General features: G+C 56.8%; 58 protein-coding genes and 1 tRNA gene (2 of these 59 running past the window's edge). 28 read left to right on the top strand and 31 right to left on the bottom strand.

Annotated features, from left to right (window positions below; translation table 11 throughout):
• Positions 1 to 74, top strand: the 3' portion of a protein-coding gene (locus tag KPHS_51930) for an MBL fold metallo-hydrolase (protein YP_005229493.1). The gene continues 706 nt to the left of window position 1, outside the view; the window shows 74 of its 780 coding nt (coding positions 707-780); its start codon lies off the left edge, out of view; it ends in the stop codon at positions 72 to 74.
• A 21-nt stretch (positions 75 to 95) separates the two neighbouring features.
• On the top strand, positions 96 to 1,049 hold the full coding sequence (locus KPHS_51920; protein YP_005229492.1) for an AraC family transcriptional regulator: 954 nt from the start codon (positions 96 to 98) through the stop codon (positions 1,047 to 1,049).
• Here KPHS_51920 and KPHS_51910 read toward each other — a convergent pair.
• Positions 1,046 to 2,095 carry an NAD(P)-dependent alcohol dehydrogenase gene (locus KPHS_51910; RefSeq protein YP_005229491.1) on the bottom strand — a complete coding sequence of 350 codons (1,050 nt, stop codon included), beginning with the start codon at positions 2,093 to 2,095 and terminating at the stop codon, positions 1,046 to 1,048. The genes KPHS_51920 and KPHS_51910 overlap by 4 nt on opposite strands.
• Before the next feature lie 372 nt (positions 2,096 to 2,467).
• Between KPHS_51910 and KPHS_51900 the strand changes: the two genes are divergently transcribed.
• A complete protein-coding gene (locus tag KPHS_51900) occupies positions 2,468 to 3,166 on the top strand; it encodes a winged helix-turn-helix transcriptional regulator (protein ID YP_005229490.1) in 699 nt (232 codons plus the stop codon).
• A gap of 50 nt (positions 3,167 to 3,216) precedes the next feature.
• On the opposite strand, the gene KPHS_51890 is transcribed toward KPHS_51900, so the two are convergent.
• From KPHS_51890 to KPHS_t00560, 4 genes are all read right to left on the bottom strand, one after another.
• Positions 3,217 to 3,507, bottom strand: a complete 291-nt coding sequence (locus KPHS_51890) for an antibiotic biosynthesis monooxygenase (protein ID YP_005229489.1) — start codon at positions 3,505 to 3,507, stop codon at positions 3,217 to 3,219.
• Position 3,508: 1 nt separating this feature from the next.
• Complete coding sequence (locus KPHS_51880) at positions 3,509 to 4,516, bottom strand: bifunctional oxidoreductase/alginate lyase (RefSeq protein YP_005229488.1); 1,008 nt, start codon at positions 4,514 to 4,516, stop codon at positions 3,509 to 3,511.
• Between the two features lie 112 nt (positions 4,517 to 4,628).
• Positions 4,629 to 5,096 carry a DUF3237 domain-containing protein gene (locus KPHS_51870; RefSeq protein ID YP_005229487.1) on the bottom strand — a complete coding sequence of 156 codons (468 nt, stop codon included), beginning with the start codon at positions 5,094 to 5,096 and terminating at the stop codon, positions 4,629 to 4,631.
• Between the two features lie 170 nt (positions 5,097 to 5,266).
• A tRNA-Sec gene (locus KPHS_t00560) sits at positions 5,267 to 5,357 on the bottom strand.
• 292 nt (positions 5,358 to 5,649) lie between these two features.
• Between KPHS_t00560 and KPHS_51860 the strand changes: the two genes are divergently transcribed.
• The 3 genes from KPHS_51860 (at position 5,650) to KPHS_51840 (ending at position 10,253) form a co-directional block, all read left to right on the top strand.
• Complete coding sequence (locus KPHS_51860; RefSeq protein YP_005229486.1) at positions 5,650 to 7,044, top strand: putative transporter; 1,395 nt, start codon at positions 5,650 to 5,652, stop codon at positions 7,042 to 7,044.
• A gap of 12 nt (positions 7,045 to 7,056) precedes the next feature.
• Positions 7,057 to 9,375, top strand: a complete 2,319-nt coding sequence (locus KPHS_51850; RefSeq protein ID YP_005229485.1) for an alpha-xylosidase — start codon at positions 7,057 to 7,059, stop codon at positions 9,373 to 9,375.
• Between the two features lie 155 nt (positions 9,376 to 9,530).
• The gene (locus tag KPHS_51840; protein YP_005229484.1) at positions 9,531 to 10,253 is read left to right on the top strand and encodes a MurR/RpiR family transcriptional regulator; all 723 of its coding nucleotides are present in this window, start codon (positions 9,531 to 9,533) and stop codon (positions 10,251 to 10,253) included.
• Between the two features lie 46 nt (positions 10,254 to 10,299).
• On the opposite strand, the gene KPHS_51830 is transcribed toward KPHS_51840, so the two are convergent.
• From KPHS_51830 to KPHS_51800, 4 genes are all read right to left on the bottom strand, one after another.
• A complete protein-coding gene (locus KPHS_51830) occupies positions 10,300 to 11,679 on the bottom strand; it encodes a putative glycoside hydrolase (RefSeq protein YP_005229483.1) in 1,380 nt (459 codons plus the stop codon).
• Between the two features lie 12 nt (positions 11,680 to 11,691).
• Positions 11,692 to 13,251, bottom strand: coding sequence for a PTS system phosphotransferase (locus tag KPHS_51820; RefSeq protein YP_005229482.1), 1,560 nt, complete (start codon positions 13,249 to 13,251; stop codon positions 11,692 to 11,694).
• Positions 13,252 to 13,498: 247 nt separating this feature from the next.
• Entirely contained in the window at positions 13,499 to 15,214 is a 1,716-nt protein-coding gene (locus tag KPHS_51810) for an AsmA family protein (RefSeq protein ID YP_005229481.1), read from the bottom strand.
• Between the two features lie 140 nt (positions 15,215 to 15,354).
• The gene (locus tag KPHS_51800; protein ID YP_005229480.1) at positions 15,355 to 16,746 is read right to left on the bottom strand and encodes a putative purine/xanthine transport protein; all 1,392 of its coding nucleotides are present in this window, start codon (positions 16,744 to 16,746) and stop codon (positions 15,355 to 15,357) included.
• 93 nt (positions 16,747 to 16,839) lie between these two features.
• On the opposite strand from KPHS_51800, the gene KPHS_51790 reads away from it, so the two are divergent.
• Positions 16,840 to 16,953 (top strand): hypothetical protein, encoded by a 114-nt coding sequence (locus tag KPHS_51790; protein YP_005229479.1) that lies wholly within the window; start codon positions 16,840 to 16,842, stop codon positions 16,951 to 16,953.
• 77 nt (positions 16,954 to 17,030) lie between these two features.
• On the top strand, positions 17,031 to 18,233 hold the full coding sequence (locus KPHS_51780; protein ID YP_005229478.1) for a glutamate transport: 1,203 nt from the start codon (positions 17,031 to 17,033) through the stop codon (positions 18,231 to 18,233).
• Positions 18,234 to 18,347: 114 nt separating this feature from the next.
• On the opposite strand, the gene KPHS_51770 is transcribed toward KPHS_51780, so the two are convergent.
• Together KPHS_51770 and KPHS_51760 are read right to left on the bottom strand one after the other, a co-directional pair.
• Positions 18,348 to 19,859, bottom strand: a complete 1,512-nt coding sequence (locus tag KPHS_51770) for a glycerol kinase (RefSeq protein YP_005229477.1) — start codon at positions 19,857 to 19,859, stop codon at positions 18,348 to 18,350.
• Positions 19,860 to 19,880: 21 nt separating this feature from the next.
• Positions 19,881 to 20,732 (bottom strand): aquaglyceroporin, encoded by an 852-nt coding sequence (locus tag KPHS_51760; protein YP_005229476.1) that lies wholly within the window; start codon positions 20,730 to 20,732, stop codon positions 19,881 to 19,883.
• A gap of 448 nt (positions 20,733 to 21,180) precedes the next feature.
• Between KPHS_51760 and KPHS_51750 the strand changes: the two genes are divergently transcribed.
• The 4 genes from KPHS_51750 (at position 21,181) to KPHS_51720 (ending at position 24,863) form a co-directional block, all read left to right on the top strand.
• The gene (locus tag KPHS_51750) at positions 21,181 to 21,420 is read left to right on the top strand and encodes a septal ring assembly protein ZapB (RefSeq protein YP_005229475.1); all 240 of its coding nucleotides are present in this window, start codon (positions 21,181 to 21,183) and stop codon (positions 21,418 to 21,420) included.
• A 151-nt stretch (positions 21,421 to 21,571) separates the two neighbouring features.
• Positions 21,572 to 22,561 carry a sulfate transporter subunit gene (locus KPHS_51740; RefSeq protein ID YP_005229474.1) on the top strand — a complete coding sequence of 330 codons (990 nt, stop codon included), beginning with the start codon at positions 21,572 to 21,574 and terminating at the stop codon, positions 22,559 to 22,561.
• Positions 22,562 to 22,723: 162 nt separating this feature from the next.
• Positions 22,724 to 23,494 carry a CDP-diacylglycerol pyrophosphatase gene (locus tag KPHS_51730; protein YP_005229473.1) on the top strand — a complete coding sequence of 257 codons (771 nt, stop codon included), beginning with the start codon at positions 22,724 to 22,726 and terminating at the stop codon, positions 23,492 to 23,494.
• A gap of 64 nt (positions 23,495 to 23,558) precedes the next feature.
• Positions 23,559 to 24,863, top strand: a complete 1,305-nt coding sequence (locus KPHS_51720) for a putative sodium/sulfate symporter (RefSeq protein ID YP_005229472.1) — start codon at positions 23,559 to 23,561, stop codon at positions 24,861 to 24,863.
• A 92-nt stretch (positions 24,864 to 24,955) separates the two neighbouring features.
• Here the strand turns inward: KPHS_51720 and KPHS_51710 are convergent, their stop codons facing one another.
• Positions 24,956 to 25,723: a triosephosphate isomerase gene (locus tag KPHS_51710; protein YP_005229471.1), complete on the bottom strand. Its 768-nt coding sequence runs from the start codon at positions 25,721 to 25,723 to the stop codon at positions 24,956 to 24,958.
• A 109-nt stretch (positions 25,724 to 25,832) separates the two neighbouring features.
• A complete protein-coding gene (locus KPHS_51700) occupies positions 25,833 to 26,435 on the bottom strand; it encodes a YiiQ family protein (protein ID YP_005229470.1) in 603 nt (200 codons plus the stop codon).
• 112 nt (positions 26,436 to 26,547) lie between these two features.
• Between KPHS_51700 and KPHS_51690 the strand changes: the two genes are divergently transcribed.
• Complete coding sequence (locus KPHS_51690) at positions 26,548 to 26,976, top strand: DUF805 domain-containing protein (protein ID YP_005229469.1); 429 nt, start codon at positions 26,548 to 26,550, stop codon at positions 26,974 to 26,976.
• Here KPHS_51690 and KPHS_51680 read toward each other — a convergent pair whose 3' ends face one another.
• The 7 genes from KPHS_51680 to KPHS_51620 form a co-directional block, all read right to left on the bottom strand.
• Complete coding sequence (locus KPHS_51680; protein YP_005229468.1) at positions 26,977 to 27,723, bottom strand: ferredoxin-NADP reductase; 747 nt, start codon at positions 27,721 to 27,723, stop codon at positions 26,977 to 26,979.
• A 150-nt stretch (positions 27,724 to 27,873) separates the two neighbouring features.
• Positions 27,874 to 28,884 carry a fructose 1,6-bisphosphatase II gene (locus tag KPHS_51670; RefSeq protein ID YP_005229467.1) on the bottom strand — a complete coding sequence of 337 codons (1,011 nt, stop codon included), beginning with the start codon at positions 28,882 to 28,884 and terminating at the stop codon, positions 27,874 to 27,876.
• A 48-nt stretch (positions 28,885 to 28,932) separates the two neighbouring features.
• Entirely contained in the window at positions 28,933 to 31,014 is a 2,082-nt protein-coding gene (locus KPHS_51660; protein ID YP_005229466.1) for an ATP-dependent DNA helicase RecG, read from the bottom strand.
• Positions 31,015 to 31,019: 5 nt separating this feature from the next.
• Positions 31,020 to 31,709, bottom strand: coding sequence for a tRNA guanosine-2'-O-methyltransferase (locus KPHS_51650; protein ID YP_005229465.1), 690 nt, complete (start codon positions 31,707 to 31,709; stop codon positions 31,020 to 31,022).
• A gap of 4 nt (positions 31,710 to 31,713) precedes the next feature.
• A complete protein-coding gene (locus KPHS_51640; protein YP_005229464.1) occupies positions 31,714 to 33,834 on the bottom strand; it encodes a bifunctional (p)ppGpp synthetase II/ guanosine-3',5'-bis pyrophosphate 3'-pyrophosphohydrolase in 2,121 nt (706 codons plus the stop codon).
• An 18-nt stretch (positions 33,835 to 33,852) separates the two neighbouring features.
• Entirely contained in the window at positions 33,853 to 34,128 is a 276-nt protein-coding gene (locus KPHS_51630; protein YP_005229463.1) for a DNA-directed RNA polymerase subunit omega, read from the bottom strand.
• 54 nt (positions 34,129 to 34,182) lie between these two features.
• A complete protein-coding gene (locus tag KPHS_51620) occupies positions 34,183 to 34,806 on the bottom strand; it encodes a guanylate kinase (RefSeq protein ID YP_005229462.1) in 624 nt (207 codons plus the stop codon).
• A 258-nt stretch (positions 34,807 to 35,064) separates the two neighbouring features.
• Between KPHS_51620 and KPHS_51610 the strand changes: the two genes are divergently transcribed.
• Positions 35,065 to 36,741 (top strand): DNA ligase, encoded by a 1,677-nt coding sequence (locus tag KPHS_51610; RefSeq protein ID YP_005229461.1) that lies wholly within the window; start codon positions 35,065 to 35,067, stop codon positions 36,739 to 36,741.
• Positions 36,742 to 36,746: 5 nt separating this feature from the next.
• On the opposite strand, the gene KPHS_51600 is transcribed toward KPHS_51610, so the two are convergent.
• Entirely contained in the window at positions 36,747 to 37,364 is a 618-nt protein-coding gene (locus KPHS_51600; protein ID YP_005229460.1) for a trimeric intracellular cation channel family protein, read from the bottom strand.
• Between the two features lie 274 nt (positions 37,365 to 37,638).
• Between KPHS_51600 and KPHS_51590 the strand changes: the two genes are divergently transcribed.
• On the top strand, positions 37,639 to 38,889 hold the full coding sequence (locus KPHS_51590) for a putative voltage-gated ClC-type chloride channel ClcB (RefSeq protein YP_005229459.1): 1,251 nt from the start codon (positions 37,639 to 37,641) through the stop codon (positions 38,887 to 38,889).
• Positions 38,890 to 38,944: 55 nt separating this feature from the next.
• Here the strand turns inward: KPHS_51590 and KPHS_51580 are convergent, their stop codons facing one another.
• From KPHS_51580 to KPHS_51550, 4 genes are read right to left on the bottom strand one after another with little or no spacing between them, the layout of a single operon-like run.
• The gene (locus KPHS_51580) at positions 38,945 to 40,003 is read right to left on the bottom strand and encodes a putative methylated-DNA-[protein]-cysteine S-methyltransferase (RefSeq protein YP_005229458.1); all 1,059 of its coding nucleotides are present in this window, start codon (positions 40,001 to 40,003) and stop codon (positions 38,945 to 38,947) included.
• Between the two features lie 2 nt (positions 40,004 to 40,005).
• A complete protein-coding gene (locus KPHS_51570; protein ID YP_005229457.1) occupies positions 40,006 to 40,752 on the bottom strand; it encodes an isocitrate lyase/phosphoenolpyruvate mutase family protein in 747 nt (248 codons plus the stop codon).
• Between the two features lie 45 nt (positions 40,753 to 40,797).
• On the bottom strand, positions 40,798 to 40,917 hold the full coding sequence (locus tag KPHS_51560; protein ID YP_005229456.1) for a hypothetical protein: 120 nt from the start codon (positions 40,915 to 40,917) through the stop codon (positions 40,798 to 40,800).
• 17 nt (positions 40,918 to 40,934) lie between these two features.
• Positions 40,935 to 41,798, bottom strand: a complete 864-nt coding sequence (locus KPHS_51550; protein ID YP_005229455.1) for a K+-transporting ATPase — start codon at positions 41,796 to 41,798, stop codon at positions 40,935 to 40,937.
• A 69-nt stretch (positions 41,799 to 41,867) separates the two neighbouring features.
• On the opposite strand from KPHS_51550, the gene KPHS_51540 reads away from it, so the two are divergent.
• Complete coding sequence (locus KPHS_51540) at positions 41,868 to 41,981, top strand: hypothetical protein (RefSeq protein ID YP_005229454.1); 114 nt, start codon at positions 41,868 to 41,870, stop codon at positions 41,979 to 41,981.
• Positions 41,982 to 42,297: 316 nt separating this feature from the next.
• On the top strand, positions 42,298 to 43,998 hold the full coding sequence (locus KPHS_51530; protein YP_005229453.1) for a putative acetyltransferase: 1,701 nt from the start codon (positions 42,298 to 42,300) through the stop codon (positions 43,996 to 43,998).
• A 37-nt stretch (positions 43,999 to 44,035) separates the two neighbouring features.
• Here the strand turns inward: KPHS_51530 and KPHS_51520 are convergent, their stop codons facing one another.
• Entirely contained in the window at positions 44,036 to 44,167 is a 132-nt protein-coding gene (locus tag KPHS_51520) for a hypothetical protein (RefSeq protein ID YP_005229452.1), read from the bottom strand.
• Between KPHS_51520 and KPHS_51510 the strand changes: the two genes are divergently transcribed.
• The 7 genes from KPHS_51510 to KPHS_51450 all read left to right on the top strand — a co-directional run bounded on the left by KPHS_51510 (position 44,166) and on the right by KPHS_51450 (position 49,431).
• On the top strand, positions 44,166 to 45,053 hold the full coding sequence (locus tag KPHS_51510; protein YP_005229451.1) for an HlyD family efflux transporter periplasmic adaptor subunit: 888 nt from the start codon (positions 44,166 to 44,168) through the stop codon (positions 45,051 to 45,053). The two genes, KPHS_51520 and KPHS_51510, sit on opposite strands and share 2 nt — an antisense overlap.
• Entirely contained in the window at positions 45,046 to 45,297 is a 252-nt protein-coding gene (locus tag KPHS_51500; protein ID YP_005229450.1) for a putative ABC-type multidrug transport system ATPase component, read from the top strand. Before KPHS_51510 ends, KPHS_51500 begins: the two co-directional genes overlap by 8 nt.
• A gap of 222 nt (positions 45,298 to 45,519) precedes the next feature.
• A complete protein-coding gene (locus tag KPHS_51490) occupies positions 45,520 to 46,023 on the top strand; it encodes a putative transposase (protein YP_005229449.1) in 504 nt (167 codons plus the stop codon).
• 225 nt (positions 46,024 to 46,248) lie between these two features.
• The gene (locus KPHS_51480; protein YP_005229448.1) at positions 46,249 to 46,740 is read left to right on the top strand and encodes a putative ABC-type multidrug transport system, ATPase component; all 492 of its coding nucleotides are present in this window, start codon (positions 46,249 to 46,251) and stop codon (positions 46,738 to 46,740) included.
• Between the two features lie 31 nt (positions 46,741 to 46,771).
• Positions 46,772 to 47,866 carry a putative ABC-type multidrug transport system, permease component gene (locus tag KPHS_51470; RefSeq protein YP_005229447.1) on the top strand — a complete coding sequence of 365 codons (1,095 nt, stop codon included), beginning with the start codon at positions 46,772 to 46,774 and terminating at the stop codon, positions 47,864 to 47,866.
• Positions 47,867 to 47,923: 57 nt separating this feature from the next.
• The gene (locus tag KPHS_51460; protein YP_005229446.1) at positions 47,924 to 48,679 is read left to right on the top strand and encodes a tRNA nucleotidyltransferase; all 756 of its coding nucleotides are present in this window, start codon (positions 47,924 to 47,926) and stop codon (positions 48,677 to 48,679) included.
• Between the two features lie 110 nt (positions 48,680 to 48,789).
• Positions 48,790 to 49,431 (top strand): orotate phosphoribosyltransferase, encoded by a 642-nt coding sequence (locus KPHS_51450; RefSeq protein YP_005229445.1) that lies wholly within the window; start codon positions 48,790 to 48,792, stop codon positions 49,429 to 49,431.
• Positions 49,432 to 49,478: 47 nt separating this feature from the next.
• Here KPHS_51450 and KPHS_51440 read toward each other — a convergent pair whose 3' ends face one another.
• The 3 genes from KPHS_51440 to KPHS_51420 form a co-directional block, all read right to left on the bottom strand.
• Complete coding sequence (locus KPHS_51440) at positions 49,479 to 50,075, bottom strand: nucleoid occlusion protein (protein ID YP_005229444.1); 597 nt, start codon at positions 50,073 to 50,075, stop codon at positions 49,479 to 49,481.
• Positions 50,076 to 50,199: 124 nt separating this feature from the next.
• A complete protein-coding gene (locus KPHS_51430) occupies positions 50,200 to 50,658 on the bottom strand; it encodes a deoxyuridine 5'-triphosphate nucleotidohydrolase (RefSeq protein YP_005229443.1) in 459 nt (152 codons plus the stop codon).
• Positions 50,636 to 51,853: a bifunctional phosphopantothenoylcysteine decarboxylase/phosphopantothenate synthase gene (locus KPHS_51420; protein YP_005229442.1), complete on the bottom strand. Its 1,218-nt coding sequence runs from the start codon at positions 51,851 to 51,853 to the stop codon at positions 50,636 to 50,638. The genes KPHS_51430 and KPHS_51420 overlap by 23 nt, the downstream gene beginning before the upstream one ends.
• A 169-nt stretch (positions 51,854 to 52,022) precedes the next feature.
• Here KPHS_51420 and KPHS_51410 point away from each other — a divergent pair, with 169 nt between their 5' ends.
• The 4 genes from KPHS_51410 (at position 52,023) to KPHS_51380 (ending at position 54,274) form a co-directional block, all read left to right on the top strand.
• Positions 52,023 to 52,688 carry a DNA repair protein RadC gene (locus KPHS_51410; protein ID YP_005229441.1) on the top strand — a complete coding sequence of 222 codons (666 nt, stop codon included), beginning with the start codon at positions 52,023 to 52,025 and terminating at the stop codon, positions 52,686 to 52,688.
• A gap of 252 nt (positions 52,689 to 52,940) precedes the next feature.
• Positions 52,941 to 53,141: a 50S ribosomal protein L28 gene (locus KPHS_51400; protein ID YP_005229440.1), complete on the top strand. Its 201-nt coding sequence runs from the start codon at positions 52,941 to 52,943 to the stop codon at positions 53,139 to 53,141.
• 20 nt (positions 53,142 to 53,161) lie between these two features.
• Positions 53,162 to 53,329 (top strand): 50S ribosomal protein L33, encoded by a 168-nt coding sequence (locus KPHS_51390; RefSeq protein YP_005229439.1) that lies wholly within the window; start codon positions 53,162 to 53,164, stop codon positions 53,327 to 53,329.
• Positions 53,330 to 53,464: 135 nt separating this feature from the next.
• The gene (locus tag KPHS_51380) at positions 53,465 to 54,274 is read left to right on the top strand and encodes a formamidopyrimidine-DNA glycosylase (RefSeq protein YP_005229438.1); all 810 of its coding nucleotides are present in this window, start codon (positions 53,465 to 53,467) and stop codon (positions 54,272 to 54,274) included.
• A gap of 187 nt (positions 54,275 to 54,461) precedes the next feature.
• On the opposite strand, the gene KPHS_51370 is transcribed toward KPHS_51380, so the two are convergent.
• Together KPHS_51370 and KPHS_51360 are read right to left on the bottom strand one after the other, a co-directional pair.
• On the bottom strand, positions 54,462 to 54,941 hold the full coding sequence (locus KPHS_51370) for a phosphopantetheine adenylyltransferase (RefSeq protein ID YP_005229437.1): 480 nt from the start codon (positions 54,939 to 54,941) through the stop codon (positions 54,462 to 54,464).
• Positions 54,938 to 55,135, bottom strand: the 3' end of a protein-coding gene (locus KPHS_51360) for a glucosyl transferase (RefSeq protein ID YP_005229436.1). 579 nt of this gene lie beyond the right edge of the window; only the last 198 of its 777 coding nucleotides appear in the window; its start codon lies off the right edge, out of view; the stop codon is at positions 54,938 to 54,940. The genes KPHS_51370 and KPHS_51360 overlap by 4 nt, the downstream gene beginning before the upstream one ends.

Raw genomic sequence — 55,135 nt, 5'->3', positions numbered from 1 at the left:
GCCAGTATGCGCTGGATAATCAGATTGCCGATGTGGTTTCTATTCCGCAGGATGGAGAAACCGTCGTTTATTAACATGCGTAAGGGGAAGGGACGATGAAACTCACCGACGTGGCGATTGTCGCTGTAGAGGGCTTTAGCCCGTTTCACTACGCCGTCCCCTGCATGCTGTTTGGCGATTCGGTTTCGGAAATCAAACGCTTTAATCTGCACATTTGCGCCGAGCGGCCGGGGCTGCTGAGCGCCCGCGATGGTTTTGCGCTGTACGCCACCGGCGATTATGCCGCGCTGGAACAGGCGGATATCGTGGTGGTGCCTTACTGGGGCGAGGTCGATCGACGTCCGCCGCAGGCGCTGCTTGATAGCCTGGTGCGGGCCCGGGATAACGGCGCGGAGATTGTCGGCCTGTGCCTCGGCGCGTTCGTCCTCGGCTACGCCGGGCTGCTGGACGGCAGGCGAGCGGCGACTCACTGGGAGTTCGAGCAGGATTTCCAGCGCCGGTTTCCGCAGGTGCAGCTGGATATCAACGCCCTGTACGTCGACGACCAGCGGATCATTACTTCGGCGGGCACCGCGGCGGCGCTGGACTGTTGCCTCTACATCATCCGCCAGCGTTTCGGCAGCCTCGCGGCCAACCAGATCGCCCGGCGGATGATTGTTTCGCCGCACCGCGAGGGCGGCCAGGCGCAGTTTATCGCCCAGCCGGTGCCGAAAAACACCCGCGATGCGCGAATCAACTGCCTGCTGGATTATCTGCAGCAGCATATTGCCGAGCCGCACAGTCTCGATTCGCTGGCCCGGGTGGTGGCGATGAGCCGCCGTACCCTGACCCGCCACTTCGCCCGGGCAACCGGGATGAGCATTACCGACTGGCTGACCGCCGAACGTCTGCGCCGCAGCCAGGCTCTGCTTGAGGCGGGCGATCTGCCGGTCGAGCAGGTGGCGGAGGCGGTGGGCTATCTTTCAGCGGTCACCTGGCGCCAGCAGTTTAAAGCGCGCTTTGGCGTCAGCCCGACGGAATGGCGGCGTACCTTTCGTCGCGGCGCTTAGCCGGCGAGGGTCGCACTGTCGATCACGAAGCGGTATTTCACGTCACCCTTGACCATTCTTTCCCAGGCTTCGTTGATCTCATCGCCGCGGATCAATTCGATATCGGCGACGATGCCGTGTTCGGCGCAGAAGTCGAGCATCTCCTGAGTTTCCGGAATACCGCCGATCATCGAGCCGGCAATCGACCGGCGGCGGAAGATCAGATTGAACACTTCCGGCGACGGATGCGGCGTGGCCGGGGCGCCAACCAGCGTCATGGTGCCATCACGTTTCAGCAGCGTGGTGAAGGCATCGAGATTGTGCGGCGCCGCCACGGTGTTGAGGATGAAATCGAAGCTTTTGACGTGGGCCGCCATTTCGTCTTCATTGCGCGACACCACTACGTCATCGGCGCCCAGCGCTCTGGCCGCATTACGCTTGGATTCGGAGGTGGTAAAAGCCACCACGTGGGCCCCCATGGCGTGGGCCAACTTGATCCCCATATGCCCGAGGCCGCCGATGCCGACCACGCCGACTTTTTTACCCGGCCCGACGTGCCAGTGGCGCAGCGGCGAGTATGTCGTGATCCCGGCGCACAGCAGCGGCGCGACGGCGGCCAGCTGCGCTTCGGGATGGGTTATCCGCAGCACGTAGCGTTCATTGACCACTATCTGCTGTGAATAACCGCCAAGCGTGTGTCCCGGCGCGTCCTGGGTCGGCCCGTTATAGGTCAGCACCATGTGGTCGCAGTAGTTTTCCAGCCCCTCGGCGCACTCTTCGCACTGTTGACAGCTATCGACCATACAGCCGACGCCCACCAGATCGCCGACGGCGTAGCGCGAGACGGCGTTGCCGACCGCGGTCACCCGACCCACAATTTCATGCCCCGGCACGCAGGGATACAGCGTTCCTGCCCATTCCGATCGCGCCTGGTGGAGATCGGAGTGGCAGACGCCGCAGTAAGCGATGGCGATCTGTACATCCTGCGGCCCCGGGTCGCGGCGGGTGATGGCCATTGATTCCAGCGGCTGGCTGGCGGAGTAGGTACCAATAGCGTTGATCAGCATAGCGAAACCTCTTCTTGATGAATGGACTCAATAGAACGGGAGGGGAATGCGGGTGGTCAGTGGCATCGATAAGCGTAGCCTGGACTGGCCGAGATGCGAGGGGGAAAGCGGTAGAGAAACCCTCAGGCGCGGCGTTAGCCAGCGCAGTAAATAATAAGGTGGCCTTATCTTTATCGCCGCTAAGCCTTATAGGTAATTAAGGCTCATCGTATTTTTTATTCCTGTAAAATAGAGATAAATAGTTATTGCAGATAATGATGCTTACACTCTTTTTATCCTCGTAACGTCTTGTCTTTTATTCGTTAATTCACCTGTTGATACTATGATTCTCAACGAATCACTTTTTCAACCTGACCTGATGGCATAAAAACCATGTCGATCCCTGCAGCCAGCCTCTCTACTGACCAGGCGTTACCGTCTTTTTACTACGGAAGACAGACAAAGCCGTTATTCGCGGTGGAATCCCTGTTATCTGCGTTCCTGCCCGCCAGCTCACCCTTTGCGCTGCCGCGATCGACCTATTATCGTTTTCCGCCGACCCAGGCTGAATCCGGATTAATTCTGCTCGAAGAGGGGATTGCCTCGCTATGCCATGCGGAAAACAACATGGTGATATCAACGATATTTGCCCCTTCGCTATTGGGATTAATCGATGGTTACGGCGTCTTTAACGGTATTCCGGAAAAACACCACTGCTCTCTGTTTGCTGAGACAGATTTGCGCGGACGCTGGATAGGACACCAGGCCGCGGTCGAGATCCTCAATGCGCAAAACCTGTGGCAGGAGATGGCCCATGTTCTGGCGCAGCGGCTGATGGTGTTGAGCATGCGTTCGCAGGAGATGGTGGGGGTGGATTCTTATCCGATGGTGCGAACCCTGCTAACAGAGCTGGCGGACTACCCGGAGGAGTATCGTCGCCAAATTAATGCGTTAAGCTTTATACAGCGCCGCACCAACCTGTCGCGCAGCCGTGTTATGTCGATTCTGGCAGAGCTGCGCAAAGGTGGTTACATTACGGTCCATCGCGGGGTGCTGGAAAAGATAACCCGCACGCTTCCCGCCCACTTTTAAACCCGCGCGGCGGAGGGGCGTGATTTTCCCACCCCTCGTCAGCCGGTGGGCTAAGGCTCAACCGGCGTCAGAAAGTCCAGCCGCAGCGGCTCAGCCAGCAGAGACTCCATCTGCGTCATAAACGCCTGAAAATAGGGCATCGCGACATGGGCATCGAGGGCGTCCTGTCCCTGCCACGCCTCGCGCATATAGAAGGTGTCCGGCGCGTCGCGCAGCTGAAACAGGGCATAGTCGAGGTTGCCCGGCTCCTGTCTCGTCGGCAGGAGCAGCGCCTGCAGGGCCTGACGCAGGGCGTCCGTTTGGCCCGGTTTCGCCTTGAGCACGGCGATAAGCGATATCATCTTAAAACCCCTCCAGCACGATCTTGCCGACGGCGCGTCCGGTTTCCAGCTGGCGATGCGCTTTCTGCAGATTGGCGGCGGTGATGGCGCCGTAGTGTTCGCCAAGGGTGGTTTTGATAGTGTGGTTGTCGATCAGCGCCGCCACGCGGGTGAGCAGCTGATGCTGGGCGATCATATCATCCGTCTCAAACATTGAACGGGTGAACATAAATTCCCAGTGCAGGGACAGGCTTTTCGCTTTCAGCGGCACCACGTCCAGGGTCTCCGGGTCATCAATCAGCGCCAGCTTGCCCTGCGGGGCGAGGGCGTCGATCAGCGCGTTGAAGTGCTGCTCGGTATTGGTCAGGCTGGCGACATGGGTTACCGACGTGATACCAATGCGCGCCAGCTCGTCGGCGAGCGGCTTGCTGTGATCGATCACATGGTGCGCGCCCGCCTCGCGGACCCACTGCTGGCTCTCGGGACGCGAGGCGGTGCCGATCACCGTCATGGCGGTCAGTTTACTGGCCAGCTGGGTCAGGATAGACCCCACGCCGCCCGCCGCGCCGACGATTAGCAGCGTGTCGCCCGCATTGCCGCCTTCCTCAACGCCGAGACGGTGAAACAGCAGCTCCCAGGCGGTGATCGCCGTCAGCGGCAGCGCGGCGGCGGAGGCATTATCGAGGGTGCGCGGTTTGTGCGCCACCAGGCGCTCATCCACCAGCTGATATTCACTGTTGCTGCCGGCCCGGCCCAGCGCGCCGGCGTACCAGACCTCGTCCCCGGGCGCGAACAGCGTCACTTCCTCACCGACGGACTGCACCACGCCAACGGCGTCCCAGCCCAGCACCCGCGGCGTGTCGCCCTGAAAGCCGGCGCGCACTTTGGTGTCTACCGGATTGACCGAGATAGCCTTCACAGCGACCAGTAGATCACGCCCGTGGGCGGTGGGGATCGGCAGGTCGATCTCGGTTAAAGAAGGGATGTTGTTGCCGTCAGCGGCGGCTTGAGTAATGGCGATAGCTTTCATAACTGCTCCGGTCTGTGATTCGGGTGAATGAAAAGATGGAGCCATCGTAGACCGCTGCCGGGAGGGGAAAAACGGGCTAACGGCAATAACAGTTATATGCAGAAAGTGAAAATCAGCCCACCTGATAGAAGTCGAGCATCACCCCATCCTGGGTCCGGCCACCGGCGCAGATAAACAGCGAGGTGGTTAGCCAGCTGAGCGCGGGAGCATCCACCTCAAAGGTGGGCACGGTGCGAAAATAGATGGCTTCTGGCGGAATATCGCTAAAAAAGCGCATATCGTCGGCGAAAAGCTGGTCATGATACTGGGCCGGCACCCGGCGGATGCCATTGTTTTCCACATAGACCGTGCCTTCCGCCACCTGCAGGGCATAGCGGGCGGACAGCCTGCAGGTGCCGTCGGGTTCGATTATCTGGCTGTCGACGCCGCCGGGTAATACGTGGCCGCGAAGTTGACCCGAGACGCTGCCGCCGACAATCGGGATCAGCTGGCGCTTACCGGTCTGCGGGCTGCGGGAGACGATTATCGGTTTATCAACCTGGATGGTAATGGAAAAACAGTGTCTGAGTTCGGGGGTCATTATGGATCTCCTGTTTCGGTTGCTAACGGCACGCGGCCACCGCGCCAGTGTAACGGGTTTGCGAGAGACAAAATAACGCAGGGTTTGGATAAAAATGATTGGCTGGGATGATGAGTTTGGGGGGCTCAGGTTGGTAGGGAGTGGCTGTGGGGGAGCAGGGGCAAACTGGCGGAAGATCACAGGAGTTGAACCTGCCCGGGACCGCTGGCGGCCCCAACTGGATTTGAAGTCCAGCCACCTCACCGGAGATGACGATCTTCCGCGCCTCGATTGCTACATGGAGGCGGGGCGCATTATAGCTACTTTCAGCCGTTTACCACATACCTAAACGCACTTTTTTACTGTTAAAACTGGACTTTACAGAACAGTCCTGGACAAATCCTCACAAAATCCGTGAGTTACACTTTTTCACTCCCTGATTCCCTACCGCGATCACAGAAAACAAGAAACGTAATCTGATAACGAGATATCGCAATTCATCTTAGTGCGGCAAAGGTTTACAAAAACCGTAACCGGTACCAACCCTCGGTGCCGCTAAGGGAATAGTGCGCATATGAAAGATCACATTTTGTCCGTCAAAGAGAAAATTGGTTATGGCATGGGTGATGCCGCCAGCCACATTATTTTTGATAACGTCATGTTGTACATGATGTTTTTTTACACCGATATTTTTGGTATCCCCGCCGGCTTTGTCGGCACCATGTTCCTGCTGGCGCGCGCGCTGGACGCGATTTCCGACCCGTGTATGGGTCTGCTTGCCGACCGTACCCGCAGCCGCTGGGGTAAGTTCCGCCCATGGATCCTCTTCGGCGCTATCCCGTTCGGCCTCGTCTGCGTGCTGGCCTACAGCTCGCCGGATTTAAGCCACAACGGCAAGCTGATCTACGCCGCCGTGACCTACACGCTGCTGACCCTGCTCTACACCGTGGTGAATATCCCTTACTGCGCGCTGGGCGGCGTGATCACCGACAACCCGACGCAGCGCATTTCGCTGCAGTCCTGGCGCTTCGTGCTGGCGACGGCGGGGGGCATGCTCTCCACCGTGCTGATGATGCCGCTGGTCAACTTTATCGGCGGCGAAGACAAAGCGCTCGGCTTCCAGGGGGGCATCGCGGTGCTGTCGGTGATTGCCTTCCTGATGCTGGCCTTCTGCTTCTTTACCACCAAAGAGCGTGTCGAAGCGCCGCCGAGCAGTACCTCGATGCGTGAAGACCTGCGCGATATCTGGCGCAATGACCAGTGGCGGGTGGTCGGCGTGCTCACCATCCTCAATATCCTCGCGGTCTGCGTTCGCGGCGGCGCGATGATGTATTACACCACCTGGATCATGGGCTCGGCGGCGCTGTTCACCGCCTTCCTCACGACCTACTGCGTCGGCAACCTGATTGGCTCGGCGCTGGCGAAACCGCTGACCGACTGGAAATGCAAAGTCAGCGTCTTCTGGTGGACCAACGCCCTCCTGGCGGTGCTCAGCGTGGCGATGTTCTTCGTACCGATGGACGCCGAAATCACCATGTTTGTCTTTATCTTCGTCATTGGCGTACTGCACCAGCTGGTGACGCCAATCCAGTGGGTAATGATGTCCGACACCGTCGACTACGGCGAATGGTGTAACGGCAAACGCCTGACCGGCATCAGCTTCGCCGGTACCCTGTTTGTGCTCAAGTTAGGGCTGGCGCTGGGCGGCGCGCTGATCGGCTGGATGCTGGCCGGCGGCGGCTATGACGCCGCCGCTAAAACCCAGAACAGCGCCACCCTCACCATCATTATCGCCTTGTTCACCCTCGTTCCGGCGGTGTGCTACCTGCTGAGCGCGGTGATCGCCAAACGCTACTACACGCTGAAAACGCCGTTCCTGAAAAAAATGATGGCCGAGCTGGCCGAGGGCGCGCGTCGCAACGAACAAGATTTCACCGCCGCCCCGATCGACAAAGAATGGCAAAACTAAGAGGACGTTTTAATGAAAATCAGTGATGGAAACTGGCTCATTCAACCAGGGCTCAACCTGATCCAACCCGTACAGGTTTACGAGGTGGAGCAGCAGGGGAATGAAATGGTGGTCTATGCCGCGCCGCGCGATGTCCGCGAACGCGCCTGGCAGCTGGATACGCCATTGTTCACCCTGCGCTTTTTCTCGCCGCAGGAAGGGATAATCGGCGTGCGTATGGAGCACTTCCAGGGCGCGCTGGATAACGGCCCGCACTATCCGCTGAACGTGCAGAAAGACGTCCATGTCGAAATAGAAAATACGGCCGGGTTCGCCGAGCTGAAAAGCGGCAGCCTCAGCGTGCGGGTGACTAAAGGCGAATTCTGGGCGCTGGATTTTCTGCGCGACGGCCTGCGTATCACCGGTAGCCAGCTAAAAAACAACGGCTACGTGCAGGATAGTAAGACCCAGCGCAACTACATGTTTGAGCGCCTCGACCTCGGCGTCGGCGAAACCGTCTACGGCCTCGGCGAGCGCTTTACCGCCCTGGTGCGCAACGGCCAGACGGTAGAAACCTGGAACGAGGACGGCGGCACCAGCACCGAGCAATCCTACAAAAATATCCCGTTCTATCTGACCAACCGCGGCTACGGCGTGCTGGTCAACCATCCGCAGCGCGTCTCCTTCGAGGTGGGCTCGGAGAAAGTCTCTAAAGTCCAGTTCAGCGTTGAAGGCGAATACCTCGAGTACTTCGTCATCGACGGCCCGACGCCGAAAGCGGTGCTTAACCGCTATACGCAGTTCACCGGCCGCCCGGCGCTGCCGCCGGCATGGTCGTTTGGTCTGTGGCTGACGACCTCGTTCACCACTAACTATGACGAAGCGACGGTGAATAGCTTTATCGACGGCATGGCTGAGCGCCATCTGCCGCTGCACGTCTTCCACTTCGACTGCTTCTGGATGAAGGCCTTCCAGTGGTGCGATTTTGAATGGGATCCGCTAACTTTCCCGGACCCGGAAGGGATGATCAAGCGCCTGAAGGCGAAAGGGCTGAAGGTCTGCGTGTGGATCAACCCGTACATCGGTCAGCGCTCGCCGGTGTTCAAAGAGCTGAAAGAGAAGGGTTATCTGCTGAAGCGTCCGGACGGTTCGCTGTGGCAGTGGGATAAGTGGCAGCCGGGGCTGGCGATTTATGACTTCACCAATCCGGAAGCCCGCCAGTGGTACGCTGACAAACTAAAAGGCCTGGTGGCGATGGGGGTCGATTGCTTCAAGACCGACTTTGGCGAGCGTATCCCGACCGACGTCCAGTGGTTTGACGGTTCCGATCCGCAGAAAATGCACAACCACTACGCCTTCATCTATAACGAGCTGGTGTGGAAGGTGCTGAAAGAGACCGTCGGCGAGCAGGAGGCGGTGCTGTTCGCCCGCTCCGCCTCGGTGGGCGCGCAGCAGTTCCCGGTGCACTGGGGCGGCGACTGCTACGCCAACTACGAATCGATGGCGGAAAGCCTGCGCGGCGGGCTGTCGATCGGCATGTCCGGCTTCGGTTTCTGGAGTCACGATATCGGCGGTTTCGAAAACACCGCGCCGGCCCACGTCTACAAGCGCTGGTGCGCCTTCGGCCTGCTCTCCAGCCACAGCCGGCTGCACGGCAGCAAATCCTATCGGGTGCCATGGGCCTACGATGACGAGTCCTGCGACGTGGTGCGCCACTTCACGCAGCTGAAATGCCGCATGATGCCGTATCTCTATCGTCAGGCGGCGCTGGCCAACGAGTGCGGCACGCCGATGCTGCGCGCGATGATGCTCGAGTTTCCGGACGATCCGGCCTGCGACTATCTCGACCGCCAGTATATGCTGGGCGATTCGGTCCTGGTGGCGCCGGTGTTCTCCGAGGCCGGCGAAGTGCAGTTTTATCTGCCGGAAGGGCACTGGACGCATCTGTGGCATAACGATGAATTGCCGGGTAGCCGCTGGCATAAGCAGCATCACGATGCGCTGAGCCTGCCGGTCTACGTTCGCGACAACAGCCTGCTGGCGCTGGGCAACAATGACCAGAAGCCGGATTACGCCTGGCATGAGGGCACCGCCTTCCAGCTGTTCCACCTTGAGGATGGACGCGAGGCACGCTGTGACGTTCCGGCGGCAGACGGCTCGACGATCTTCACCCTGAAGGCCAGGCGCCAGGGCAACGCCATCGCTGTGAGCGGCGAAGGCGAGGCCCGCGGCTGGACGCTGTGCCTGCGCAATATCCCGCAGGTCGCGGGCGTGCAGGGCGGTACGCAGACCGGTAGCGAACTGGGCGTGGTGGTGAGCGCCGAGGGCAATACGCTGACGATTACGTTGTAAATAGGTTAACAGCAGCAGCCCTCTTCGCCAGGCGGAGAGGGTTTTTTTATTCCATTTTTGTACAAAAAGTAACATTCATTTCATTGTGGTGACTCAGGCCGCAGACGCGGTTGTCGAACGGTGTTAGCGTATTCTGCCGCTGAGAGGAGCCCGCCATGGACGTAGAAAATATCTTTCGTGACGTGAAGCTAAGCAAAACGGAAATGACCGTGCTGCGCTTTATTCAGAACGACCCGGAGCAGTGTATCCGCCAGGGAGTTCGCGCTGTGGCCGAACAGTGCTACAGCAACCCCTCTTCCCTGGTCCGGCTGGCAAAGAAACTGAAGTTCAGCGGCTGGCTGGAGCTGGTTTACTTTATCAAGTTCAATATCACCATGCCGAAGCTCGATGTCACCAACGATATCGACTACATGAGCGTTCAGCCGGAAGAAGCGCTGACGCCGCTGCTGGCAAGCCTTAAACAGCAGCGCATCCTGATCCACGGCAGCGGCTTTTCACAGCTGATCGCCCAGTATATTTACAACAAGTTTCTCGTCACCGGCGTGAATGCCAGCCTGGCGCTGTGGCCCGATTACGAAATCCTCGAACAGAAAAACGCCGCCTGCTTCGACTCCATCTGGATCATTTCTAAATCCGGGCGCAGCAGCTCGGCGCTCAACTGGATTAAGGCCCTGGAGGGGAAGGAGATTAATCTGGTCTGCTTTACCGGCGACTACCAAAGCCCGCTGGCGCAGGCCGCGGATACGGCGTTTATTATTCACGACCCGCAGAAGTTCGATGATGATATTTACTGGAGCAACCCGTTTTTCGGCTACTGCATCTTAGGCTTTGAGCGACTATTGAAGATGTGGTTTACCAGCCTACGTAGCAATAGTTAGCCCCCGCTAAGCGCGGTGCGAGCGGGGGAATCCCATCGGCAGCGGATTACCGCCAGGCGGCGAACTGCTCATCGTCAAGATAGGCTTCGACCAGGGTTTTCGCCAGCGAATAGGAACCGATCAGCGGGTGCGCCATCAGCGCCCGCACCGCCAGCGATTTATCCTGCTGCAGGATCGCCGCCACCGCCAGCCGCTCATACTCCTTCACGCAGGCAATCATATTCTTCTGCGCCGTCGGTACCTTCACCGGCGTCACCGGCTTGAGGCCATCCCGGCTCAGGTCGCAGCTGATCTCGATCACGTCGTCCGGGCGTAAAAAATCGAGCGTGTCGTGATTCTGGATCGACACCACGATCCGCTTGGTGGTGGTGCTGTTCACCGCTTCCAAGATATCCAGCGCCACTCCGGCATAGCCGCCGGTGTCCGGCTCTTCGATAAACTGGCGCAGCGTCAGCGGTTCGCGGGTGTGGAATTTCTCCTGCCGGGATTCGTTCTGCATATAGCTGTTTTCCCGGCGTAGGTAATGCTGCATCCAGATGGTGAAGGCGGCCTCCGGTTGCGTTCTGGCATCCACGGTGCGCAGCGCCTCGCGCATCTCCTGATTGATGCGGGCGATCTGCTCTCCGCGCGTCTCGCCGGCCCCCTGAATCGCCTTCAGCGCCTCGTCGCGATAGTAGTAATAATAGAGATATTCATTGAGGAGTTGATTATCGCAAAGCCGTACCAGCTCCGGGGAGAAGTACTGCATCGCCGTCTTCTGGTACAGTTCCGGGCTGGCGATCAGCCGTTCGGTCACTTCTTCCCCACGGACGGTGAAGTGGGTAAACCAGGAGAAATGGTTCAGCCCATAGCATTCCACGCTGAGGTCGCGCTCCTCACAGCCAAGGATCGCCGGCAGTTCACGAATCAGCTCGGAGGGGGCATCGCAGATCCCATAGACCCGGCGCTTAAAGCCGGACTTAATAATCGCTTCCGTCACCAGACCTGACGGGTTGGTAAAGTTAAACAGAATGGCGTCTTCGGCGGCATGTTCTTCGATCAGCCGGCAATAGCGAAGGATCGCCGGGATCGAGCGCATGGCCATCGCGAAACCGCCGGCGCCGGTGGTCTCCTGGCCGAGAGTGTTATGCTCAAGCGCAATACGTTCGTCGCGAATGCGGCTTTCATCGCCGCCAACCCGCAGGGTGGTAATGATATAGTTGGCGTCCTGCAGCGCTGCGACCGGGTCGGTGGTGGTACTAAACTGAATATCCGGGCGAATGGTATTAAATACATAGCGGGCAATTTCGCCAAATATCGCCAGATTATCAGCAGAGTTATCGAGAAAAACGACTTCTGTTAAACCAATGCGGTGAGCGTTATAGGCCAGAGATTTCGCTAAAAATGCAGAGCGAACGCCGCCCCCGCCTAATACGGTTAATTTCATAAATACTCCTCATTAATTTTCTGCTAACCAGTTATCAACCCGGGAACGTACCTGTCCCACTTTGACGCCATAAATAACCTGAACTTCATTTCGATTGCGTACGACGCCGTTGGCGCCGGTATTTTTTAATTGCGTGTCATCAACCCGCGCCATATCGCGCACGGCCACGCGCAGGCGAGTAAAACAATTATCGACGGAGAGAATATTCTCCTTGCCCCCGAGGCCGCGGATAATGTCATCGGTGACCGACTGCGGTTGCGCGACTTTCTGGCGGTACTCTGCTTTGCTGTAGAGCTTCACGTTCTCGTCATCTTCCCGGCCCGGCGTTTTCAGGTTCAGCTTCACCACCAGGGTGCGGAAAATCACGTAGTAGACGGCGAACTGGCCGATACCGATAAGGACATAGCCCGGCCAGCGCGTTAAGGAGACCGGCAGCGGCAGGTTATAGATCAGAAACTCGATCAGGCCCGATGCTCCCCAGGGACGTACGGTGAATATGTCGCAAATGGCCTGCGAGGCGGCGGTTAACGTCGCGTGGATCACCCACAGCAGCGGTGAGACAAATAAGAAGGTGAACTCAATCGGCTCGGTGATGCCGGTCAGCATCGAGGTGATAATCGCCGGTAGCAGAATCGCCTTCGCCATCGCTTTCTTCTCCGGTTTCGCGGTGTGGTAGAACGCCAGCGAGGCGCCCGCCAGGCCAAAGATAGTGGTCATCCCTTGCTGCGAAAAACGTAATGCGTCGTTCATGACCGGCGTCAGGTCGGGATGGCGCATATAGGCGAGGAATATGGCCTGGGTGCCGGAGACCACCTGACCATCCACGTTCAGCGTGCCGCCAATCTGGGTGAGCTGGAAGGGGGACCAGACGAAATGGTGCAGGCCGGTGGGGATAAGGAATTTTTCAAAGAAACCATAGACGAAGACCCCGGCGACCCCGGCATTTTTCATAAAACCGGTGAGGGCGGAGATGCCGTGGGTCATAAAGGGCCAAATCCAGGTAAAGGCGATGGCGTAGAAGATAACCACCGGCGTCATCGCCACCAGCGTCAGCTTGGCGCCGCCGTACATCGACAGCGCGCCAGGCAGCTCAATGGCAGAGACTTTATTGTGCACCCACGCAATCGTGCAGCCGAGAATAATGCCCAGGAAAACGCCCATATCCACCACCACAAAGCCCAGCAGCTGGGTTTGCCCGGTGCCATAATATTCACCGTTAATTTTTTCGGCGAGTCCATGGGTGTGTTCCAGCCAGGAGTGGTTGGCGCCAAGAAACATAATAAAGCACATCACTGAAACCAGTGCGACTTCGGTTTTTTTATCCTTTGCCAGGCCATAGCTTATGCCGACGCAAAATAATAAGCCGAGGTTGCCAAATAAAGGCCAAAAGGTGTCGCCGAGCATTTGCCCAAGCTGATGTAAGAAACTGGTTTCAGCAATTAATGTCGGATTAGTTAATACTGAACTGAGGGCCAGAATTAAGCCAATGACCGGCAAGAACAATACGGCGCCGATCATGGCCCGGGAGAATTTTTGCATATTCTCCAGAATACGCTGACGTATTTCAGGCATGATTGATCCTTTTATATTTTTGTAGGTACAGGGAGCGGTTTTTTATCGACTTCCAGTGATTTGGTTATAGCAACTCTGATATTTGAAAGGAACCTGTTGCGCTAAATAGGTACAGATAGCCGCGTATTGCGCACAGGTTTCAGGACTCGCACCCCAACTCTCTCCCTGAAAGGGAGAGAGTTGTCAGAGTGGAGTTTTGCCGGGAAGCAATCCCTCTCCCCATAGAGGAGAGGGGAATGGGGCATCGCTATGGGGTGACGGGAGCGGGCGCTGGCGCGGCGGGGGCGGGGCTGACCTCGCCGTTGCGCATGATTTGCGCCACCTGCTGTTTCTCCATATTCACGGCGCTGAGCTGCCCGTTGACCGTCGGTTTGAGCGGGGCATCGGCCTGCACGCTGCCGCTGGCGGTCAGCTGGAGATTGCCATCCCCGCTTATAGGTAGCGACGGCCAGCCCCAGGCCTGCAGAATATTCAGCGGCACGCCGCGGCCGCTGAAGCTCAGATTGACCTGGCGCTGCGGCAGTTGGGATACCGCGGCGGTGGCCTGCAAAATGCCGCGCTCGGTGAAGGCGCTAAGCTCAGTGATATTGACCGTCGAGGCTGTGGCGTTCAGTTTGAGTGATGGGCGGCGCACGTCGATCCGGTTGAAAGTCGCCGCCGCGGCGTTCAGCGTCGCGCTGCCGTTCCATACTCCCCAGCTGCCGTTTTTCACCAGCTGTAGCTCGCCGCCATAGCCATCGAGGGCGGTAATTTGCCACGGGAAAGCAGGGTCCACATCGATGATCAGATTGCGGCTGGCGCTGAATTTTTTCAGCGTCAGGCTTTGCAGCCAGGCTGGCAGCGGCGTCATCCACAGCTGTTTCCAGTTCGCCGGCAGCGTGTACTCCAGTCCGGCGAAAGCGGTATCGTCGAGCACCAGGGCGTTCCCGGCGCGCAGCCAGTTGCCGGAGGTGCGCACCATGCCGCCCTCCCAGCGCGAGGAGAACTGGCGCAGCGCAATGCCCTGGGGAGAGAATTCGGCATTGAGGATCGGGTCGAAAAGATGCAGCGAACCGTAGATAAATTCGCTGGCGTTCATCGACAGCGTGCCGTCCTCGCTCTGCCAGCCGCCGTGGCTAAGGGTCAGGTTGCGCAGGCTCAGGTCGAGGTCGGTTACCGCCCAGTCCGGTCCCTGCAGGCGGGCGTCGGTGATGTCCAGGCGGCCAATCTGCAGAGAGGGGACCGTGGTTAACGGCGCGAAAAACTCGGCCAGCGAGGCGGGGCTCTGCAGTCGAATCTCGTTGAGCTGGAGGTTATCCACCCGCCAGCTGCCATCGGCGCTGCGTTTGGCATTGCCGGTTAAGGTGCCGCGGGCGACATCGGCGCCGAGGGTGGAGAGGGTGACCTCGCCCTGATCAATCTTACCCTGAATCAGAACGTTGCTGGCTTCGACGCCATTGAGCGTCATCGAGCCCGCGCTCATCTGGATCTGCGCCGTTTTCCCCAGCACATTGCCCGCCTCCGGCGTCCATGGGCTGACGCCGCCGGTGACGCGCTGCGCGCTGAGCGCCCAGCCGGTTTCCGGGCTGTTGAAAGCCATATTGCGCAACATCAGCCGGTCGGCAGCGAACGGCAGGTCTGCAGAGTGGGGTGACAGATTCAGAGTGCCGTCGTTAAGGACTATCTCATCCGCATGCAGCGGATCGCTAAACTGGCGGGTGCTGAAGCCAATGTCGACCGTTTTTGCCACCAAAGTGGCAGGCTTGCCTTCCCGACCAAAGGTGACGTTTCGCAACTGCACATGATGGGGGGAGGAGAAATCGTGCTCCATCTCATCGAAGGAGACCTGCCAGCCGGTGCCATTGCTGAGCCAGGCGCTGGCCTGGCGGGCGCCCCAGTGGGTTTGCAGCAGGAACCACGCGCCAATAATGACGAGCAGCAGAGCGACTAGCAGCCAGAGAATCAGCTTTCCAAGAAATTTCATGGTCTTCCATTCTGTGAGATGCACATCACCGTGTTATGCCCGATTTAGGCGCACTTCTCAAGGCAGGCGTGGTTTATTTCCGTGATGGGGCAGGTGGTTGGAGGACGTCCCGGCCGATGCGCGACCGGGAACGCATGAGATCACGCCTTTTCTGGCGGGAAAATTAAATTCAGAACAATCGCCGTGATACCGCCGGCGGCAATCCCGGAGGAAAGCAGGTTTTTCAGCCAGTCCGGGGCGAACTGCAGGATCAGCGGCTGCTGCGACACGCCGAGGCCTACCGCCAGCGACAGAGCGATAATCAGGATCGCTCGACGGTTCAGCGGTTCACGGGAGACGATGCGCACGCCGGACGCGGCGATGGTGCCGAACATCACCAGCGTGGCGCCGCCGAGCACTGGCTCAGGGATATGCTGGACAAAGCCGCTCACCGCCGGGAACAGGCCGAGGACGATCAGCATCAGGGCGACCACAAAGCCGACGTAGCGGCTGGCGACCCCGGTCAGTTGGATCACGCCGTTGTTCTGGCCGAAGCAGGAGTTCGGGAAGGTGTTGAAGACCGCGGAAACGAAGGAGTTCAGGCCGTTAGCCAGCACGCCGCCTTTCAGGCGCTTCATATACAGCGGACCCGAGACCGGCTGTTCGGAGACGTCGGAGGTGGCGGTGATATCGCCGATGGTTTCCAGGGAGGTGATCATAAACACCAGCATCAGGGGCAGCAGCAGACTCCAGTCGATGCCGAGGCCATAATAGAGCGGCGTCGGGACGGTGATGAGGCTGCTGTTGGTCGGGGCGGTGTTGGCTGGCAGCATATCGAGGAACCACGCCGCCAGATAACCGGCAGCCATGGCAATCACTAGCGAGGCGATGCGCAGGTACGGGTTGCGCTGGCGGTTGAGGATAATAATCAGCGCCAGCACGATACCCGCCAGCAGCAGATTTTTCGGCGCACCAAAGGTGTGGTCAGCCATCGCCGCGTAGCCGCCGCCGATGGAGGTCAGTCCGACCTGAATCAGCGACAGGCCGATAATCATCACCACCACGCCGGAAACCAGCGGGGTAATGATACGGCGCGCCAGGTGCAGGATCCGGGAGAGGACCATTTCGGTGCAGCTGGCCAGCATCAGGGTGCCGAAGAGGGCGGCCATCATGGTGGGGACGTCGGCGCCGCCGGTTTTCAAGGCGGTACCGCCCATGATCAGCGGGGCGACAAAGTTGAAGCTGGTGCCCTGGATGGAGAGCAGTCCGGAGCCGACCGGGCCCCAGGCTTTGATCTGAATAATAGAGGCGACGCCGGAGGCGAACAGCGACATGCTGATGATATGTTGGGTATCTTGCGCCGGGAGACCGAGAGCCTGGCAGATTAACAGCGCCGGGGTGATCACCGCGACAAACATCGCCAGCAGGTGCTGGAAGGCGGCGAACAGGGTTTGCGGTAGCGGCGGGCGATCTTCGAGGCGGTAGATTAATTCGCTGGCTGGTTTATGCGCAACCGGTTGCGCATTTTCTGACTCTGCGGTGTTAACGGACATCACAAGCAATCCCAAGGTGGCAAAGCGGGAATTTTATCGGACTGTAGACCAAAAGCAAACGTTTGCCAGCGTTTGCTCATAAAAATTTATACCGTGAATATGCGCAACGAGATAATTAACATTTTGTATGCTAAATCGCATCATTCAGGATACAAAATATCTTTTTCTGTCAATTTTTCCGCCGTTCTGCGTAAAATCCCCCTCTGACTCCTCATGATGAGAAGCTAAAGACACCAGGAATATCGTCGCGTGTGAATGGATCATGCGCCCATAAGGAGCTTTTTATGTTTCATCTCGATACCTTATCGACGCTCGTTGCCGCAACGCTCGTGCTGTTACTCGGCAGAAAACTCGTACAAACCGTTCCCTTCCTTAAGAAATACACTATTCCTGAACCCGTTGCCGGCGGTCTGCTGGTGGCGCTGGCGCTGCTGGCGCTGAAAAAAAGCATGGATATCGAAATTGATTTCGATATGAGTCTGAAAGATCCGCTGATGCTGGCGTTCTTCGCCACCATCGGTCTTAACGCCAACCTCGCCAGCCTGCGGGCCGGCGGCAAGGTGCTGGGCACTTTCCTGATCGTGGTGGTTGGCCTGCTGCTGCTGCAGAACGCCCTCGGTATCGGCATGGCGACGCTGCTGGGGCTGGATCCGCTAATGGGTCTGCTGGCCGGGTCGATTACCTTATCCGGCGGCCACGGCACCGGGGCGGCGTGGAGTAAGCTGTTCGTTGAGCGCTACGGTTTTGCCAACGCCACCGAGGTGGCGATGGCCTGCGCGACTTTCGGCCTGGTGCTGGGCGGCCTGATCGGCGGCCCGGTGGCGCGTTATCTGGTGAAGCACTCTTCCTCACCGGACGGGACACCGGACGATCAGGTGGCGCCAACCGCCTTTGAAAAGCCGGACGTGGGGCGGGTGATCACCTCGCTGGTGCTGATCGAAAGTATCGCCCTGATCGCCATCTGTCTGACGCTGGGCAAGGTGGTTGCGCAACTGCTGGCGGGGAGCGTCTTCGAGCTGCCGACCTTCGTCTGCGTGCTGTTTATCGGCGTGATCCTCAGCAACAGCCTGGCGCTGGCGGGGTTGTATCGGGTGTTCGATCGCGCGGTATCGGTGTTGGGCAACGTCAGCCTGTCGCTGTTCCTCGCCATGGCGCTGATGAGCCTCAAGCTGTGGGAGTTGGCCTCGCTGGCGCTGCCGATGATTATTATCCTGGCGGTGCAGGCGCTGGCGATGGCGCTGTATGCGGTGTTCGTCACCTATCGGATGATGGGCAAAAACTACGATGCCGCGGTGCTGGCAGCCGGGCATTGCGGGTTTGGCCTGGGGGCAACGCCGACGGCGATCGCCAATATGCAGGCGATTACCGACCGTTTCGGGCCATCGCATATGGCCTTCCTGGTAGTGCCGATGGTGGGGGCGTTCTTTATCGATATCGTCAACGCGCTGGTGATTAAGCTGTACCTGCTGCTGCCGATGTTTGGTTGATAAAAAACCCGGAAGCGGTGCTGCGCACCTGTCCGGGCTACAAGATCGTGCTGTTTGGGGTTTTGTAGCCCGGCTCAGGCGTTTACGCCGCAAGCCGGGAATAACTTCACAATCTTACGCTTCGTCGTGCTCTTCCCACGCTAACGCGCGTTTCACCGCTTTCTTCCAGCCGCTGTAACGATAGTTACGCTCAGTAGTTTCAATCCCCGGGCGGAATTCGCGCTCAATCACCGCTTTCTCCTGCAGTTCATCCAGATTCTGCCAGAAACCGACCGCCAGACCGGCCAGATAGGCCGCGCCCAGCGCCGTCACTTCGCGTACTTCCGGACGCTCGACACGGGTGCCGAGGATATCGGACTGGAACTGCATCAGGAAGTTGTTAGCCACCGCGCCGCCGTCTACGCGCAGGGCGTGCAGACGAATGCCGGAGTCAGCCTGCATCGCTTCCAGCACGTCGCGGGTCTGAAAGGCGATGGACTCCAGCGTCGCACGGATAATGTGGTTGGAGTTCACGCCGCGGGTGAGGCCGAAAATCGCGCCGCGGGCATACGGGTCCCAGTACGGTGCGCCAAGACCGGTGAACGCGGGTACCACGTATACGCCGTTGGTATCCTTCACTTTGGTGGCGAAGTACTCGGAGTCGAAGGCATCGCTGATGAGCTTCATCTCGTCGCGCAGCCACTGAATAGACGCGCCGGCCATAAACACCGCCCCTTCCAGAGCGTAGTTCACCTCGCCGCGCGGGCCGCAGGCGATGGTGGTCAGCAGACCGTGGGTGGAGGTGACCGCTTTTTCGCCGGTATTCATCAGCATAAAGCAGCCGGTGCCGTAGGTGTTTTTCGCCATCCCTTCTTTGACGCACAGCTGGCCGAACAGGGCCGCCTGCTGGTCACCGGCGATCCCGGCGATAGGAATACGGGTCCCGCCTTTACCACCGATGTTGGTCTGGCCGTACACTTCGGAAGACTTGCGCACTTCCGGCAGCATGGCGCGCGGAATGTCCAGCGCGTCGAGCATCTTGTCGTCCCAGTCGAGGTCGTGAATGTTGAACAGCATGGTACGCGAGGCGTTGGTGTAGTCGGTGACGTGCACGCGGCCCTGGGTCATCTTCCAGATAAGCCAGGTGTCAACGGTGCCGAACAGCAGCTCGCCGCGCTTCGCACGCTCACGGGAACCTTCGACATGGTCGAGGATCCATTTCACCTTGGTGCCGGAGAAGTACGGGTCCACCACCAGGCCTGTGGCCTTGCGGATATACTCTTCCATCCCGTCACGCTTGAGCTGCTCGCAGATCTCCGCGGTACGGCGGCACTGCCAGACGATAGCGTTGTAGATGGGTTTACCGGTCTCTCGCTCCCACACCACCACGGTCTCACGCTGATTGGTGATGCCGATGGCCGCGATCTGATCGGAGTTGATATCCGCTTTGGCCAGCGCTTCGACCAGCGTCGAGCTTTGGGAAGCCCAGATTTCCATCGGGTCGTGTTCGACCCAGCCTGGCTTAGGATAAATTTGTTCAAATTCTCGCTGGGAGACGCTGACGATATTGGCATCATGATCCATCACAACGGCCCGGGAGCTGGTAGTGCCCTGGTCAAGCGCAACGATATATTTTTTGTCGGTCATAGTCGGTGTCCCGTAGTCAGATTACAGCGAAGCTTTATGTTGAGCGGTGGAAGAGGAGGGGCTCTGTTGCTCTTCCTCCACGCAGGTGTCGCAAGGCAGGTGACGGCCAATCAGCTTACGATAGCTGAATGCGCCCAGCGCCGCGCCGACCACCGGTGCGCACAGCGGCACCAGGAAATAAGGAATATCTTTGCCGCCGGTGAAGGCGACGTCACCCCACCCCGCCAGCCAGGCGAAGGCTTTCGGGCCGATGTCACGCGCCGGGTTCATGGCGAAGCCGGTCAGCGGTCCCATGGAGGCGCCAATCACCGCAATCAGCAGGCCAATCAGCAGAGGGGCCAGCGGGCCGCGCGGTATGCCGTTGCCATCGTCGGTCAGCGCCAGGATGACGCCCATCAGGATAGCGGTAATCACCATCTCTACCGCGAAGGCCTGCACAAAATTGATGTGCGGGTTCGGGTAAGTGGAGAAAATGCCGGCCAGATCGAGGCTTTCCACGCTGCCGCGAATCATATGGTGGGTGGTTTCATAATCGAGGAAAAGATTGTAGTAAAGCCCGTAAACTAATGCCGCAGCGCAAAAGGCGCCAGCGAATTGCGAAATAATAAAAGGAACCACTTTGCGGCCTTCGAAGCAGGCGAACAGCCACAGCGCGATAGTCACCGCTGGGTTAAGGTGCGCACCGGAGACCCCGGCGGTCAGGTAGATCGCCATGGCGACGCCCAGACCCCAGATGATGCTGATTTCCCATTGTCCGAAGCTGGCTCCCGCGACCTTGAGCGCAGCCACGCACCCAACGCCGAAAAAGATCAACAACCCGGTACCGAGGAACTCTGCGATGCACTGGCCTTTTAAGGTTGATGTTTGGCTCATAATCGAATCCTGAAGCGTGGTGATGATTATTGTATGTAGGGTGGTCACAGACGACCATATTGCCATGTAGGCATAGTGTTAATTTATCGTTAACGAGCAAAAACGAGAAATATCGAACTTCAAATGTGTGTACCTCGTCAAGAAAATGAGCGTTTTCGCGCCATTTGCGCGCATCGAGAGCGCTGCCGGAGCGTTTCACCACGCATTTTGTTAACCATAAAATTAACATTGACCCATGAACTACGAGCGAACTGCGCTGAAAGCACCAGGTAAAGACTGAAAAGTGTTGCAAACCGCAATCTACGCGGCTTGCCGCTGGACAGGGGCGGCGGGGATTCATACAATCGACGATAACACCGCTATGTGCGCTAATTTTCGTTAAGGCGGGACCGCGTATACGAAACACGAGTTTCTATCAACGCCTTGCAAGTTCAGGAGAGGTATGACGATGTCATTAGAAGTGTTTGAGAAATTAGAATCTAAGGTTCAGCAGGCGATTGATACCATCACTCTGTTGCAGATGGAAATCGAAGAGCTGAAAGAAAAGAACAACACCCTGGTGCAGGAAGTTCAGAGCGCGCAGCATGGTCGTGAAGAGCTGGAGCGCGAAAACAGCCAGCTGAAAGAGCAGCAGCAGGGCTGGCAGGAACGTCTGCAGGCGCTGCTGGGTCGCATGGAAGAAGTCTAATCGCTTCGCGCCCTCTCCCGCCCGGGAGGGGGTCATCCTTACTCGCGTCTTTATATCCGCAAGTTATAGCCAATCTTTTTTTATTCTTTAATCATTGAATCGCTTTCTGGCACGCTTAACCCATCACAACACACATAAAGAGAGCGGTGCGATGAATAAGTGGGGCGTAGGGTTAACTCTGTTGCTGGCATCCGCCAGCGTTCTGGCAAAAGACATTCAGCTATTAAACGTATCTTATGATCCAACGCGCGAGCTGTACGAACAGTACAACAAAGCGTTTAGCGCACACTGGAAGCAGGAGACCGGCGACAACGTGGTGATCCGCCAGTCGCATGGTGGCTCTGGCAAACAGGCGACCTCGGTGATTAACGGTATTGAAGCGGATGTGGTCACGCTGGCGCTGGCCTACGATGTCGACGCTATTGCCGAACGCGGCCGCATCGATAAAAACTGGCTGAAACGCCTGCCGGATAACTCTGCGCCGTATACCTCCACCATCGTGTTCCTCGTCCGCAAGGGCAATCCGAAACAGATCCATGACTGGAACGATCTGATCAAACCGGGCGTGTCGGTCATTACCCCGAACCCGAAAAGCTCCGGCGGCGCCCGCTGGAACTACCTGGCGGCCTGGGGCTATGCCCTGCATCAGAATCACGGCGACCAGGCGAAAGCCCAGGAATTCGTCAAGGCGCTGTATAAAAACGTGGAAGTGCTGGACTCCGGCGCGCGCGGTTCGACCAATACCTTCGTAGAACGCGGCATCGGCGACGTACTGATCGCCTGGGAAAACGAAGCGCTGCTGGCGACCAACGAACTGGGCAAAGACAAGTTTGAAATCGTGACCCCAAGTGAGTCGATTCTGGCTGAGCCGACCGTCTCGGTGGTCGACAAAGTGGTGGATAAGAAAGGCACGCGCCAGGTGGCGGAAGCGTACCTGAAGTATCTCTACTCGCCGGAAGGCCAGGAGATTGCGGCGAAGAACTTCTACCGCCCGCGCGATCCGAATGTGGCGAAGAAATATGCTAACGAATTCCCGAAACTGAAGCTGTTTACCATCGATCAGGAGTTCGGCGGCTGGACGAAAGCGCAGAAAGAGCACTTCTCCAACGGCGGCACCTTCGACCAGATTAGCCAGCGTTAATTCTCTTGTCCCTGCTTGCGCTACGCTTAGCAGGGCTATAGTTTTGCGCGGTGCGTAGCCCGGGTAAGGCGTCAGCCGCCACCCGGGACAACGCCCCGTCCACCATCTGTTTTCATTTAGTCATCAAATTACGCTACTCTTCCGCTTCAGGCTTAACAGGGAATGAAAATGAGAAGAGTAAGATACTTTTTGCTGGCGCTGCTGGTGGCGATCCTCGCGGCGCTGGCGGGCGGCTACTACTGGCTGCACTCTGGCAACCCGGACGCATTACGCAAGATTGTCCTGCAGCAGTGCGTACCCCATCAGCAACAGCAGCAAAACCCGTCGCCGTGCGCGGAAGTGAACCTCAAGGGCGGCTATGTGCTGTTTAAAGACCGTAACGGCCCGCTGCAGTATTTGCTGATGCCGACCTACCGCATCAACGGCACCGAAAGCCCGCTGCTGCTGGATCCGTTGACGCCGAACTTTTTCTGGCAGGCCTGGCAGGGGCGTGAAATCATGAGCCAGCGCCACGGCGCGCCGGTTCCTGATAACGCGGTATCGCTGGCGATCAACTCGCGCAGTGGACGTACGCAAAACCATTTCCATATTCATATCTCCTGCCTGCGCCCCGATGTGCGCGTGCAGTTAGATAAGGATGCCGCAGCGATCAGCAGCCGCTGGCTGCCGTTACCGGGCGGGCTTCAGGGCCACGAATACCTGGCGCGCCGGGTGACGGAGGCGGAGCTGGCCCAGCGTAGCCCGTTCCTGATGCTGGCGGAAGAGGTGCCGGAGGCGCGCCAGCATATGGGACGCTTCGCGCTGGCAATGGCGCAACAGAGCGACGGCTCGCTGGTGCTGCTGGCGACGGAGCGTAACCTGCTGACCCTGAACCGGGCTTCAGCGGAAGAAATTCAGGATCATCGCTGCGCCATCCTTAACGCAAACCACTAGTTCTGGCGTTTACCTGTCTTACCTGTCGTCGTATTCTTGCTGAAAAAAACGACAGGAGACAGGCATGTCGCTCTGGCTTACCCACCCGCTGTTCCTTCCTTCATTGATTGTCGGCGTCACCATCGTGCTCTGGGCGACGTCGCTGCTGCCGGAATTTATCACCGCGCTGCTGTTCTTCGCAGCGGCAATGATGGCGAAAATCGCTCCGCCGGAGGTGATCTTCGGCGGCTTTGCCTCTTCGGCGTTCTGGCTGGTGTTCAGCGGCTTTGTGCTCGGCATCGCCATCCGTAAAACCGGACTGGCGGACCGGGCGGCGCAGGCGCTGTCGGCCAGGCTCACCGACTCCTGGCCGCGGATGGTCGCCAGCGTGGTACTCCTGAGCTACGCCCTGGCGTTCGTGATGCCCTCCAACATGGGGCGCATCGCGCTGCTGATGCCGATCGTGGCGGCGATGGCCCGCCGCGCGGGCATTGCCGACGGCAGCCGCGGCTGGTTCGGCCTGGCGCTGGCGGTGGGGTTCGGCACCTTTCAGCTGTCAGCGACGATTTTGCCCGCCAACGTGCCGAATCTGGTGATGAGTGGCGCGGCGGAAGGCTCGTACGGTATCCATCTGAATTATGTTCCCTATTTACTGCTGCATACGCCGGTGCTTGGCTGGCTGAAAGGGGCGGTGCTGGTGGCGCTGATTTGCTGGCTTTTTCCCGGCAAGCCGCATCCACCGCGCGACCTGGCGCCGCTGCCGCCGATGAGCCGCGACGAGAAACGTCTGGCGTGGCTGCTGGCGGTGGTCCTCTCGCTATGGGTGACCGAGAGCTGGCACGGCGTCGGCCCGGCGTGGACCGGCCTGGCGGCGGCTGTGATCACGCTGCTGCCGCGGGTGGGCTTTATCAACGGCGAGGAGTTTGCCAGCGGGGTGAATATGCGCACCTGCATTTACGTCGCCGGGATTCTGGGGCTAGCGATCGCCGTCACCCAAACCGGGATTGGCGGCGCAGTGGGCAATGCGCTGCTGCAGGTGATGCCCCTGGATAAAGACAATCCTTTCACCAGCTTTCTCGCCCTGACCGGGATAACCAGCGCGCTGAACTTTATTATGACCGCCAACGGCGTGCCGGCGCTGTATACCACCTTTGCCCAGAGCTTTGCCGACGCCACCGGTTTTCCGCTGCTAAGCGTGATTATGATTCAGGTGCTGGGCTATTCCACGCCGCTGCTGCCCTATCAGGCGTCGCCGATCGTGGTGGCGATGGGGTTAGGCAAGGTCCCGGCGAGGGCGGGGATGCAACTGTGTCTGGCGCTGGCGGCGGTGAGTTATCTGATTTTACTGCCGCTGGACTACGCCTGGTATCAGCTGTTGGGGAAACTGTAACGGCAAAAGAAAGCCCGGCTTGCGCTGTGCTAGGCCGGGCTCCCACGTTTTGTCAGTCAACCCGGTCGCGTGTCGCCACCGGGAAAAGCGAATTACGCTTTTTTCGCTGCTTCTGCTGCTTTAACGATCACCGCGAAAGCGTCAGCTTTCAGGGAGGCGCCGCCAACCAGCGCGCCGTCGATGTCCGGCTGGGTGAACAGCTCTGCGGCGTTGCCAGCGTTAACGGAACCGCCGTACTGGATGATCACTTGCTCAGCGATTTTGGCGTCAGCTTTAGCAATGTGGTCACGGATGAATTTGTGCACCGCCTGCGCCTGAGCCGGGGTCGCTGATTTGCCGGTACCGATAGCCCATACTGGTTCGTAAGCGATAACCACGCCTTCGAAAGCGGCAGCGCCCTGGGTTTTCAGCACGGCGTCGATCTGACGTGCGCAAACTTCTTCCGTTTTGCCCGCTTCGTTTTCGGCTTCGGTTTCACCGATGCACAGAACCGGGGTCAGACCCTGCTCTTTCAGCACGGCGAATTTCTTCGCGATCAGCTCGTCGGATTCTTTGTGGTAGGTACGACGCTCGGAGTGGCCGATGATGATGTACTGCGCGCCGATATCTTTCAGCATTTCGGCGGAGGTTTCACCGGTGAATGCGCCGGACAGGTTCACGTCAACGTTCTGCGCGCCCAGGTGAATGTGGCTGCCTTCTGCCGCGCGCTTAGCCAGGTCCAGATACATTTCCGGCGGGGCGATGGCAACTGCACAGCCGCTTACGCCAGCCAGCTCGGTACGCAGGTTCGCAACCAGTTCGTTTACCATGTGGCGGCTGCCGTTCAGTTTCCAGTTACCCATCACTAAAGGATGTCGCATTTTAATTCTCCACGCTACTTAAGCGAATTAAGGAATATAGCCGCCCCAGAGGGCAGCATGGTCTGTGAAACAGTATAGAGACTCGTCACTGGAAAGGCTTTGCTTTTTGTCATTTATTGTTACCTTCCAGCGTTTCAGATAGCGCCAGCTTAATCGGTTCAATGGCGAAGGTCAGGCCCTTTTCCCCATGATCTGCCACCACATAGCGCACGGCGCCTTCGGTATCGGCGAAGTAGCGCTTGCCCTTGCCGGCGGCCAGCAGTTTCTGCAGTTTTTGCTGGCTTTGCGCCTGGCTAAAAGTCGGCACGAAGGCGCGGATCATGGCGCTCATATACTCCAGCGCTTTGGTCCTGGCCGCCTTTTGCTCCGGCCCCTGGATCGGCAGCCAGGTGATCTGCATGGATTTGATCTTCAGCGTGCCGCGCTCCAGCGCGGTGGAGGCATAGAGATTTTCGTTAATTTTGCTGGCGGCGCGGGTCAGGTTAGCCCGATCGCGACTGGTGGCGATGGAACGGAATTCGTTCAGAGGCAGCTTTGGGTTATCGGCGTTGAATTTCTCGCGGAACTGACTGATCGACTGGTCAAAGCTCGGCGCGCCGGCGAGCAGGTAGGGCGCTGCCGCGGTCGTCGATTCGCTCTCTGCGGACAACGCGTGCGGGCCGACGGCAAGGCCCATCAGCCCACTTAACCACAAAATTGTCCACTTCTTCATGCCCGTCGTTCCTTTTTTTGCCTGCTGACGATTAAATCGGGAAGCGCGGCGCTTGTCAAAAAGTCACGACGCCAGGGTAAACTACGCAGACGATGATGATAAGGAAAAACGCATGACCCTACAGCAGTGGTTATTCTCAATTAAAGGGCGCATTGGCCGCCGCGATTTCTGGATCTGGATTGCCATCTGGCTGGTGACCATGAGCGCCTTGTTTACCCTGGCAGGCAGCAATCTGCTCAACCTGCAGACGGCGGCGTTTATTATCGTCTGCCTGCTGTGGCCGACGGCGGCGGTGGTGGTCAAGCGACTGCACGATCGCGGCAAATCCGGGCTGTGGGCGCTGCTGATGGTTCTGGCGTGGATGCTGCTGGCGGGGAACTGGGCGATGTTGCCGCAGGTCTGGCAGTGGGGCGTCGGGCGCTTTGTGCCAACGCTGATTATCGTCATGATGCTGATCGACCTGGGGGCGTTTGTCGGCACCCAGGGCGAGAATAAGTTCGGCAAGGAGACCCAGGACGTGCGCTGGAAAGCGGACGCCTGATTACCAGTAGTGCTCCGCCGTCATATGGCCCGGCCGGCGACGCAGATGTTTGGTCATCTGCCGGGTCTCTTTTAACAGCTGTTGGGTATCGCGCACCATTTGCGGGTTGCCGCACAGCATCACATGGCTGGTGTCGGTGGTCATCGGCAGGCCGACGGCCTCTTCCAGCGCGCCGGTTTCAATCAGAAACGGCACCCGGCCGGTCAGCGAGCCTTCCACGGTTTCGCGGCTGACCACCGTCTGAATACGGAGTTTGCCGGCATAGCGCTGCTCCAGTTCGCGCATTAGCGGCAGATAGCTCAGGTCCGCGGCGTAGCGGACGGCGTGGACCAGCACCAGGTTATTAAAGCGCTCAAGGTCCTTGCCTTCCTGCAAAATTGACAGGTACGGCCCCAGCGCAGTGCCGGTCGCCAGCATCCACAGGGTATCGCAATCCGGTACCTCCTCGAGGACGAAGAAACCTGCCGCTTCACTCACCACCAGGACTTCATCGCCCGGCTTCAGCGACGCCAGACGCGGGCTCAGCTTGCCTTCCGGGACGGTGACCAAATAGAACTCGAGGTCGGGATTGCCGGGGGCGTTGACGTAGGAGTAGGCGCGCTGCACGCGTTCGCCGTCGATTTCCAGCCCGAGCTTGGTAAATTGCCCGGCGGTAAACGGATGAACAGGCGCCCGCACGTATAAACTGAACAAGGCGTCCGTCCAGTACTCCACTTTTGTCACTTTGCCGCTAACCCAGTCCGCCATCGTCTTCTCCTGTTGCCAAGCGATGCCTTATCTTCGGTCCAGACGAGCCAGATTTCCACCCCGAAGGCGCAAGAAAGCTCTATTGATCAAATATAAACGAAGAACAGGGCAACCGCCTGCGGACGGTTGCCTGGGAGAGAAAAAGCGGTATTACAGGATGTGCTGCTGGATGTCTGGATCTTTACGGTCGAGGTAATGAATCGACTGGATACGACGGATAGTGCGCGACTTGCCGCGGATCAGCAGCGTCTCGGTGGTGGCCATGTTGCCCTTGCGGGTGATGCCGTCCAGCAGATCGCCTTTGGTGATCCCGGTGGCGGAGAAGACGACGTTATCGCTGCGCGCCATTTCATCCAGACGCAGCACTTTGCCCGCTTCAATGCCCATGGTTTTGCAGCGCGCCAGCTCATTTTCACCGATGCGGCGGTTCTCTTCGTTATCGCCCTTCACGTGGTGGCGAGCCAGCAGGCGCCCCTGCATATCCCCGTCGAGGGCGCGGATCACCGCGGCGGAAACCACCCCTTCCGGCGCGCCGCCGATGCCGTACAGTACGTCGACTTCGCTATCCGGCATGCAGGTGAGAATAGAGGCCGCGACGTCGCCATCGGGAATAGCGAACACGCGCACGCCCAGCTGCTGCAGCTGGGCAATGACCGCGTCGTGGCGCGGTTTCGCCAGCACGGTGACGGTCAGCTCGCCCAGCGGCTTGTTCAGGGCGCGGGCGATATTGTGCAGGTTCTCTTCCAGCGGCAGATTGAGATCGATAGCGCCTTTAGCGCCCGGGCCGACGATCAGCTTTTCCATATACATATCCGGCGCGTTGAGGAAGCAGCCCTTATCGCCGACCGCCATCACCGCCAGGGCGTTGGCCTGGCCCATCGCCGTCATGCGGGTGCCTTCGATGGGATCGACGGCGATATCTACCGCATCGCCCTTGCCGGTACCCACTTTTTCGCCGATATAAAGCATCGGCGCTTCATCGATTTCGCCCTCGCCGATGACGATGGTGCCGTCGATATTGACGAGGTTAAGCATAATGCGCATGGCGTTAACCGCTGCGCCGTCGGCGGTATTCTTATCGCCGCGGCCCAGCCATTTATAGCCCGCCAGCGCGGCGGCTTCGGTGACACGCGAAAATTCGATGGCCAGTTCTCGTTTCATAATCCACTCGTTGTGTAGAAAAGTTGCCCGCAGCGCGGCAAAAGCGCGCTACGCGTTGGAATAGCGTTCGGTTTCCGGCATCCAGCGCTCGATAAGCGCCTGGGCCTGCAGCGGATAGCGTTCATGAATGTGGCGAGCAATGCGCTGGACATCGGGGATCATCGCCTGATCGCGCAGTAAGTCCGCCACTTTAAATTCGGCGTTGCCGGTCTGGCGGGTGCCGAGCAGCTCGCCGGGACCGCGAATTTCGAGGTCTTTCTGGGCAATGACGAAACCATCGTTGCTGTCGCGCAGGACCTGCAGACGTTTCTGCGCCGTTTTGGAGAGCGGCGATTTATAGAGTAGCACGCAGTGGGAAGCGACCGCGCCGCGCCCGACGCGCCCTCTGAGCTGGTGCAGCTGCGCCAGACCCAGACGTTCCGGGTTTTCGATAATCATCAGGCTTGAGTTAGGCACGTCGACACCGACTTCAATCACCGTGGTGGCTACCAGCAGATGCATCTCGCCCTGCTTGAAGGCCTGCATCACCGCCTGCTTCTCCGCCGGTTTCATCCGCCCGTGGACGAGGCCGATATTGAGCTCCGGCAGCGCCAGTTTGAGCTCTTCCCAGGTGGCTTCCGCCGCCTGGGCTTCCAGCAGATCGGACTCTTCAATCAGCGTACAGACCCAATAGGCCTGGCGACCTTCATGGGTACAGGCGTTGCGCACGCGGTCGATAATATCGCTGCGCCGGGTGTCGGGGATGGCGACGGTGGTCACCGGAGTTCGGCCTGGCGGCAGCTCGTCGATAATCGAGGTGTCCAGATCGGCGTAGGCGGTCATCGCCAGGGTGCGGGGGATCGGCGTGGCGGTCATGATCAGCTGATGCGGGTGGAATCCCTGCTGCTGACCTTTCTCCCACAGCGCCAGCCGCTGATGCACGCCGAAGCGGTGCTGTTCGTCAATAATCACCAGCGCCAGGCCGTTAAACTGCACCTGCTCCTGGAAGATGGCGTGGGTGCCGACAATCATCTGCACCTCGCCGCTGGCGATAGCCTCCTGCTGCGCCTGGCGGGCTTTGCCTTTCTGTTTGCCCGCCAGCCAGCCGACTTCAATACCCAGCGGTTCGAACCAGTTGCGGAAGTTATTGGCATGCTGCTCGGCAAGCAGTTCGGTGGGCGCCATCAGCGCCACCTGTTTGCCGTGGACGATAGCGCGCAAGGCGGCCAGGGCAGCGACCAGCGTTTTACCGGAGCCAACGTCGCCCTGCACCAGGCGCATCATCGGCACGTCCAGCGCCATATCGTGTTCAATCTCGGCGGTAACCCGCGCCTGCGCGCCGGTGGGCTTAAAGGGCAGGGAGGCCAGCAGTTGGTTTTTCAGGGTATCGTTGGCGCCGAGCGGCAGGGCGTGATAGCGCTGGGCGCCTGCCCGCAGCGCCAGCATGCTGAGGTTATGCGCCAGCAGCTCTTCCAGAATCAGACGCTGCTGCGCCGGGTGCTTGCCGCTTTCCAGCTCGCTAAGTTGCAAGGAGGGAGGCGGGCGGTGCAGCGTACGCAGCGCCTCCGGCAGGCTCATCATCCCCTGCGCCAGCTCCGGCGGCAGGAGTTCGCTAATCGCGCAGGTTTCCAGGAGCTCAAGCGCCTGATCGGTGAGCTTGCGCAGGGTCGCCTGCTTGATGCCTTCGGTGGTCGGATAGACTGGGGTTAACGTTTCCTGCAGCTCCGGGGTGCTCATATCGCCCTGGACGCGATATTCCGGGTGGATCATCTCGGCGCCGTACTTCCCGCGTTTGGCTTCACCGTAGGCCAGCACCCGACGACCGGTCGCGAGGCTGTTTTTCATCGCCGCGTTGAAGTTGAAAAAGCGCATGGTGAGGATGCCGGTGCCATCGCTGATCTGGCAGGTCATCATCCGCCGGCCGCCGAAGGTGATATTGCTGTTGAGCACTTCACCTTCCACGGTGGCATAAACTCCGGGAAGCAGCTCGGCTATCGGGTAAAGATGGGTGCGATCTTCGTAGCGTAAAGGCAGGTGCAGCAGCAGATCCTGTACCGTATGCAGGCCAATCTTCGCCAGTTTGCTGCTCTGCGCAGCGCCCACACCGGTGAGTGAACTGAGCGGAACGGCATCTAACAGGCGGCCTGACATTGGGTTTACCTCGCAGCCTGCATGGTGGCCCACCACGCGGCATCGGCTTCCACTTCGCCCTGCTCGTTAACGTGGGGGTAAGGCAGACCTTTTTGTCTGGCGACGCGGGCCAGCACCGGATAGCCGCCTTCGAACAGCAGGCGCTGCTGCTCTTGTGGCGGCAGCATGCTGTTGGCGCGTTGGTACATCCCGGCATTCTGCCGCTGGCGCTGCGCCTCGTAGAGGATCAGCGCCGAGGCGACGGAGACGTTCAGCGACTGCACCATGCCGATCATCGGGATAATGATGTCCTGATCGGCCAGCGCCAGCGCTTCCTGGGTGATGCCGGTTTTCTCCTGGCCCATCAGGATGCAGGTTGGACGCGTATAGTCGATTTCACGAAAATCGATGGCTTTGTCGGAAAGGTGAGTGGCGAGAATTTGCATGCCCTGGCCTTTCAGGTGGCTGACGGCATCTGCGATAGTGCGGTGGGTTTTAACCTGCACCCAGCTGTTGCTGCCCGCGGCGGCGGAGGCCATGGTACGCATCCGGCTGCTCGGCCAGACGGCATGCACTTCGTGTACGCCAACGGCATCTGCGGTCCGGATGACCGCAGAGACGTTATGAGGCTTATGGACCTGCTCCATGCAGACCGTCAGGTCAGGCTGACGCCTGGCGAGCATCTCGCAGATACGCTCGTAGCGCTTTGAGTTCATAAAGCTAGTTTCGGTTACGGGTGACTTTAATCACGTCCGGCATGATGCGGATTTTGCGCATGATATTCGCCAGATGCACGCGGTCGCGCGCGGTCAGGCGGATAAAGGCGCTGTATACGCGGCCATCTTTCTCTTCCGTATTCAGGCTCTGGATATTGGAAGACGCGGTGTTGATCGCCGCCGTCAGGTTAGCCAGCGCGCCCTGGTGGTTAAACATGTCCACCTTGATTTCGGTGATGAACTCCTGAGCGGTCTCTTTATCCCACTCAACCGCCATAAATTTCTCCGGCTCTTTCTGGTAGCCGCGAATGTTACGACAGGATTCATGGTGGATAACCAACCCTTTACCCGGACTGACGTGGGCGATAATCGGGTCACCTGGGATCGGGCGACAGCACTTGGCGAAGGTGATCAACACGCCATCGGCGCCTTTGATTGGCAGATGACCGTGGTTCGACGCGTTAGCCGGCACCGGCGCCGCAGCGGCTTCGCCCTGCTGCAGGTTTTTTGCCACCACGACGCTCATCGCGTTGCCCAGACCGATTTCCGCCAGCAGATCGTCAAGCGAGGCCAGCTTCATGCGATCGAGTTCGCGCTGGATATTCTCCGGTGGGATCTCGGCGAGTTTGCGGCTTCCGCCCAGCGCGTGATTGAGCAGACGACGGCCAAGGCTGACCGAATCGTCGCGCTTAAGGTTTTTCAGCAGCTGACGGATCTTGGCGCGCGCTTTCGAGCTGACGACAAAGTTCAGCCAGGCGGCGTTCGGGCGAGCGCCCGGCGCGGTGATAATTTCGACAGTCTGACCGCTGGAGAGCGGCTGCGACAGCGGATAGGGCTGACGGTCGACGCGCGCGCCGACGCAGGCATGACCGATATCGGTATGCACCGCGTAGGCGAAGTCCACCGGCGTGGCGCCGGCAGGCAGTTCGACAATGCGCCCTTCCGGGGTGAAAACGTAAATCTCATCGGGGAACAGATCGGATTTTACGCTCTCGATAAATTCAAACGAGCTACCGGCGCTCTGCTGCAGCTCCAGCAGGCTTTGCATCCAGCGCTGAGCGCGGATTTGCGCGGTGGTGCTGCTTTCGCCGCCGTGCTCTTTATAAGCCCAGTGCGCCGCTACCCCCATCTCCGCCATCTGGTCCATGTCTTCGGTACGAATTTGTACCTCGACCGGGACGCCGTGGGGGCCGATCATCGAGGTGTGCAAAGACTGATAGCCGTTAGCTTTCGGAATGGCGATGTAGTCTTTAAAACGACCCGGACGCGGTTTGTAGAGGCTGTGCATCTGGCCGAGCACGCGATAGCAGATATCGGCATCATGGACGATAACGCGGAAGGCGTAGATATCCATGATCGAGTGAAAACGTTGCTCTTTGAGCACCATTTTACAGTAGATGGAGTATAGATGCTTCTCGCGACCGCTGACGCGGCAGGGGATCCCTGCTTCCTGCAAACGCCCTTCGATTTCGGAGAGGATCTTTTGAATCATCTCCTTACGGTTGCCGCGCGCCGCTTTGACCACCTCTTTAATGACGCGGTAGCGATTAGGGTACAGTGCTTCAAAGCCCAGCTCTTCGAGCTCGGTTTTGATGTGATGGATGCCTAAACGGTGCGCCAGCGGGCTGTAAATTTCCAGGGTTTCGCGGGCGATGCGGCGGCGTTTATCCGGGCGCAGCGAGCCCAGAGTACGCATGTTGTGGGTGCGGTCGGCAAGCTTGATGAGGATGACGCGGATGTCCTGCACCATCGCCATGATCATTTTGCGAAAGTTTTCGGCCTGCGCCTCTTTCTTATCGCGGAACTTGAGCTTATCAAGTTTCGACACCCCCTCTACCAGCTCGGCGACGCTTTTACCAAAAAGCTGTTCCATGTCCTGGTAGGTGGCGGGGGTATCTTCAATCACATCATGCAGCAGCGCGGCCATCAGCGTTTCATAGTCGAGCTTCATCTCGGCCAGAATGCAGGCTACCGCGACCGGGTGCGTGATATAGGGTTCACCGCTTGAACGTGTCTGACCCTCGTGAGCGTCACGTGCAACGAGATACGCCTGCCGCAGACGCTTAATCTGGTCTTCCGGCAGGTAGTTTTGAATCAGCTGATTCAGGCTTTCAAACAGATACAAGGGCGACCCGCTGTGTGATTAACGACGACCTTCAGCAATCGCGGTAACGGCTTGTAATTCAGCGGCTTCCTGCTCTTGCTGTTCCTGGCGCTCACGTACGTCGAGGATCTGGTTGTTGATCAGACCTTCTTCGATTTCGCGCAGTGCGATAACGGTGGTTTTATCGTTTTCTTCCGGTACCAGCGGATCCTTTCCGCCAACCTGCATCTGACGAGCGCGACGCGCGGCGACCAGTACCAGGTCAAAACGGTTACCAATTTTCTCTACAGCGTCCTGAACAGTTACGCGTGCCATACTTAAAATGCTCCACAGGTGAAGAAATGACTGGGCATGATACTGAATGTGGGTTCAGTCTGCCAATAGTTTGGTGATTAAAGCGCCATGTCGCTGCTTTTGGCGGCTCATGCGCAGACGTTCAGCGCGGATGATATTTTTCAGGTCGCTCAGGGCGGTGTCAAAATCATCGTTCACAATCAGGTAATCATATTCCGCGTAATGGCTCATTTCCGCAACGGCCTGGGCCATCCGTTTCGCGATCACCTCTTCGCTGTCCTGGCCGCGGCCGCGCAGGCGACGGTCCAGTTCATCTTTTGACGGCGGCAGAATAAAAATACTGCGCGCGCCGGGCATGCTTTTACGGATCTGCTGCGCGCCTTGCCAGTCGATATCGAGGAAGACATCGACGCCGGTCGCCAGCACCTGCTCGATCGCTTTACGCGACGTGCCGTAATAGTTGCCAAAGACCTCTGCATGTTCCAGAAACGCGTTTTCGCCAATCATCGAGCGGAATTCGTCGTGATTCACGAAGAAATAGTGTTCGCCGTGCACTTCACCCGGACGCGGCGCCCGCGTGGTATGGGAGACCGATACCTGGGTGTCATACAACGGTTGGGTTTTTAATAAAGCCTGAATCAGGCTGGATTTACCCGCGCCGCTAGGGGCGGAAACAATATAAAGCGTGCCTTGAGCCATGAGTGTCTTTTGTATGTGGTTATCGAAAGAGGTCCTACATACGAGCCTATTATACACGTCGCCGCGGCGTGACGCAGTCATTGTCACACTTTTTGCCGCTGTTTCTTTCATTTTGCCTGCCGTTTTCCTGAATTCGCCAGCCGTTGCCGCAAAGAGGCGTAAATCCTGGAAGGCGCTTCGCAAGGCGAAAAAGCTTCCGTCGCGGCTCGCGGCATTCTGCAGCAGACTCTCCGCCAGGTGATGGAGGAGGGGACTGCAATGCGTAAAGGAGGGTGGTGGCTGGCGTTAGGGATGTTCTCTGCCAGCGCGCTGGCGACGTGTCCGGACTGGCCGCCGGCCAGAGGAAGGCAGGAGACATCACGCCTTCATCAGCAAATTGTCGCCTGGAAAGAGGCTTACTGGCGGCAGGGCGCCAGCGGAGTGAGCGATGACGTTTACGACCAGCTCACCCTGCGCCTGGCGCAGTGGCGACAATGCTTTCCGGGCGCGACGCCTGAGGATGACGATCTGCCTCCGCCCACCGGCGATGCGCGTCATCCGGTGGCCCATACCGGCGTGCGCAAGCTGGCGGATGAGGACAGCGTTGCCCGCTGGATGAAAAATAAATCCGACCTGTGGATACAGCCTAAAGTGGACGGCGTGGCGGTGACTCTCGTTTATCGCCAGGGGCGTCTGGTTCAGGCCATTAGCCGCGGCGATGGTCTGCGCGGTGAGGCATGGACCGCCCGAGCCCGGCAGATCCCAGCGCTGGAGAAAGTGATGACCGGTGAACTGGCCGACAGCGTACTGCAGGGGGAGCTGTTTCTGCGCCGGGGCGGCCATGTTCAGCAGCAGGCTGGGGGGATGAACGCGCGGGCGAAAGTCGCCGGGTTGATGATGCGAGCCGACGCGGCGGCGGCGCTCAGTCAACTGGACGTTTTTATCTGGGCCTGGCCAGACGGCCCGTCGGATATGCGCCGTCGACAGCAGCTGCTGACGCAGGCGGGGTTTAAGTACAGCGGGCAATATACCCACCCGGTGTCGAGCATCGAGCAGGTGGCGCAGTGGCGCCAGCGCTGGTATCGCTCGCCGCTGCCCTTCGTCAGCGACGGTGTGATTGTGCGCGAAGGACGCGAGCCGCCAGGGCGAGTCTGGTCGCCCGGAAAGGGCGAGTGGCTGGCTGCCTGGAAATATCCTCCGGCATCGCGGGTGATGCAGGTACGGGCGATCCGTTTCAGTACCGGCCGCAGCGGCAGACTCAACGTGGTGGCCGAGCTTGAGCCCCAGCGGCTGGATGATAAACGCGTGCAGCGGGTTAACGTTGGCTCTGTGTCCCGCTGGCAGATGCTGGATATTGGGGTTGGCGATCAGCTGCAGATCAGTCTGGCAGGGCAGGGTATTCCTCGGGTCGACGCCGTCGTCTGGCGGACGGCCGAGCGCCATAAACCGACGCCGCCGCCGGCGAAATTTAATGCGCTAACCTGCTATTTCGCCACCCCTGAGTGCAGCGAACAGTTTCTTTCCAGGCTGATCTGGTTGTCATCAAAGTCCGCCCTGAATGTCGATGGCGTGGGGGAAAATTTATGGCGCGTCATTCAGCAGCAAAACCCGATGACGCATATCTTTTCCTGGCTGGCGCTTACCGTTGAGCAGCTGCAGGCGGTGCCAGGGATTTCCGCCGCCCGCGGGCAGCACCTCTGGCATCAGTTTGATCTTGTTCGCAAACGACCTTTTATCCGCTGGGTGCTGGCGATGGGGATCCCGGTGCCGCAGGGGGCGCTGGCGCAGCTCGAAAGCGAGAACTGGCATTTGCTGGCGGCAAAAAGTGAAGCGCAATGGCGCACGCTGCCGGGCGTGGGGGAGATCAGAGCCCGCCAGCTGGTGGCTTTCCTGCACCATCCGGACGTGGTGGCGCTGGCGCAATGGCTTAGCGGGCAGCGCATCCCCGGATTTTAAGGCGGTTAGTGGGCGTCATGGGTGTAGTGGAAGACCGGTAGCCCCAGTTTCCAGCGTAGCGCCAGCATGCGGGCGGTAAAGCCGAACAGCAGTGTAGCCAGCACCACCACATCGTGGCTGCTGACGTAATGTTGCAGAGCAATATAGAGTACGGCTGCGGCAAAGGAGATCCCGGCATACAGCTCTTTCTGGAAGACCAGCGGAATGCGTTTGCAGAACATATCGCGCAGTACGCCGCCGAAGACACCGGTGATCACGGCGGCAATAGAGGCGATAACCGGGCCTTCGCCCATGTCCAGGGCGATCTGCGCGCCGATGATGGAAAACACGATTAGCCCCAGCGCGTCCAGCACCAGAAACAGCCGACGAAGGTGCGGCATCACCGGAGCGGCAATGGTCGTGAGAACGGCGGCGACGGCGACAATGATGACATATTCGGGATGCTTCACCCAACCAAGAGGATAGTGCCCCAGCAGGATATCGCGAACGGAACCCCCGCCCAGCGCGGTCGCTGTGGCGATAATAATGACGCCAAACGTATCCATCCGCCGGCGCCCGGCAGCCAGTGCGCCGGTCATGGCTTCCGCGGTGATACCGATTAAATACAGAACATGAAGCAGCATAGATCCCCCCAGGTAATGGCGGGCAGGTTAACGATTTGTGCGCAGGATCACGATTGAGATTTTCTAAAGCGAATCATTTACGCCAGGAAAAATTAATGGAAGTAGTATCTGTGATGGCTTGATTTAAAGGTTTATTGATTTTTAGGGATTTTTATTGATTAGAAAAAGTAATGCTAAGTGAAGCGATGGGTATCACTATCGAAAACACTATGATTACGCAATGTTTAAGTCTCGTCCTTTATTCTTTTATTTTTCCTTTTCAAGGCCTGAGAAAATGAGCGTCGCCGCCGGGAATAAAAATCATCTGATCCGCCTGATAGCCGTGGTATTAACCGGGATTCTGGCCGGTCTGTCCGGCATGGTTTTGGCACTAATTTTACACGCGATTCAGCACCTGGCTTTTGGTTACAGTTACGGGCAGATCGTCGGTTCGGTGTCATTTTTACAGGGCGTCACGGAGTCGTCCTGGCCACGCCGCATCGTGGCAATCGTGGCCGGCGGCGCCGTCGCCGGATTTGGCTGGTGGCTGCTTGGTCGCTATGGGCAGAGGCGGGTTTCCATTGCGGCGGCGGTGGCCAACCCCTGCGTACCCATGCCCGCGGGCACCACGACGATCCACGCGCTGCTGCAGATCGTCACAGTAGCGCTGGGCTCCCCGCTTGGCCGCGAAGTGGCGCCCCGGGAAATGGGCGCGCTGGGGGCGGGGATGGTGGCGCGTAAGCTGCGCCTGCTGGAAGATGAAACCCGCACGCTGATTGCCTGTGGGGCGGGCGCGGGTCTGGCGGCGGTCTATAACGTCCCGCTGGCCGGGGCGTTGTTCAGCCTTGAGGTCATGCTGCTGTCGTTTAGCTGGGAAAAAACGCTGGCGGCGATGATGACCTCGGCGATTGCCGCCTGGACGGCCACCCTGGGGTTAGGGGATGAATCGCAATACCATTTTGTTTCCAGCGCACTTCCGCACACCTTTCTCTGGTGGGCGATTCTGGCGGGCCCGATTCTTGGCACCGGCGCCTGGCTCTTTCGCAAAGCGACCAGCGCGGCGCGTTCACGCGCGCGAAGTAACTGGCAGATGCCGGTGTTCTGTCTGCTGGGGTTTTCTCTTCTTGCCATCCTGAGTCTTTATTTCCCCGAGCTTCCGGGCAATGGCAAGGGTCCAATGCAGCTGGCGCTCAGCGACGGGCTGCCTCTCTCCATGGTCGCTGTCCTGTTAGTATTGAAGATGGTGGTGATTCTGGCGGTGCTGCGCGGCGGCGCGGAGGGTGGATTGTTAACCCCAGGGCTGGCGGTGGGCGGATTGGTCAGCCTGCTGCTCTGCGCGCTCTGGCAGCTCGGCTTCCCTGGCGGTGATAAAAGCAGCTTCGCTGTGGTGGGGGCGGCCGCGTTTCTCGCCGCCTCCATGCAGATGCCGTTGACCGCAGTGGCGCTGGTGATGGAGTTTACCCACATGGATCACAGCTATCTGGCTCCGGCGCTGCTGTGCGCGGCAGGGGCGTTTTTAACCTGCCGGGTGCTGGATAAAAAATAGGCTTACCGAGCCGCGGTGAAAGTCAGGGAGGGGCCCGTTGATCCTGAAAGTAAAATCAGCCGCGTTTTTCCCTGATGGTTGCCTCATGGTTAATAAGCCATATTTTTCGTGCAATGCCGCCGCCGTAACCGGTCATCGAACCATCTTTGCCGATAATTCGATGGCACGGGATGATAATCGCGACGCGGTTAGCGCCGTTTGCAGCAGCCACCGCGCGCGTGGCCGTTGGTTTACCTATCTCCATCGCAATCGATTGATAATGCGTCGTCTCACCGAAGCTAACGTGCTGTAAACGGCGCCAGACCGCTCGCTGGAATTCGCTGCCTGGGGTATCAAGCGCCACCTCGAACGATTGACGCTGTCCGGCGAAATACTCCGTTATTTCCTGTTGCGCCTGCCTGGTGTGGGCATTTTCACCTGCGATGATGCTGGCGTTGAACCGCCGCTGCAGGTCGCTGAATTCTGACTCCAGCGCTCGTCTGTCGACAAACTCCAGCAGACAAATTCCCCGTTGCGTTGCACAAACAAACATTGGCCCTAACGGGGTGGTAAAACGATGAATTAAAACAACCTGGCGTTGCGCGCTGGGTGCGAAACCGGTCAATTTTTTGCAGGTATAGCCGAAGCCGCTTAAGGACTCGTAACCGCTATCGAAAGCGACATCGGTAGTTGAGCGGCCTGCTTTTAATTCCTGAAGCGCCATATTCAAACGCTGCATCCGTTGAAAAGCCTGAAAGGTGATCCCGTGGTTTTGCAGGAACCAGCGGCGAACGCGTTCCGGGCTAATATCGTGCTGACGTAGCTCGCTATCGCTGAGGCGGACCTTTGGAGCTTCTCGCAGCAGGCGGAGCGCTTGTTCAACAAAGGCGGGGGCCGTCCGGGCATTCTCCGTCGGGCGACAGACTTTGCATGGCCGGAAGCCGGCATCCAGCGCGGATTTAAAGTCATTATAAAATTCGACGTTTTCCCGCCGGGGTTTTCGCGCCCGACAGACCGAGATACAAAATACGCCGGTGGTTTTCACGCCGACGAAAAAAACGCCGGTGAATTCCACCGCGCGTTCAAGCAGCGCCTGATACCAGATATCGCACTGCATGCTGTCGGTAATTTTCATGGTCAAAAAACACCTGAGAAAGAGTGTTGGGTTTGCACCTGACATAATAAGTCTTTCAGTCTGGCCTGCGTCGCAGCATAAATAAAATTGCCCATCGAAATTCGTTTTACGCCCAGTGTCGATAAGGTGCTGAAGTCAGCCAGCTCAGGCATACACATTACGTTTAAGGGTAAAGGCACGTGGTGAACGATGGCGGTAATATCCTCCGCGCGGGTGACGCAAGGCACAAAAAAACCGCATGCGCCGTGTTTGGCGTAGAGTTGACCGCGATAGAGCGTTTGAACCAGCGCATCTTGTACGTTGAGAAGAAAGGTATCGGTGCGGACATTAACAAACAGACCGGGACAGGCGCGGGTTATTTCCTGCAGTTTGACGGCAAAGCGCTCCGCATCGTCAAGACGACGCGTACCATCCACCACATGACTATCCTCGAGATTTATTCCACTCACGCCGAGATGCGCTAGACGCCGGATATTGTCAATGATGTGGCTGGTTGTCGCGCCGTAGCCCGCCTCTAAATCGACGCTTAACGGCAGTTCGCTAACGGTTTTGATGCGTGAGACGACATAAAACAGCTCGTCAAAACTCATCTCTTCGCCATCTTCATACCCTAACATTGCGGCGATAGCAGCGCTGGAGGATCCCAGCGCCTGATAACCAGCCTGCTGAGCAGCCTGAGCGCTGCTGGCATCCCAGACATTGGCAAGCAACAAAGGTTGGTTTTGCTGGTGAAGTGCATTAAAGTCCATTCTTTTCTCTCGCGGTAGTGTTTTCCTGACTGTGCCGCGTTGTGCTTATTTGCCACAACCGAAAACTGGACGACTATTTTTTATAAGTAGATTCTTATCATTCGCCCGTGAGAGAGATAAATAAAAAGGCCATGATTTATCATGGCCCTGGATACCGAAATACATTAACAAACGAGAAAGCGTTACTCGATATTCTGGATTTGCTCGCGCATTTGCTCGATGAGTACCTTCAGCTCAATCGCGGAGTTGGTCACCTCGGCGTTAATCGATTTTGACGCCAGGGTGTTCGATTCACGGTTGAACTCCTGCATCATAAAGTCGAGACGGCGACCCACAGCTTCTTTCTTCTTCAGAATGTTATAGGTCTCTTTAACGTGCGCTTCGAGACGGTCCAGTTCTTCGGCAACGTCGATACGCTGCGCCATCAGCACCAGCTCTTGCTCAAGGCGGTTATTTTCCAGCTGTACTTCCGCATCTTCCAGCTTGGCGACCAGGCGCTCGCGCTGCCACTGGAGAATTTCCGGCATATGAGCGCGAACTTTCGCCACTTCGCCGCTCACGCCTTCAAGCCGCTGCTCGATAAGCGCTTTCAGGGCCTGGCCTTCCGTTTCGCGGGCGACGATGAAGTCGTCCAGCGCGCCGTCAAGAGCGGCCAGAATGTCGGCGGCGATGGCGTCGAGATCCTGCTCTTTGGCGGCCATCACGCCCGGCCAGCGCAGGATATCAACCGGGTTGATTTCCCCTTCATCGCTCTGCATTTTCACCCAGTTGGCAGCGTTTACCAGCTGTTTAGCCAGCTTTTCGTTGAGGATGAGTTCACCCTGAGCGCTGGGATCTTGTTCAAAACGCAAGGTGCATTCGACTTTACCGCGAGTCAGGCGGGCGCGAATGCGCTCGCGTACCACGGGCTCCAGACTACGGAACTGCTCCGGCAGGCGGAAGTACGTTTCCAGATAGCGCTGGTTTACCGAGCGCAGCTCCCATGCGGCGCTACCCCAGTCACCCTTGATTTCACGGCGGGCATAGGCGGTCATACTGCGGATCATAGACGTTCCTGTTTTCGTAATAATGAATGCAAGGATTATAGCCGTGCGGGCGGTGACTTAACAGGAATAGTGATGAAATACTTCAAGGACGATTGTTTTAACGGATATAGCCGCAAAGTTATTTTCGCCAGGGGCTGTAGGTGGGGTTATATATTATGGAAATCCGTAGTTAATATTTTCTGATATTAGATACGGGCATGGAATTCGGATGCCTTTGTACAAATGCATATACCGCCAGAAAAGCTATTCTGTGAGTTGTAGGAAGTATAACCACCAGAAATGAGATAGGGTATTACCTTTAAGCATTATGTATGTTTTTTTTGCATTGATTACTATAAATTTATTAAAACTTTGGTGATTGTATTTATGGTGAGAATACTGTTGTATTAATTATATCTAATTGTTTTGTTTTGGCCTTTTTAAGTTTTATGCGGTATTGTCCGACTGAAAGAACGCTAGTATAGTCGTTTAAGATGAGTTCTATAAAAAGGATTTTAATATGGACGCTATCTTTGACAGAGTCGTAAGGGAATTTTTTCCAAATACAACCATACCTTTTTGGAAAAAATGGCTGTTCAGGACGGCATTTGGCAATAAGGTATTTTCTCGCTTAATATATAACGAGCGACTTGTTAATAAAAATGGGGTCGAGTGGGTTAATGCAGTTGTTGAACTCCTTGAGTTGAAATGTGAAAGCGAACACCACCAATTTAACAACATACCTGAGCATGGGGCTACGGTTGTTATTTCAAATCATCCGACGGTTATCGATGGACTTAGCTTAATACATACGGTCTCCCGAGTCAGGAATGATATAAAAATAATAGCCAATCACGTTTTGCCAATTATATTCCCCCAGGTATCGGAACTTACCATTGGAATTGAGAATATGGCCGGTAAGATGAGCCATAAAAAATTCCGCGAGATGAACGATCACCTGCGAAAAGGAGGCGTATTGATTATATGTCCTGCGGGTAAGCTGGCTAACTGGTCTCTTTCCGGGTTACAGGAGCATAAGTGGAACCCCGGTTTTTTACAGCTTGCTATGAGAAATAATGCAGCATTGGTACCAATTCATATTACGGGAGCAAACAGTAAGATTTATTATCTTACTGCAACATTCTGGCGGCAACTGTCGAATATGATGGTTATTCGTGAAGCTCTCCGCCATCATGGCAAGACCATGAAAATCAATATAGGACAGCAAATAGCCTTATCCTCGTTTAAAGAATACAATAAAGATCTTTCTGCCGCGGCAAATGTATGTTTGACGCACCTCCAGAGTATAGCGAAGAATGGCCCGGCTATGTTAGATACGATTGCGCCGCAAGAATTAGAACCAGGTAAAAAGGAGCTAATTAGCGCAATAGAGGAGTGCGAAATATTAAGGCAGTTTGAAGACGGTAGAAAACTAGTGATATATCGCTGTAATACTAACCGAACCTCACCTATTATTGATGAGTTAGGGCGCTTACGCGAACGCTGTTATCGCGATATTGGTGCCGGAACTGGTAACGACCGAGATAACGATGTTTTTGATGAAAGTTATTATCATATCATTTTGTGGGATCCTTCTGATGTGGAAATCCTGGGAGCATATCGTGTTATGCCCGTTGGCGAGCAGCTGGCCCAACATGGTGTAACAGGCCTCTATAGCAACAGCTTGTTTAAATACCATGATAATGCCTATTCCTGTTTAGAGAAGTGTGTGGAAATTGGCCGCGGCTTTATTCAGAAACCTTATCAAAAAAGTAAGGTGCTTGATTATTTATGGCAAGGGATATTTGACTTTATAAAAAGATATCCGGACTATAAATACTTGCTGGGTGTGCTGACCATTCCTGGAACTTTTCCTGAAAAAGTACAGAAACTCATCATCAGTTTCTATAATATATACTTTTCCTCGACAGCTGATTTTTGTACGCCGATAGCATTGTTCACTGCCGAAAATGTACAGGATGATACTCCATTTTGTGGCGAAGATTTTAGAGCAGACTGGAGCATGCTTAATCACCTGCTGAGAGAAGAAGGTTATGAACTTCCCTGGCCTTTTAAACAGAGTGCTAAATGGTTCTCCCCGGGCGGATCGTCGATTCTTGCATTCACAAAAGATTATTCTTTTAATTCGATAGCTGGGTTAAATCTGAGCTCTATAGATAAATTGAATGAAAGCTACGTTAAGCATTATTTAAGAGATTAAACTGACGATGATTGTCCGGTCCTGGAGCGAGCGTGCCTCAATCCAGACCGTAGTGATAAGGGAAATGATATGCGTATGGATGCGTTTTAATGCGAAAGCCAATAAATGTATTTATTATACTGATATCGGTGCTGATACTCACCGGGTGTGATAACAAACCAGATAACATGTTATCCGGTTATTCACATGGAGAATTTGTATACCTTTCATATTCTGGTAATGAAAAAATAGAACGGATCTTGATCAATAAAGGAGATAACGTCGCCGCAGGACAGGAGTTAGTGAAGATTGAGTCCTTCGATGCGCAAAATATTTTCCTGCGCGCTGAGGAAAAACTATCAGCAGAGAGCGCTCTATTACGAAATCTGGAATCTGGAGAACGGCCTGAAGAGCTGGATATTATACGTTCGCAGATTAAAAAAGCACAATCGGCAGAATCCCAGGTAAAGCGGCAGCTTGGGCGATATCGTAATCTTTACGCCAATCATGCCATATCGCTTGCGGAATGGGAGGATATCCGGGATGAATTAACTCAAAAAGGCGCACAGGTTGAAGAGTTAATTAATCAACTCAAAGCACGGCAACTCCCTGCCCGGCAGGATGAGATTAGCAAGCAGCGCTCAATGGTGGCCGCGGCAAAACTCGAACGGGATAAGGCGCTGTGGGATGTCCAGCAAACGACGATTGTTTCTCCGGTCAATGCTAAAGTCTTCGATATTATTTATCGTGCCGGGGAGCGCCCTTCTGCTGGTAAACCAATAATCAGTCTGTTACCTCCTGAGAATATAAAAGTACGCTTCTTTATACCCGAAGCGAAGCTCGGTAAATTTAAAATCGGATCTAAGGTAAAACTTATATGCGATGGTTGCGCTGAGCCCATTGCTGGCGTTATTAACTATATCAGCCCTGAGGCCGAGTTTACGCCTCCAGTTATTTATAGTACGAAACGTCGTGAGAAGCTCATTTTTATGGCGGAGGCTATCCCTGCGCTGCAGCAGGCAGGGCGGATGAAAATCGGCCAACCGTTTGATGTGGAGATTATTGGCGATGAATAATCTTTGTATTGATGTAAAAAATCTCAATAAACATTTTGGCGAGCATCACGTCGTAAAGGATTTCTCTTTACAGGTGGCAAAAGGCGAGATCTATGGTTTTCTCGGTCCGAACGGTAGCGGAAAAACGACATCGATTCGAATGATGTGTGGTTTGATTACGCCGGATTCCGGTGAAGGTACTTGTCTGGGTATGGATATCTTTACGCAGCGGGAAAAAGGTAATGCTGCCAACTTACTGATTTAGTGTATGATGGTGATTTTAAGGTGCTTGCGTGGCTTCCATTTCCATCAGATGTCCTTCCTGCTCCGCTACTGAAGGCGTGGTGCGTAACGGCAAAAGCACTGCCGGACATCAGCGCTATCTCTGCTCTCATTGCCGTAAAACATGGCAACTACAGTTCACTTACACCGCCTCTCAGCCCGGTACGCACCAGAAAATCATTGATATGGCCATGAATGGCGTCGGATGTCGCGCCAGTGCACGCATTATGGGCGTTGGCCTCAACACGGTTTTACGTCACTTAAAAAACTCAGGCCGCAGTCGGTAACCTCGCGCATACAACCGGGCAGTGATGTGATTGTCTGCGCTGAAATGGACGAACAGTGGGGCTACGTCGGTGCTAAATCACGTCAGCGCTGGCTGTTTTACGCGTATGACAGGATACGGAGGACGGTTGTGGCGCACGTCTTCGGTGAACGCACTCTGGCCACACTGGAGCGTCTTCTGAGCCTGCTGTCGGCCTTTGAGGTCGTGGTATGGATGACGGATGGCTGGCCGCTGTATGAATCCCGCCTGAAGGGAAAGCTGCACGTTATCAGCAAGCGTTACACTCAGCGCATTGAGCGACATAACCTGAATCTGCGACAACATCTGGCAAGGCTGGGACGGAAGTCACTGTCGTTCTCAAAATCGGTGGAGCTGTATGACAAGGTCATCGGGCATTATCTGAACATAAAACACTATCAGTAAGTTGGAGTCATTACCCGGGAAAAAATAAAAAAAAAGATAGGCTACATGACCCAGTATTTCTCAATGTGGGGAAATTTAACTATTCGGGAAAACTTACTTTTTATTGCGCGGTTATATAGCCTCGATCGGCGTAGAGATCGGGTTGAACGTGCGCTTTCTGAGTTAGGCCTCACTGCCCGACAGCACCAGCTGGCTAAGGAGCTTTCTGGGGGCTGGAAGCAAAGAATGGCCCTCGCCGCCTGTATGTTGCATGAACCTGTTTTGCTATTTCTGGATGAGCCGACTGCTGGCGTGGATCCCAAGGCGCGGCGAGAGTTCTGGCAAATGCTGCACCAGCTCTCTGACCGGGGGATCTCGATACTGGTGAGCACGCATTATATGGATGAGGCTGAGCGCTGCCATAAGGTTGCCTATCTCTCATATGGTCGGCTGCTGGCGAATGGCACTATTGCGTCGATTATAGCCTCCCAGAATTTGATCACCATGCGAACCAGCGGCGCCGGTCTGACGCTGCTTGAAAGCCAGCTACAGCGCTTGCCGGATATTGAGCAAACGGTCATTTTTGGCAATCAGCTTTATATTACATCCAGAGATGAAGCGAAGTTAAAATCCGCGCTTTTTGCCTTTACGCAACAGGGTTATGAGTTCTGTAAGGTGGATACCAATCTGGAAGATGCATTTACCTACTTGATGAAAAATAATTGTGAAAAAAATTAATTTTAGCTTCTCCGTTACGCGGTGGATTGGCGTGGTTATTAAGGAAATTCACGAGCTACGCCGTGATAAAGTCAGCATCAGTATGGTGCTCCTGACACCTCTTTTTCAGCTGATCATTCTTGGCTATGCCATCAATATGGATCCGCATAATCTTCCGACCGCCTTACTAAATTATGATACCGAACGCATGAGTCAAATCTTTGTGACGGAAGCGCAAAATACCGGGTATTTTTCGATGATTCCTGTCGATTCAGAAGAGGCGGCGCAGAAAGCCTTTGTGCGGGGGGATGTCACTTTTATCGTGACGATCCCTGAGGGGTTTACGCGCAAGTTACTGCGTGGAGAAAAGCCACAACTATTAATTCAGGGGGATGCCATCGATCCGATCACCACGGGGAATGCGCTCAGCGCCCTTGTGCAGGTGGCGAAGTCGATGTTTCAGCACGATTTGCCGGGCGACATGCGTGTGGTGCAAAAAGAGGATGATTTCGAGCTTATCATTCATCGCATGTTTAACCCTGAGGGGATAACCCAGTTTAATACTATTCCCGGTATTATGGGGTCTATACTCAGTACAACGTTAATCCTGATGACCGCCCTGTCTATTACCCGCGAGCGAGAAAACGGGGCGTTAGAAAATTTACTGGTCTCTCCGTTGTCCGGGCTTGAGGTCATTATTGGGAAAATAACGCCTTTTGTTATCATTGGTCTGTTTCAGGCGACGTTAATCCTGATTGCCGCCGTTTTGTTGTTCGATATCCCCCTTCACGGTAGCGTCTTCCTACTATTTTTTGTGCTGTTAATTTATGTCTTTCTTTGTCTGTCAATTGGTATCGGTATTTCTGGCTTAGCACAAAACCAGCTGCAGGCGCTGCAAATGTCCTCTTTTTACTTTATCCCTTCCATTATGCTGTCCGGCTTTATTAGCCCCTTTATTAGTATGCCTGACTGGGCGAAAGCCATTGGCTCCTGTTTACCGCTGACCTACTTCATCCGCCTGGTTAAGGGCATTATGCTGAAAGGCTATTCAGCAACGGCATTGTTGCCTGACCTCTTGCCGCTGATAGGCCTGGCGGTGATTGTCATTGGCGTGGGGTTGAAATCTTATCGTAAAACGCTGGACTGACATTATCGGCGCGTCCGGCTGGAGTGGGCATAGGCTTTTTGCCATGAAATTCGTATAATGCGCCCTCACATTCGTTTCAAGCCGGAGATTTCTATCATGCGTCCAGCAGGCCGTAGCGCTAATCAGGTGCGTCCCGTCACCCTGACCCGTAATTACACAAAACACGCTGAAGGCTCCGTGCTGGTCGAATTCGGTGATACCAAAGTGCTGTGCACTGCCTCTATTGACGAAGGCGTTCCGCGTTTCCTGAAAGGCCAGGGCCAGGGCTGGATCACCGCTGAATACGGCATGCTGCCGCGTTCTACGCACACGCGTAACGCGCGTGAAGCGGCAAAAGGCAAGCAGGGCGGCCGGACGATGGAAATTCAGCGCCTGATTGCCCGTGCGCTGCGCGCAGCGGTTGACCTGAAAGCGCTGGGCGAATTCACGATTACTCTCGACTGCGATGTACTGCAGGCCGACGGCGGCACCCGCACTGCCTCCATTACCGGTGCCTGCGTGGCGCTGGCCGATGCGCTGAATAAGCTGGTCGCCGCCGGCAAGCTGAAAACCAATCCGATGAAAGGGATGGTGGCCGCGGTCTCCGTCGGTATCGTAAATGGCGAAGCCATCTGCGATCTGGAGTACATCGAAGACTCCGCCGCGGAGACCGACATGAACGTGGTGATGACCGAAGATGGCCGTATTATTGAGGTGCAGGGCACTGCGGAAGGTGAGCCGTTTACCCATGAAGAACTCCTCACTCTCCTGGCGTTAGCCCGAGGGGGGATCGAGTCCATTATCACGACGCAGAAGGCGGCGTTAGAAAATTAATGATTAAGGCGACTGAGAAGTCGCCTTTTTTTTGCGCTTTATCCTTCATCACACCTGCGAAGGGGAGCGCGCAGTCTGACAATGATGAAAAGTACCAAAGGAGCGAATCCATGAAGCCGTATCAGCGCCAGTTTATTGAGTTTGCGCTTAGCAAGCAGGTTCTTAAGTTTGGCGAATTCACGCTGAAATCCGGGCGCAAGAGCCCCTATTTCTTCAACGCCGGCCTGTTTAACACCGGGCGCGATCTGGCTCTGCTGGGCCGTTTTTATGCCGAGGCGCTGGTGGATTCCGGAATTGAGTTTGACCTGCTGTTTGGCCCGGCCTACAAAGGAATCCCAATCGCCACCACCACCGCGGTGGCGTTAGCCGAGCATCATGACCGCGATCTGCCTTACTGCTTTAACCGCAAAGAGGCAAAAACCCATGGCGAAGGCGGCAATCTGGTCGGTAGCCCGCTGCAGGGCCGGGTAATGCTGGTGGATGACGTGATCACCGCCGGTACGGCGATTCGCGAATCCATGGAGATTATCCAGGCCCAGGGCGCGCAGCTGGCGGGCGTTCTGATCTCCCTGGATCGTCAGGAACGCGGCCGCGGCGAGATCTCCGCCATTCAGGAAGTGGAGCGGGATTACGGCTGCCAGGTTATCTCAATCATCACTCTGAAAGAGCTGATTACTTATCTGGAAGAGAAACCCGAGATGGCGGAACACCTGGCGTCAGTTCGCGCCTATCGTGAAGCCTACGGCGTCTAAGACATACGCCCGGTAAGCGTCACGCTACCGGGCATCTCAGAAGAAGATTACTGCAGCTGTGCGGCAACCAGCGGCCAGCGGGCGTCGAAATCATCCGTCGGACGATATTTGAACTCGCTGCGCACAAAGCGCGACAGCATGCCCTCGCAGAAAGCCAGCAGCTGGCTGGCCAGCAGGGTTTCGTCGAGGGTGTAGCCTTCGCCTTCGCGCATTTTTTTCTCGCGCATCACCTGGCGTAGCTGCGCTTCGATGCGCTCAAAAAGCTGGTTGATGCGACCCTGAAGCCGGTCCTGTTCGAACATCAGCGCGTGCCCGGTGAGGATACGCGTCAGCCCAGGATTACGCTCGCCAAAGCCAAGAATCAACAGAACGATCAGGCGCAGGCGCGCGGTGGTGTCCTTTTCATCTTTCAAAATCAAATTGATGCGCGTAATCAGACTGTCTTCAATGAACTCGATCAGGCTGTCAAACATGCGGGTTTTGCTGGGAAAATGGCGATACAGCGCGGCTTCAGAGACGCCGACGGAAGCCGCCAGTTTCGCGGTGGTAATACGCTGACTACCATCGCTGGATTCCAGCATCAGCGCCAGAGATTGAAGTATTTCTTCGCGACGATTCCGTTTCGCAGTTTGCTTTTCTGCCATGTTTTAAAATACCCCTGAAAATAAGCACTTGTCAGGCAGACATCCACAACGCGACCGCAAACCAGGGCTTGCGGTAATGTTATTGCGTTATGCGCGTTGGGATGCAGATTCCGTGTTGCTGGGCTTATTTACGCCCTGAGTGACCGAAGCCGCCTTCGCCGCGGTCGGTGGCATCGAAGGATTCCACCAGGTTAAATTCCGCCTGAACGACCGGCACAAAGACCATCTGTGCGATACGTTCGCCCGGCTCGATAATAAAGCTCTGCTGACCGCGGTTCCAGACGGACACCATCAGCTGCCCCTGGTAATCGGAGTCGATAAGGCCCACCAGGTTGCCCAGGACTACGCCATGCTTATGACCCAGGCCGGAGCGCGGCAGGATCACCGCCGCCAGAGAGGGATCGGCGATATGAATCGCAAGGCCGGTCGGCAACAGCGTGGTTGCGCCCGGCGCCAGCTCTACGGCGTCGTCGAGACAGGCTCGCAGGTCAAGTCCGGCGGAGCCGGAGGTGGCATAGGTCGGCAGCGGAAATTGCTGGCCGACACGCGGGTCCAGAATCTTAACGTCGATTTTTTTCATCATAACGGGTCACGATCTCGTCGAGTAATAATTGGCCCAGGAGTTCCTTGCGCTCAAGTGGTAAGCGCTTTTCCCCATCCTGCCAGAAAAGGTGTAGTGCGTTGCTGTCGCTGTTAAAGCCCTGATTAGGCTGGGAAACATCGTTGGCGCAAATCAGGTCGAGGTTCTTGCGGGCACGTTTTTGCCGCGCATATTCTTCCACATAATTCGTTTCGGCGGCAAACCCAACGACGTAGGGGCGATGTGATTTTAGCGCCGCGACCCCGGCCACTATATCCGGGTTTTTAACCATTTTTATTGTTAATTCATCACCTTGTTTTTTTATTTTATCTTCGGCGATGACGGCGGCGCGGTAATCCGCTACTGCGGCGCAGCCAATAAAAATGTGCTGCTGCTGGGCGCCAGCCTGGACGGCCGCTTCCATCTCCAGCGCGGTAGTGACATCAATGCGCTGCACAAACGGCGGGGTCGGTAGCGATACCGGCCCGCTGATCAAGGTCACGTTCGCGCCCCGCTGCGCTGCGGCGGCGGCAATCGCGAAGCCCATCTTGCCAGAGCTGTGGTTGGTGATATAACGCACCGGATCCAATGGCTCACGGGTCGGGCCCGCGGTAATCATGAGGTTGAGATGTTGCAAATCTTTGACAGGGGAGGCGAAATGCTGCGCGGCCATGTCTACGATAGTTAGCGGATCGAGCATTCTCCCCGGGCCGACGTCGCCGCAGGCCTGGCTACCGCTGTCTGGTCCCCATAGCAGCAGCCCGCGAGTAGCGAGCGTCTGCAGATTATGCTGGGTGGCCTGCGCGCGATACATCTGCTGGTTCATGGCGGGCACCACGGCAACCGGGGATGGAGTGGCAAGACAGATCGTCGACACCAGATCGTTGGCCATGCCGGCCGCCACGCGAGCGATTAAATCGGCGGTCGCTGGGGCGAGGATCACCAGGTCGGCCCATTTACCGAGCTCAATATGGCCCATTGCCGCTTCCGCCGCCGGATCGAGCAGGCTGTCGGAAACCGGATAGCCGGATACCGCCTGCAGGCTGAGTGGGGTGATGAACGCTTTTGCCGCCTCCGTCATCGCGACACGCACTTCCGCGCCGCGTTCACGCAGCCGGCGCACCAGTTCCGGGGTTTTATACGCCGCGATGCCGCCGCTGACGCCCAGGACGATTTTTTTACCCGCCAGAGTCATCATGATGTCTTCCTGTTGCCGTAGACCAGAATCCGCGCATCTTATCACAATCCTGCCGCCGTCGTGCCTCTGCCGGGCATTCACTTTGCGAGCGGCTACGCAGGGTGAAAATCGGCGGGTCGGCAGCGCCGTCAGGCTGTGCCAGGATAGGCTGATTCACCCAGGAGGGCGCATGGACGGAATGGAAAATCTGATGCCACGGGAGAAGATGCTGCAATACGGCATCGAAACGCTAACGGATGTTGAGCTGCTGGCGCTGTTTCTGCGCGTCGGCACGCGTCGTCAGGATGTGCTCAGCTATGCCCAGGCGTTACTGCAGCGTTTTGGCTCACTCTACGCTCTGCTTTCCGCTGATAAAGCGCAACTGATTGCTGTAGACGGACTGGGGCTGGCGAAATATGCCCAACTGAAGGGCATTGCCGAGCTGGCGCGACGCTATTTTAGCTCGCAGCTGGTCGAGGAGGCCGCGCTGGTCACGCCCTCGATGACGCGCGAGTTTTTACAAAGCCAGCTGACGGAAGAGGAGCGCGAGATCTTTATGGTGATCTTTTTAGATAATCAGAACCGGGTGTTGAAACATAGTCGTCTTTTTTCTGGTACTCTTAGCCACGTTGAGGTGCATCCGCGAGAAATTGTACGCGAAGCCATCAAAGTGAACGCCGCCGCCGTGATCCTTGCGCATAATCATCCCTCCGGTAGCCCGGAGCCAAGTCAGGCCGACAGACTGATTACCGAAAGGGTGATAAAATGTTGTAGATTCATGGAGATACGCGTGCTTGATCATCTGGTTATCGGCCGCGGTGCGTATGTATCTTTTGCCGAACGTGGCTGGATTTAGCCCCGAACTGGCGATCCTTCGGGATCTTTGTCTGTTCGGGACTTGAGCACATCGCCGAGTCAGCGTATACTACGCCACCTTTGAGAATCTCGGGTTTGGCATTTGGGCCTGGCAGTCGAGAGTTCACATTGAACTGCGATGACCAGGCTGTAAAGCCTGACGAGGCGCCAATACCCCATACGAAGCTCGAGCTAATTTGATTTTTGGAGAATAGACATGTCCCGAGTCTGCCAAGTTACTGGCAAGCGTCCGGTGACCGGTAACAACCGTTCCCACGCACTGAACGCGACTAAACGCCGTTTCCTGCCGAACCTGCACTCTCACCGTTTCTGGGTTGAGAGCGAGAAGCGTTTTGTCACCCTGCGCGTATCTGCTAAAGGTATGCGTGTAATCGATAAGAAAGGCATCGATACAGTTCTGGCTGAACTGCGTGCCCGTGGCGAAAAGTACTAAGTACTTAGAGGAAATAAATCATGGCTAAAGGTATTCGTGAGAAAATCAAGCTGGTTTCTTCCGCTGGTACTGGTCACTTCTACACCACCACGAAGAACAAACGTACCAAACCGGAAAAAATGGAACTGAAAAAGTACGATCCGGTTGTACGTCAGCACGTTATCTACAAAGAAGCTAAAATCAAATAATTTTAGCCTCCTTGTATAAAAACCCCGCTTCGGCGGGGTTTTTTGTTTTTAAAACTCCCCCATATTGCTTTCACATACTCCCTTTTCAGTCACCTGTCCGTGAAGCACAATACGTCGGGTAAACGGAGGAAAATCATGCCTGAATTACCAGAGGTTGAAACCAGCCGTCGCGGCATCGAGCCGCACCTGGTTGGCGCAACCATTCTGCACGCCGTCGTGCGCAACGGACGGCTGCGCTGGCCGGTTTCCGAAGAGATTTATCGCCTGAGCGACGTTCCGGTTCTCAGCGTGCGTCGCCGCGCCAAATACCTGCTTCTGGAGCTGTCGGACGGCTGGATCATCGTCCATCTTGGGATGTCGGGGAGCCTGCGCATCCTGAGCGAAGAGCTGCCTGCTGAAAAACACGATCACGTTGACCTGGTCATGAGTAACGGCAAGGTGCTGCGCTACACCGATCCACGCCGCTTTGGCGCCTGGTTGTGGACCAGAACGCTGGAAGGCCATCCGGTACTGGCTCATCTTGGCCCGGAGCCGCTCAGCGACGCGTTCAACGCCGACTATCTCCAGCAAAAATGCGCGAAGAAGAAAACCGCGATCAAACCCTGGCTGATGGATAACAAGCTGGTGGTGGGCGTGGGGAATATCTACGCCAGTGAATCGCTGTTCTCCGCCGGGATCCATCCTGACCGGCTGGCGTCCTCGCTGTCGCGGGAAGAGTGTGAGCAGCTGGTGAAGGTGATTAAGCTGGTCCTGCTGCGTTCGATAGAGCAGGGCGGCACCACGTTAAAGGATTTCCTGCAAAGCGATGGCAAGCCGGGCTATTTCGCCCAGGAGCTACAGGTCTATGGCCGCAAGGGCGAACCCTGCCGGATCTGCGGCACGCCGGTCGTCGGGACCAAACATGCCCAGCGGGCGACCTTTTATTGCCGTCAGTGCCAGAAGTAGTCTCAGGAACAGGAATGTTTGTCGGCCAGGTCAGCGGGCCTGCGGGTGCGCATCTGGTGGGCCGGGGGCGTTTGTAGGCCAGGTCAGCGTAGCGCCATCTGGCACAAAGACCGGGACAGAGCCGGTGTGAATGGCCCAGCGGCGTAGTGCTGCGCCAGCCGACGTGGCTCATGTCCCGGCAGATGCGTTACTTCAGCTTATTCAACAGCGCCTGATGCACATTAGCTGGCAGAAAGTGAGAAACGTCGCCCTGGTGGCGCGCCACTTCCTTCACCAGTGAGGAAGAGATAAACGACCACTCTTTGCACGGCATCAGAAACACGCTCTCAAGGGTGGGCATCAGGTGGCGGTTCATATGGGCCAGCTGCATCTCATACTCGAAATCCGCCACCGCCCGCAGGCCGCGGATCAGGATATTGGCCTGCTGCGCGCGCGCGAAATTGGCCATCAAATCACTGAAGCCGATAACCTCCACGTTCACCAGGTGGGCCGTCGCCTGCTCTGCCAGCGCAATGCGCTCATCAAGGCTGAACATCGGCTTTTTACTCGGGCTGGCGGCGATAGCCAGCACCACTTTATCGAACATACTTGCCGCGCGGGTGACAATATCGATATGACCGTTGGTGATGGGGTCGAAGGTACCCGGATAGATCGCTTTTGTGCTCATGATGACTCTTTCTCCGAGTAGCCGTGGCTCAGCGCCCACAGCTCGGTATATTTCGTAAACGTATACTGCGCGTTGACCATCGCCAGTAACCATCCCTGTTTACCGTCCAGCACCCCACCGCGCAATAGCAACGTCTTGAGGAACGCGCCCAGCGTATGGCTGAAAATCCCTGCCATCGAGGTCTTCTTGCCCTT

It is taken from the genome of Klebsiella pneumoniae subsp. pneumoniae HS11286, assembly GCF_000240185.1.
Classification (GTDB): domain Bacteria; phylum Pseudomonadota; class Gammaproteobacteria; order Enterobacterales; family Enterobacteriaceae; genus Klebsiella; species Klebsiella pneumoniae.
This window is presented reverse-complemented; position numbering and strand designations above follow the sequence as displayed.

What these genes read in the sequence shown, in the direction of transcription:
- KPHS_51850 (YP_005229485.1), top strand. Translation starts at nt 7,057, where the DNA reads ATGAAAATCAGTGATGGAAACTGGCTCATTCAACCAGGGCTCAACCTG.
- KPHS_51920 (YP_005229492.1), top strand. Translation starts at nt 96, where the DNA reads ATGAAACTCACCGACGTGGCGATTGTCGCTGTAGAGGGCTTTAGCCCG.
- KPHS_51380 (YP_005229438.1), top strand. Translation starts at nt 53,465, where the DNA reads ATGCCTGAATTACCAGAGGTTGAAACCAGCCGTCGCGGCATCGAGCCG.
- KPHS_51620 (YP_005229462.1), bottom strand. Translation starts at nt 34,806, where the DNA reads ATGGCTCAAGGCACGCTTTATATTGTTTCCGCCCCTAGCGGCGCGGGT.
- KPHS_51900 (YP_005229490.1), top strand. Translation starts at nt 2,468, where the DNA reads ATGTCGATCCCTGCAGCCAGCCTCTCTACTGACCAGGCGTTACCGTCT.
- KPHS_51860 (YP_005229486.1), top strand. Translation starts at nt 5,650, where the DNA reads ATGAAAGATCACATTTTGTCCGTCAAAGAGAAAATTGGTTATGGCATG.
- KPHS_51720 (YP_005229472.1), top strand. Translation starts at nt 23,559, where the DNA reads ATGTCGCTCTGGCTTACCCACCCGCTGTTCCTTCCTTCATTGATTGTC.
- KPHS_51510 (YP_005229451.1), top strand. Translation starts at nt 44,166, where the DNA reads ATGTTATCCGGTTATTCACATGGAGAATTTGTATACCTTTCATATTCT.
- KPHS_51410 (YP_005229441.1), top strand. Translation starts at nt 52,023, where the DNA reads ATGGACGGAATGGAAAATCTGATGCCACGGGAGAAGATGCTGCAATAC.
- KPHS_51450 (YP_005229445.1), top strand. Translation starts at nt 48,790, where the DNA reads ATGAAGCCGTATCAGCGCCAGTTTATTGAGTTTGCGCTTAGCAAGCAG.
- KPHS_51570 (YP_005229457.1), bottom strand. Translation starts at nt 40,752, where the DNA reads ATGGACTTTAATGCACTTCACCAGCAAAACCAACCTTTGTTGCTTGCC.
- KPHS_51550 (YP_005229455.1), bottom strand. Translation starts at nt 41,798, where the DNA reads ATGATCCGCAGTATGACCGCCTATGCCCGCCGTGAAATCAAGGGTGAC.
- KPHS_51520 (YP_005229452.1), bottom strand. Translation starts at nt 44,167, where the DNA reads ATGTTATCTGGTTTGTTATCACACCCGGTGAGTATCAGCACCGATATC.
- KPHS_51690 (YP_005229469.1), top strand. Translation starts at nt 26,548, where the DNA reads ATGACCCTACAGCAGTGGTTATTCTCAATTAAAGGGCGCATTGGCCGC.
- KPHS_51560 (YP_005229456.1), bottom strand. Translation starts at nt 40,917, where the DNA reads ATGTATTTCGGTATCCAGGGCCATGATAAATCATGGCCTTTTTATTTA.
- KPHS_51760 (YP_005229476.1), bottom strand. Translation starts at nt 20,732, where the DNA reads ATGAGCCAAACATCAACCTTAAAAGGCCAGTGCATCGCAGAGTTCCTC.
- KPHS_51730 (YP_005229473.1), top strand. Translation starts at nt 22,724, where the DNA reads ATGAAAATGAGAAGAGTAAGATACTTTTTGCTGGCGCTGCTGGTGGCG.
- KPHS_51750 (YP_005229475.1), top strand. Translation starts at nt 21,181, where the DNA reads ATGTCATTAGAAGTGTTTGAGAAATTAGAATCTAAGGTTCAGCAGGCG.
- KPHS_51800 (YP_005229480.1), bottom strand. Translation starts at nt 16,746, where the DNA reads ATGTCCGTTAACACCGCAGAGTCAGAAAATGCGCAACCGGTTGCGCAT.
- KPHS_51390 (YP_005229439.1), top strand. Translation starts at nt 53,162, where the DNA reads ATGGCTAAAGGTATTCGTGAGAAAATCAAGCTGGTTTCTTCCGCTGGT.
- KPHS_51420 (YP_005229442.1), bottom strand. Translation starts at nt 51,853, where the DNA reads ATGATGACTCTGGCGGGTAAAAAAATCGTCCTGGGCGTCAGCGGCGGC.
- KPHS_51740 (YP_005229474.1), top strand. Translation starts at nt 21,572, where the DNA reads ATGAATAAGTGGGGCGTAGGGTTAACTCTGTTGCTGGCATCCGCCAGC.
- KPHS_51480 (YP_005229448.1), top strand. Translation starts at nt 46,249, where the DNA reads ATGGCCCTCGCCGCCTGTATGTTGCATGAACCTGTTTTGCTATTTCTG.
- KPHS_51600 (YP_005229460.1), bottom strand. Translation starts at nt 37,364, where the DNA reads ATGCTGCTTCATGTTCTGTATTTAATCGGTATCACCGCGGAAGCCATG.
- KPHS_51590 (YP_005229459.1), top strand. Translation starts at nt 37,639, where the DNA reads ATGAGCGTCGCCGCCGGGAATAAAAATCATCTGATCCGCCTGATAGCC.
- KPHS_51870 (YP_005229487.1), bottom strand. Translation starts at nt 5,096, where the DNA reads ATGACCCCCGAACTCAGACACTGTTTTTCCATTACCATCCAGGTTGAT.
- KPHS_51830 (YP_005229483.1), bottom strand. Translation starts at nt 11,679, where the DNA reads ATGAAATTAACCGTATTAGGCGGGGGCGGCGTTCGCTCTGCATTTTTA.
- KPHS_51500 (YP_005229450.1), top strand. Translation starts at nt 45,046, where the DNA reads ATGAATAATCTTTGTATTGATGTAAAAAATCTCAATAAACATTTTGGC.
- KPHS_51660 (YP_005229466.1), bottom strand. Translation starts at nt 31,014, where the DNA reads ATGTCAGGCCGCCTGTTAGATGCCGTTCCGCTCAGTTCACTCACCGGT.
- KPHS_51810 (YP_005229481.1), bottom strand. Translation starts at nt 15,214, where the DNA reads ATGAAATTTCTTGGAAAGCTGATTCTCTGGCTGCTAGTCGCTCTGCTG.
- KPHS_51610 (YP_005229461.1), top strand. Translation starts at nt 35,065, where the DNA reads ATGCGTAAAGGAGGGTGGTGGCTGGCGTTAGGGATGTTCTCTGCCAGC.
- KPHS_51670 (YP_005229467.1), bottom strand. Translation starts at nt 28,884, where the DNA reads ATGAAACGAGAACTGGCCATCGAATTTTCGCGTGTCACCGAAGCCGCC.
- KPHS_51910 (YP_005229491.1), bottom strand. Translation starts at nt 2,095, where the DNA reads ATGCTGATCAACGCTATTGGTACCTACTCCGCCAGCCAGCCGCTGGAA.
- KPHS_51440 (YP_005229444.1), bottom strand. Translation starts at nt 50,075, where the DNA reads ATGGCAGAAAAGCAAACTGCGAAACGGAATCGTCGCGAAGAAATACTT.
- KPHS_51430 (YP_005229443.1), bottom strand. Translation starts at nt 50,658, where the DNA reads ATGATGAAAAAAATCGACGTTAAGATTCTGGACCCGCGTGTCGGCCAG.
- KPHS_51370 (YP_005229437.1), bottom strand. Translation starts at nt 54,941, where the DNA reads ATGAGCACAAAAGCGATCTATCCGGGTACCTTCGACCCCATCACCAAC.
- KPHS_51820 (YP_005229482.1), bottom strand. Translation starts at nt 13,251, where the DNA reads ATGCCTGAAATACGTCAGCGTATTCTGGAGAATATGCAAAAATTCTCC.
- KPHS_51880 (YP_005229488.1), bottom strand. Translation starts at nt 4,516, where the DNA reads ATGAAAGCTATCGCCATTACTCAAGCCGCCGCTGACGGCAACAACATC.
- KPHS_51580 (YP_005229458.1), bottom strand. Translation starts at nt 40,003, where the DNA reads ATGAAAATTACCGACAGCATGCAGTGCGATATCTGGTATCAGGCGCTG.
- KPHS_51460 (YP_005229446.1), top strand. Translation starts at nt 47,924, where the DNA reads ATGCGCCCTCACATTCGTTTCAAGCCGGAGATTTCTATCATGCGTCCA.
- KPHS_51490 (YP_005229449.1), top strand. Translation starts at nt 45,520, where the DNA reads ATGTCGCGCCAGTGCACGCATTATGGGCGTTGGCCTCAACACGGTTTT.
- KPHS_51630 (YP_005229463.1), bottom strand. Translation starts at nt 34,128, where the DNA reads ATGGCACGCGTAACTGTTCAGGACGCTGTAGAGAAAATTGGTAACCGT.
- KPHS_51840 (YP_005229484.1), top strand. Translation starts at nt 9,531, where the DNA reads ATGGACGTAGAAAATATCTTTCGTGACGTGAAGCTAAGCAAAACGGAA.
- KPHS_51710 (YP_005229471.1), bottom strand. Translation starts at nt 25,723, where the DNA reads ATGCGACATCCTTTAGTGATGGGTAACTGGAAACTGAACGGCAGCCGC.
- KPHS_51770 (YP_005229477.1), bottom strand. Translation starts at nt 19,859, where the DNA reads ATGACCGACAAAAAATATATCGTTGCGCTTGACCAGGGCACTACCAGC.
- KPHS_51700 (YP_005229470.1), bottom strand. Translation starts at nt 26,435, where the DNA reads ATGAAGAAGTGGACAATTTTGTGGTTAAGTGGGCTGATGGGCCTTGCC.
- KPHS_51650 (YP_005229465.1), bottom strand. Translation starts at nt 31,709, where the DNA reads ATGAACTCAAAGCGCTACGAGCGTATCTGCGAGATGCTCGCCAGGCGT.
- KPHS_51530 (YP_005229453.1), top strand. Translation starts at nt 42,298, where the DNA reads ATGGACGCTATCTTTGACAGAGTCGTAAGGGAATTTTTTCCAAATACA.
- KPHS_51780 (YP_005229478.1), top strand. Translation starts at nt 17,031, where the DNA reads ATGTTTCATCTCGATACCTTATCGACGCTCGTTGCCGCAACGCTCGTG.
- KPHS_51890 (YP_005229489.1), bottom strand. Translation starts at nt 3,507, where the DNA reads ATGATATCGCTTATCGCCGTGCTCAAGGCGAAACCGGGCCAAACGGAC.
- KPHS_51680 (YP_005229468.1), bottom strand. Translation starts at nt 27,723, where the DNA reads ATGGCGGACTGGGTTAGCGGCAAAGTGACAAAAGTGGAGTACTGGACG.